This window comes from Ningiella ruwaisensis, from assembly GCF_004798935.1.
Taxonomy (GTDB): domain Bacteria; phylum Pseudomonadota; class Gammaproteobacteria; order Enterobacterales; family Alteromonadaceae; genus Glaciecola; species Glaciecola ruwaisensis.
Window position 1 is genome coordinate 288,357 of sequence record NZ_RAHT01000006.1, and the last position, 48,889, is coordinate 337,245.

The window sequence follows — 48,889 nt, forward strand, 5'->3', positions numbered from 1 at the left end:
CCATTCGTCCAAATTCGCAATGTACGAAAGTCCAACTTGCTCAAGCGCTTCAAACAAGCTTTTGTCGCTGGCTTGTGAATTGGCAATCTTCAAGTTTTCTCGGACTGTGTCTGAGAGCACAATAGGGTTTTGCTCAATGTAGAGTATCGAACACAGGTGACTTTTATCTTGCGGATTTACTACTGACGATGACTGAGCTTCAAGCTGCCCCTTCATTTTAAAAATCCGTTGTCCGTCAAAGTTTAATAAGCCAGCAATTGATTGAAGACAACGACTTTTGCCACTCCCTGAACTCCCAAGAAACAAGTGAAGCGTCTTTGTCTGAAAAAAAGCATTTATACGCAAACTCGAGAGTTTATCTGGTTGAAAGCCTTGCAGCGTAATAGACTCAATACCTTGTGTGTTTGAGCCAGCTTTTCTTATAGCATCTTTTCTTACTGAATATGTATCGTTGAGACTTTTCTTTATTGTATGTTTGGCATCGAGGTATTTGATCAATTCTGTTTGAGTCGCAAGTGTCGGAGTCAACCAATCGTTGACCGCCAACAGCGACATTGGCACTACAATAAATAGGGCGTTTCCAGCAGATATGGATGATGTGACAACAAGTAAATACATCAGTGCAAGCATTGCAGCGGTAAATGTTAAAAGACTAGCTGCACGAATAAGACTTTGCTGATGGGCAATCCCCTGCCTTAACTCTTGAAGACTTGGCTCCCTAAAGAGCGCATTATTTTGCAGGTGCCATAAAGAAGCACACTCAATGTGTTTGGTAAGCGCGTACTGATAGCGACGCTTTGCTTGTGCAATACGCAGACTTTTTTTAAGCATATAGACCAATAACCCCAGGTAGATAAAAATAAACACAAGGGTAAATGCAAACAGTGTGGTGGCAGTTTCAGGAATAAGAAAAAGGCATGAAATGTTCAGTAAAGTAAGCGCAAGCAGCAAGCCTGCATTTTGCGCCACAAACGCCATCCAAATGCTAGCCACCTCCTCGGTTTTATACTGCATGGCATCCAATGCATTTTCTCGCGAAGTTTCAACTTTGTTCTCTAGTGCATTAAATATAAATAGACGCAAAAGCGCCAGGCGCTGTAGTAAATAATGGTGCCCAGCTAACATGCTGAAATAACCCGAGCTTATTCGTAAGAGCGCAAGCGCGCGAATAGTAACTGCGGGTAGCATATAATTGAATCCAGGGGCAGCAATACTTGATGCTGCAATAAACCAGGAGGCAAAAAGCAAAATTAATAGTCCCGAAATCAAGTGTGTGAATGCGAGCAACAAGCTGAGTAACAAGCTGGTTTTACGTGCACCGTGATAAGCATTTACGGACATTGTGAAACCTCAATCTTTCCTGCCTGAATATGCCAGTGCTGTGTAAACCATGCGTGTGGCAGCGACTTATGAGAGGCCCATATCACCGTTTTATGATGAAGTTTTTCGCGAATTAGCTGCGTTAGGCGTTCATGTTGCTCTTGAGTTAGGTGCGCCGTAGGCTCGTCTAGTAAAACCACGTCTTTTTGCAACAAAAGAACGCGGGCAAGCGCAAAGCGCTGCGCTTCCCCCCCTGAAAGTGGCGGACAGTCGCCCATCGGAGTATCAAGTCCATCGCGTAATTTTGCATACCAAAAGTCGAGCTCTACTTCATCAAGCGCTTGTAGCAATTGAGATGAAGAAATATCTTTGCGCCCTAAACTCAGGTTTTGTTTAACGCTTGCATCTAAAAAAGCCGTATTCTGAGTGAATAAAGCAATATTGCCTTGTAACGCGTGTGACCCTTCTTTAAACCCTATCAAAGTTTCCAGAAGAGCCGTTTTCCCTGCGCCAGATTTTCCCTCCAACAATACCCAATCGCCTGAATGTAAGGTTAATTTGCTCGCATGGAGTCGCGGTTTATCACATTGAAAATTAAGCCATGCAAAACCTGTAAATGGGACACTGTCGGTATCATTGAATTGATTGGCATGTTGACCTAATGATCGGGCACGTTGCCCTGAAACTTTTGCACTGGTAGAGCGTGTATCAAGTACGGCTGTCAAGTGAGCAGAAGCCGCTTCTGCCTTGGCTTTTTGATGATAATATTTTCCCAGCAACCTGAGTTCAGAAAAGAGCAAGGGCGACACGAGGAGCATGAATAAACCAGTGTGCAGATTAATGTCGGGGCCAACATTTATTTCACCGAGCATAGAAAATCCGATGAAAACCGCCACCAATGCAATTGAAATCGTGCTAAAAAAATCAAGGACAGTGGAGGATAAAAACGCAATTGAAACCACTTTCATGGTGTTACGATTTACAATAATACTTGCTTTGTCCAGTCTCTGAGATTGTTGGGAGTGTTGCCCCGTCACGGTAATTAAAGGCAAGGCTTTCAAGCGATCGGAGAACATATCAGAAAGGCGCTCAAGGGCAATAAAATGCTTGCGATGCAAGGCTGCCGCGCCCTTTCCAACAAGTATCATAAATAAGGGTAAAATGGGCAGTGTTAACAAAAGCGTTAGCGCCACCACATAATTAATAGGAAAAATAACAAGCAGCGCCAAAGCAGGAGCAATCGCAGATAAGCGCTGTTGAATCGAATATTGCGCAAGATAATTTGCGATATCACTTATATTTTCAAGAAGCAGTTGACGCCAAAAGGCTGAGCTATATTGGCGGACGAGGGCAAGTTGGTGGCGATAAAGTTGGCTATGAATTGCGGCCTCAAGCTTTGCTTCTATCCTATTTTTAAGCCGCTGGGCAAAAAGATCTGCAGCAAAAACACTTAATCCCCAAATACATGCAGAAAGTGCCAGCAACAGTAAATATTTGGAAGACACAACTTGATGTCCCTCGACTATCATTTTTTGCGCTGTGTTGTCGTATGAAGTTACTTGGTGCATGGACAAAGCGAAAAACCAAAATGTACTTATTTGGGCAGCAAACTGCGCAACTCTCAACGCAAGCACGCCAAGTTGATAAGCTTTAATTTCGGCAGACTTTATGTCATTACAAAAGCGCTTAAACCGAATTTGTTCAGTCTCATTAACCTGGATTGCCTGCGTTGATGCATTTACCATTATTTGTCTTCCGTACGATCCATATCTTCTGTGGATTCAAGCCACATCGCATTGATGATGCCAAAGGCACAAGCAAGCAATACCCCTAATATCCAGGTGAAATACCACATAATCTATTCCTCCAATTAATAAATAGCGTGTGATTTATTGAGATCTGATGCCTTAATGCGACCACGCATGACGTAAAAGCCATACGCGGTATAGGCAAGTACAATAGGGACAAATATGCAGGCAACGATAAACATGGTTTTTAATGTTAACAACGATGAAGTCGCGTCCCATATCGTCAAGCTTGCGTTTGGCATGGTGCTGCTAGGCATTAAAAACGGAAACATCGAAAAACCGGCGGTCAGGATAATACCTGTTATGCTTAACGCGCTTGAAACAAAGGCATAACCACTGCGGCCTGCGTAGGAGAATATTGCACAGCCCAAAGCAGCTGAAATGCCTAAAGCAGGCGCGATAATCATCAACGGATAATTGCTGTAGTTATTCAGCCATGCGCCGCTCACTAACTCGACCGTTTTGTTTAAAGGATTGCTAGTTGCAGATGTAAAGTTCGGGTCAAGCGTTGAACTGATTACAAAACCGTCAACACCAAATGCCAAATAAAGCCCCGCCAGGCTAAATAGAGCGGCCGTGGCTAATGAAAGAAGAAAAGAAACCGCTCTTGCACGCTGGTACAAGTTGTCTTCTGTTTTAAGCTGCAAATAGCTAGCGCCATGATTAAGCAACATTGCAACAGATACCAAGCCCGCCAATATAGCAAAGGGACTAAGTAAACCGAAGAAGCTTCCTGTGTAAGTCGCCTTTAAGGTATCGTCCAGTTCAAAGGGCACACCTAGAAGCAAGTTACCAAACGCTACACCAAAGATGAGAGCTGGAATAATTCCTCCGGCGAAAAGCAACCAGTCCCACATCAAGCGCCACTGTTTATGCGGTAATTTTGCACGGTAGTCAAAGCCAAGCGGACGCATCCATAAAGCAATAAGCGTGATTGACAGCGCCAAATAAAACCCCGAAAACGCAGTAGCATAAATCATTGGCCATGCTGCAAAAATAGCGCCACCGGCGGTAATAAACCAAACCTGATTACCATCCCAATGCGGGCCAATGGTAATGATCATAATGCGTCTGTCTTCATCGCTTTTACCCACCAAGGTAAGAAGCGCTCCTACGCCTAAATCAAAACCATCCGTAACCGCAAATCCGATTAGCAAAACACCCACTAATCCCCACCAAATTATTCGTAGCATTTCATAATCAATCATGAGTGTGCTCCTTGTGCTTGTGTCGCTTGACTGTTTACACCGATTACCGCGCTTTCTTCTAATGCTTGTTCTGCCTCAGCAAAAGTGGCTGATGGGCCTTTGCACGCATATTTCTGCATCAGGTAAAAGGCGGCAATGAACATTAAGGTATAAAAGGCTGAATAAGCGATCATGGTTGTCACAACATCTGCAACAGATAAGTTAGAAACGGCTGTATGCACAGGTAGTATCTCTGCAATGGACCATGGCTGGCGACCATATTCAGCTACAAACCATCCCGCCTCAGACGCTATCCACGGTAAAGGTAAACTCCAAAGCGCTGCTTTTAATAACCATCGTGGTTTGGTAATTTGATGCTTTGTAGAATAGTAAAAGGCACATACGAAAAGCACTAACATTGCAAAGCCACTAGCGACCATTATTCTAAAACTCCAGAAAAGCGGAGCAACTTTAGGAACACTGTATTCCACTGCTTTTTTCAAGGCTTCTTCGCTTGGTTGTGTAATATCCTCAGCAAAAGGTTCAAGCAGCATGGCATAGCCTAGATTGTCTTTATGCGTCTCAAATTGCTGGATTTGCGCTTCAGTAGCCTCGCCACTGCGCACAGAAGCAAGTACTTCATAAGCCTTTATTCCTGAAAGAATACGCTCGCGGTGAGCTAATTTGTGCTCTTTTAAACCGGTCACTTCTTCATCCAGTGAGCGCGTTGCAATTATTCCCATGGCATACGGAATTTGAAGCGCATACTCCACCTCTTGCGTTTCGTCATTTGGGAAACCAAACACGGTAAAAGGGGCTGGTGCGGGGTGTGTTTCGTACTCTGCTTCAACCGCTGCTAATTTTACTTTTTGCACATCACCTAATTCATATCCACTTTCGTCCCCTAAAACAATGACCGAAAGCACCGAAGCAAGACCAAAGCTTGCCGCAATAGCAAATGAACGCCTGGCGAAAGCGATATCTTTTCCTTTTAATAGGTAGTAAGAAGAAATTGCCAAAACAAAAACCGCAGCGGTCACATAACCGGCAGATACGGTATGTACAAATTTAACTTGTGCAACCGGATTAAACATCACTTCTGTAAAGCTAGTCATCTCCATTCGCATAGACTCAAAATTAAATTCTGCGCCAACTGGATATTGCATCCAGCCATTTGCAATTAAAATCCAAAGCGCAGAGAAGTTTGATCCTAAAGCAACAAGCCATGTGGTCATCAAGTGTTTAACTTTAGACATTTTGTCCCACCCAAAGAAAAACAAACCAACAAAGGTAGACTCCAGGAAAAAGGCCATTAAGCCTTCGATGGCAAGCGGCGCGCCGAATATATCGCCCACATAATGCGAGTAGTAAGACCAATTCATACCGAATTGAAACTCCATCGTAAGGCCTGTGGCTACCCCGATGGCAAAGTTAATACCAAACAGCTTGCCCCAAAACTTGGTCATTTGTTTATAAATTTCTTTCCCGGTCATGACATACACCGATTCCATGATGGCTAAAAGAAAAGATAAACCCAAAGTCAGGGGGACGAAGATGAAATGGAACATGGCAGTCATAGCAAATTGCCAACGAGAGAGTTCCACTAAGGTCTCGTTCATGATGCTTCTCCTAATGAGCGTAAGTAAGAAAATTCCTATACCTAACTCACTTGAGCACAAGTTATGCCAATAAAATAAATTGATATAAGGTTCTGAAAAATATAAAGTATTTTACTAATATAAGTGGATCAAAGCATGCTGGATAGCAATCTCGCCATAAATGACAAAGCTGAATGCCAATAATGACACTCAGCTTTTATTGTTATTCCGGTTAAAAAGAAGAAAATTCAATAATTATTCGCTTATGGTTTTTTGCAAAGTAAATGCACCTCGCAATTCATCCAGCGTAAACCCCGTGGCAGAGTCTTTCGGATATTGCGTATTAATATGCTTTAATAAGCTTTCATTAACGTTAGAGCCATGACACGCCAGACAAACCTGCGACGTCTCAATCGCTTTCATGTAATAAAAGCTCGTATCATCTATCTTGCTTACATGTAAGTCAGCCGCAGACTTGCCTCCTTTATACGCTTTATCGAATGCTAACATGACACCGCGTTCCCATTCATTCGGCGCGTTATCAGGATTTCGCACACCTAAACTGGTGCGCGCTAATGTCCAGCCATCGGTAGACAAAGAACGAGCAATTTCGGGCGCTTTATCTTTACAAACCGTAACGGCATGGGCTAAACCCTGCTCTTGAATGGCGCTTGAAAGCTCACCTTTGAGCTGCGTTGCAAATACTTTAATTTTCTCGTTCGCCTCCCTTTCAAGCGTGGCTTCCTGCGAATGTTGGGCAAGCAAAGTGAAACTACTTGTTAAAATAAAAAGTCCGGCACATACGCTCACTAGTTTTAATGCTCTCGGGTTCATTTGCCGCCTAATACATGTTGATATTGTATTGTTTTTCATTATCGTCCTCTTTATTTACGATCAGATTCCAGCGCCTTTTCAATCGCTTCTTCTTCAAGACGATTTATTCCAAGCGCTTTTAACACGTATTTTTCATAAACAGGCTCGCTATTTCCTGTTTTCATTTTTCGCATAAAATATTTTTCAAAAGCGATTTTCGCCAAATGCACCCACTTACCTTTTTTAAACCACGTAATATTGCGAGGTGGAATTTGCGGCATGGCAACAAAGGCAGCTCCTGTATCCCCCATGTCAGCAAGACATATGGCATGCCATGTGCCTTTGGTATTCGGCTCCTTGCCATCAATAATCAGGGCTTTTAAATTGTGTGCAATAGCGGTCATCATTGTTTCAATCATGTAGCCAGTTTTTGGTGTACCGGTAGGCACGGGAGTGACCTCTACAGGGGGAATAGCTACGCAAACGCCGCCTGAAAAAATATTTGGGTATCTAGGGCTTCTTTGATGGGCATCTGTAATGACAAAACCTTTCGGATTGCACAAGCCTTCTACCTTTGCCACCGCATCAATACCGGCAAAAGGTGGGATCAGCATGGCGTGATTAAAGGGCAACTCGTATGTAAACTCCGTTTCTCCTTTGCGATTAAGTTCAGATACGTGCATTAAACCATCATTCACCTTATCGACTTGAGCATTACAAATCCACTTGATATCTCGCTGACGCAACTCAGATTCCAATAAGCTTTTGGAATCCCCCCCCCCTGCCAGGCCAAGGTGTCCGATGTAGGGCTCACTGGTTACAAAGTGAATCGGAACTTTGTGCCTGACTTTAGCATCACGTAATGCCTTATCAAGAATAAATGCGTATTCGTAGGCCGGCCCAAAACAGCTCGCCCCCTGAAACGCCCCCACCACGACCGGCCCTGGCTGTTGAAGCAGCTTTTCAAAATCTTCGTAGCTCTGTTTGGCATGGTCAAGCGTACAAACCGATTGGGTGTACCCCTGTGGTCCAGCACCTTCTATGCTCGAGAAAGCAAGCTTGGGGCCGGTTGCGATAATCAAATAATCATAATCTATCCGTGCACCGTCTGAAGCAACCAAACAATTTTGATGCGCATCAATTTCAACGATATGCGCACATATAAAACCGATGTCCTTTTTCTTTAGGTACTTTTCTATTGGCAATGTAATTGCGTCAGGTTCTCTCCACCCTACTGCGACCCAAGGATTGGAGGGAACAAATCGAAATTCTGGTCTTTCGTTAACAACGATGACCTCATGTGCTTTTCCAAGCATTTCTTTGGTTTCATAAGCAGCAGGCATCCCACCTGTACCTGCTCCTAACACAACGACCCTTGCCATAATTGAAGCCTTTTGATTATTAAGTAGACACATGTAAATATTCTGTTAACAAAAGACGTGCCATCTTTTATTTTTTGATAAACTACTGTTAAATAATGATTTTTTTATTAATGGAGCTAGATACAAAGTTTTTCCTTTGCAAGTTATGTCAAATTTGACAAAGTAGAAGACAATATTGACTGGATATATGAGCGCTGTATGAATATTTCTGTTGTGCAATCAATGATAAATGCGATTGATAAACCAGCTATTTTCATTGATACCGATTATCGTATTTTAGCGGTAAATGAGTCCTATCGGGATACTTACGAAACAGAAGTTGTTATTGGGACAAGCCGCTGTTTTGAAATATCACATGGTCACACAAGTCCTTGTGATAAACATGGCGAAGAATGCCCTATCCAACAATGCAAACAAAGCAATAAAGCCAGCAGCGTTATGCATATTCATAATACTGAAAGCGGCAAAACCTATTGCGATATTTTAATGAAGCCAATCACTGATGAAAACGGCATAACCACTGGCTTTTTAGAAATTCTCGACCGGATAAATTTCGCAGCTGCCGAATCCGAGGCGAATAAAATGATTGGCTCCTCCCAACCATTTAAAAACATGCTGACTAAAATCAACCGTGCCGCCAAGTCTGAAATAGCCGTGCTTTTACACGGCGAGACTGGCACAGGTAAAGAACTGGTGGCAAAAGCGTTACACGCCTCAAGCCGGCGTGCTGATAAACCGTTTGTGGTAATTGAGTGCACTGGTTTGAATGAAAACTTGTTTGAATCTGAACTTTTTGGCCATGAAAAAGGGGCATTTACAGGTGCTACTCATGCTAAAAAGGGCCTGATAGAAATCGCACATGGTGGTACGGTGTTTTTTGATGAAATTGCCGATGTGCCATTGAGTATGCAGGTAAAATTGTTACGCTTGCTGGAAACGCAATGCTACCGCACCGTGGGTGGCATAAAACAGCGCAAAGCTAACTTTAGGCTGATATGTGCTAGCCATAAAAATCTTCTGGACTTGGTGGACAAAGGAGAATTCAGGCAAGATTTGTACTACCGCATTGCAGGCTTTCCAATTGAACTTCCTTCGTTGTCTGAAAGAAAAGAGGATATTCCTTCCCTGGCAAAACACTTCTTGAGTCAAACGGAGCAACACTTTAAGAAATTTAGCCCACGAGCCTTAAAGCGACTCAGCCAATATCGCTTTCCTGGGAATATACGCGAACTAAAAAGCGTTATCGAAATTGCAGCGCTTATGGCAAATGAAGATATTATTGATGAAGAAGATTTACCCGATATCGTGCTTAACGAAAAACCTTCTGGTATGCCACTTCCAACGGATGTTATGAGCCTGGATAAGGCTGAAAAAGTCTACCTTGCAAAGATTTGTGAAACCGAAACCATGTCGATAGAGGCGCTTGCCGAAAAGCTGGATGTCAGCACGCGCACTCTTTATCGAAAATTACAGAAGTATGGTTTGAAATATGACACTTAACTTAGGATTAGCGCATCATTCAAATATTATTAGACGCTATGCTTTTCCATCGCTAGCTGTTTTTCAGTTTTAAAGCCAAACACCTTTTTGAGAATAATGGTCGCCGGGCAAAAGCCGGTGAAACTTTGCTGAAATAAATTCGCGCCAATAAATACCGTGAACCACACAAAATTAGGATGCACCCAAACCGTGAGCGCCACAGAAAGAAGCACCATAAAACCTGCAAATGCAGTTAAAGCTCGTTCAGCTGACATAAATTTCTCCGTTGTTATATCGTGTTATCTTAGTAAAAATATCTAAATCGAAGATACATATTGCTCGCATCTTCAAACTGGTTGAAAAAAGTCCAGGGCTCATCGCCGTAAAAAAAGTTAAGGCCTGCTGATAAACGCCACTCATCTACTGGACTATAGTCGGCATTCAATTTCAGGTAGCCATCGCCATCTGAGCTTGAATAGAAATTAAAAGCATTAAGCGTTAAGGTTTGTTGCATGGCGCGATAACTTAATCGCTGAGTAAGCCAAACACGACTTCTCGCCACTTCATACTCGGGCGCCAGCGAATTATCAATAAGCGAAGAATAGTCTTCAGTACGCTCAAGATACCACTGCAAACTGCCTGTCAGATTTTTTACCAGTTCCTGCTCATAGCCTATTAACCATCGACTTTGACTATTGGGAATCAGTGGGTCATTCCCGTTTTTGTCTTCTCTGGAGTCATAATAGGCATATTCAGCATTAACTAATCCTTTGCCTAGCGTAGTTCTCAGACTGGCTCCATAAACTCTGAGTTTTGAAAAGCTTGGCAAAAACGTCTCGCTCAGGCTATTGGGTGTTTTGTGATAGCCGTCGTAAGCATATAGCGCATATTCAGTACCTTGAACGCTTTTGAACAGGCGTAAAGCATACTCTGGAGAATCGGGAAGACGCTCACCGGCCACATCAAAGCCGGGAGCAACCTGCTGCCCGGCAACGGGTGAGAAAAATGAAAAATAGTCGCCATTTATATAGTTGTCAGGCGTAAATTCAGGTGTTATCACAACATCAATATTCACCAGGTCAAAAAAGCCAGAAAGCTTTGCTGATAATGAAGGTGCTTTCAAATATTCATCGTCGCGACCGGCAAAAAATGATTGAAAATCTTTCGGAAATAAATCATTCAGAAAAACATAGTCACCAGTACCCCAAGTAAGAACCTGTTGACCAATTTTGAGATCAAAATGCTCACCGAAAGGAATTATATTTGCTAAAGAGCCTTGCCACGCTGCTTCTCTTACCTGAATTTTAGTCTGATCCAACACGCCATCATAGTAAGCATCGGCATTCAAAGACAAGCGCGACGCACTAAGGTCATAGTCAAATTGGAATTGTGCTCGTAGCTCGCCTAAACTCATGTCTTTGCTGATCAGTGGATCATCGGAAATTCGCAACCCAGCGGCGACTTCAAAAAAGCCGCTGATGCGATAATCTTGCGTCGTTTCTTCCTCCCAATCGCCCATATCCCATTCATCATCTTGCGCAAATATGGGCATCGAAAGTATAAACAGCGTCAAGCTCAAAACTACACCAACCCTTGAGCGACAAGATATCTTCAGCTTAGATTGGTATGCCTGTGCATTTAATCGCTTTTTCATATCAGTAGTCTAATCAAGCCATTGACGAGGAGGATTTCGCAAGCTTCGTTCACTGAAAACATCACTATCTAACCCAATGTCATAACTGATATTGCGAAACTCCATCAAGGTATATGCACCGCTAGTCAAATCACTTACCTTTGAGCGAACCACCGTGGGGAAGCCTTGAATTTCCTCTATTTGAACAGCCTCTACCCGTCGGTAGTTGTCATTTTCACCTTTGAAAAAGTCAATCAACACAGGCAGTTTACTCGTTTTATCGATGGAGACTCGATAATAATCAAACTCCACGGAGTCGGGCTTTTTAGGCGTCGCTTTAAGAATATACTGAGTATCGGTTTCTTGCTCCAAGACAAAACTGTCTTCAGTAATTGCTCGGCCAGATACGTCCTCATAGAAAAAGTGTGAACCGACAAACGAGGTGCGCTTGTCTCCAGCCGAAATGCGCTTGACAAGATCCAGCGCAGGCAAGTACAACCACCGATCATCATCTTGGTCAAGACTAGCATGCTTTTCAACGCGAAATACTGTGTCTTTTACATCAGAAGGTCGGGAAAAAAAGACCATCATTTGTTGATCGCCATTATCTGTCACATCTTTTCGCAAGATAGTGAATTGACGCATTTGTTTACGTCCTTGGCTGTCTACTATCATCATTCGTGCATCTGAGCGTCCATCGTCGCCGCTGTAATAGGCTACTTTTTCCGATTCTTTCACCAAATCATTCACATCAATTTCAGCATGGGCTGCGCTTATCAGGCCCAAACAGCATAATCCAAGCGTTACACGGGGAAATAGTTTTAACATATATAAGCTCCTTAAGCCGATTTGCCAAAAACGAGTCGTTTTGCCAAGGTCATGACCGATGGCAAGATGAGTAGAGTTACCAGCGCTGAAATCGCCATGATACTCGCCAAAAACACACCTACGGTTATGTAGGGCACAAGCGGAGCGAACAACAACGGGGTAAAACCAAGTGCAATGACTAAAGCATTTCGAGTGATTGCCGTTGCAGGCTCATCAAACATAATGTCAAACGTTTGCTTAATATCCTTTGTCTTTTGATAGGTTTCTCTTGCACGCTCTAAAAAGTGGATCGCAAAATCAACAGACAAACCTAAGGTAAGAGCGGATAACACGGCAATAGGCATGTCGTAGTCTTTTCCGATAATGCCAATCAATCCATAAATAAAAGTGATAGTGAGCGTAAGCGGAAGCATTGCCAAAATGCCAAACACAAATGACCGAAACAAAACAATCATCATAATAAAGACGATGACAAAAGCACTTATCAGGCTGTCTAGCATGCCAGCGACCATATTATCCTGCCACACTACGTTCAGGTACGCTTTACCTGCCCAACCTAACTCAAGATTCTCAGGCAAGGGATTGCTTTGGGTAAAGGAATTGACGCTTTCGATTACCTTGGTCATATCTTGATTGTCGCCAGACGTGAGTTGAAGCCATATCAAAGTTTTTTGATAATCAGGGGTAACAAAGTGCCATAGGTCATCTGGACGATGTGACGATTGATACTGCATCAATGTTTGCGCCACACCTTGGGGTGAATCAGGAATTTGATAGTCTTCCTGCTGACCGGAACGCAGCTCCCGATTCACCACTTTCGTAACATCTGCCAGAGAGTTAGACTTTCCGACTAGTCCAGACGAATTGAGATGCGTTTGCAGCTTTGATATATAAGCTAATAACTCAGGAGATTGAAATACTTTAGATGCGCTAAGTTGCGATTCAACGGTTTCTAAAAGCTTATATAGATACGCTTCTTCAGATGCGTTGATGTCATCAAAAAGTTTGTCTTCAATCGCTATGATCAGATTTTGGTACTGTTCATTTAAAGAAAGCGACTGGTTTTCTTCAATAAAAGAAGCAGACCATGTATTCAAGCTTTCGGGCGCTTCTTCTAAAAGAAGCGATGTTTGCGGGAATTTGTTTTGATTAGACAAAACGATGTATGCGTCGTAAGTGCCCGCAAAATTGTTGTTTAGCACAGTGTCGGCGACACGAATTTCGTGGTCTTGTTTAAACCACCTTACCGGATTATCGTTTATTTGTATTTGATTAATTCCCCATACCGACACCGCAAAAATCGCTGAAAAGCTTGCAAGCAGAAGTATTCTGTTATTTAGCGCAAAGCGCCCCAAGCCTTTAGCAAAGACCGCTATTTTACTGCCGCCGTTTTCTGAATGCATCACTTGCTGCAGTTTTTCCAAATTTGCTTGATTCATGCGAGACAAGTAGGCAGGCATAAAGGTAATGGTGATTAAAAATGCGAGTATGATCCCGCTTCCCACAAAGGCGCCAAAAATTTGCACGGGTGGAATAGGCGTTAGCATCAGGGAGTAAAATCCTACCGATGAGGTGATTGATGTATAGAGCATTGGCGTGAACAAATGCCCCACCACTTCTTCTATAACGGATTGTAAGTTCTCTCCCGGTTTATAGCGATCACTGAATTCCGAAAGAATATGCACCGAATCGACAACCGCAATCGGCATTAAAAAGATTGCAATCATGGATGACATGATGTGTACGGTAAATCCGGCACCGATTAGCGCGCCCATCGTTATCATCACCGTAGCCATAGCCACAATCATTGGCGCTACGATCAAAGGAATATTTCTAAAAAACAGAAACAGTAGAATAAAGATGGTGAGGCCGGCAAGCGGGGCCGAGATCCCCATCTGAATAAACATCTCAACACCAAACTGATCTTCAGCAACAGGAAGTCCAGTGATATACCATTGAGCACTGCCGTCTAAGCCCGCTATTTCTGCACGAATTTGCTCAGCAATATTATAACTCTCATTTTTGTCGTAAATCGGAACATAAATTGCGGCGGCCTTCCCGTTTTGAGAAGCCAATGTTTCTTGCAGAAGCGGCAAGCGAGCAAGCTTATTCCGAATATCTTGGGCTTGCGCATCGGTAGTAGGAGGCGAGTTCATCATCCATTCAAAACTGATTGTCCCAGGTGCGCTTTGAGAAATATTATCGACTGTAGAAATTGACATTACATCAGCTGAGACCACACCTTCTATTGCCAAAATTGACTCTGTTATGTCATATATGTCAGTCAATGACTTAGCCGTGAAGACACCTTTTTGCAGCTCTTCATCCTCTTCATTCTGACCATCAACTACGCCAACCACAATAGCATCGTACATTGAAAACGCTTTTTTAACTTCATTATGGAAAAGTCTTGCAGGATGCTCTGCATCAAGCATATTTTCTGGATCGGTGTCAATTTGAATGCGTGGGATTTGCGCCGTAAAAATAAGGGCAAGAACCAGAACCAATCCATAAATTAACTTGGGTTTTTGCGTGCAAAAATGCACTAATTTTTGAGCAATTTTAGCCATCTAATTCATAATATTTTGTTAACACTATCATTAGACAAACAAGAAGAATGCCAATCTTTATTTAAATAAAGGGGGAGCATTCGGATGAACGTAATTAGGTGATTTTATATACACATGTTCGATAAGTGTGTGAGATAAGTGAGATGCATTGACGGGGCACAATGAGCATAGTTGAACATTGTAATTTGGAGAGTAAATATGCTTTATATTATTTCGTCAAACAAGCTAATAGTCATTCTCATACTAAGCGTGCTTTTTTCTGCTTGTTCGAGTTATCCTCACCTGTACACGATTGACAAAGCAAATGAGTATCAGATTGATAAAAGCAAATCTAACCTAAGGTCTGACCCGAGTAAATTAAAGTGGTCTGGATATCTGCATGTGTTTGACAGAATCAATCTGGAAAATTTTCAGATCCAAGTTCGTTTTGTTGACCAAAACAAACAGGCACTCAAAACCATTGTTGTTCCACTTCACAGAAACTTAAATCACCGAGGAGTACATACCAGACACGTATGCAGCCAGGCACGGTTCTATTTTATTTTAGAGCAGGCGGTTCATCACACATCAATCGAACTGACACTGATTGATTCTGTCACCTGACAACTTTTAAAAATGCCCTCCCCCTAATAGGGGAAGCAACCAAAAACGGATGCTTTTTCCGGCGATCTGTTCTTTTAGTCTCGATACTAAAATATCACTGTTTATTTTGCTATGAGCAAGCTCAAAGCGATAGAAGGTTTGATAGCCTGTAACTTGCTCTTGTAAGTTATAATACGCATGTTCATGACTAAATCCCTGTATCGGAAAAAGATGAAAACCGCCGACCATCTCTAAAGATAATAAAACATCTACTAAATCGTCTTTATAGACCTTTGGAACAATCATAACCAAGAATACGTCGTGTTTGTCAGTCTGCATTTTTTTGCTCCAGCCAAGAATAAAATATAGGGAGTAAAAATAGAGTGGTGAATGTAGAAGTAAACAGGCCCCCTATCACAACAATTGCTAATGGTTTTTGGACTTCCGCCCCTGGTCCAGTAGCAAAGGCCAGCGGCGCAAGGCCAAACATCGCAGTTAAGGCAGTCATCAGTACCGGCCGCAGTCTCTGCTTAGCGCCGTCTATTATTCTGTCTCGCAATTGCCTGGTGTGCATATGACTTTGCTCGAAATGGGCAATCATAACGACTCCGTTTAAAACCGCTATTCCCAATAAGGCTATGAATCCAACAGATGCCGGAACAGAGAGAAATTCTCCACTGAAAAATAAAGCAATAACCCCGCCCATTACGGCAAAAGGAATATTACATAAAACTAAGACAGCTTTTAATAAAGAGCCGAAAGTGGAAAATAAAATAATTGTTATGAGCAAGAGTGATATCGGAACAACCATCAACAGGTTCTCAGTTGCCCGCTGCTGACTTTCATACTCCCCGCCAAAACTGATCAAATAGCCAAGTGGAAGGTCAATTTCCTTGTCTATTGCTTCTTGTAAATCTTCGACAAAACTCACTACATCGCGTTCAGCAACGTTGCTTGTGACAACAGAAAATCGATTACTGTTCTCTCTCTCGATTTGAATAGGTCCTTGCTTGATGCTGATGTCTGCAATGGTATGTAAGGGAAGCAATTGTCCATCTGGTAATAAGATCGGCATTTGATTAACGTCGTTAATACTGGCAGGCTTCCAGGATATATTCTTGGCGCGAGATAAAACAATTGGCGTTTTGACTTTACCTTCTATGAAAGTAGAGACTTGCACGCTGTCAAGGTAAGCGCGCAAATATGCGGAAAGATCTGAGGTATTCATACCTATCTGACTCGCCATCTCTGGATGTAAACGAATTGTCAGAAATCGTCCTCCCTCAATAATAGAGGTATTGACATCCTGGCTACCTTTAACATCTTCGACAACCCTTTTAATTTTCGAGGCTAACTCTGCCAGCACTTGAATATCGTTACCAAATACCTTAATCGATACTGCACTGGTATTTCCCGTCAACATTTCTGACACACGCATTTGAATGGGCTGGGTAAATCCAAAATTCAATCCCGGATAAGATGCTACTATGGAGCGTATAGCAGCAATTAATGACGCTTTATTTTCGTACTCCCATTCAGATTCTTCTTTTAACTCCATAAATATATCAGTTTCGTTCAAACTCATCGGATCGAGCCCTATTTCGTCGGAGCCGACGCGTGCCACTATTTGCCTGATTTCAGGTATTTTTGCCAATAGCGCTTCTTGTATCTGAATGTCAAGCTTGGTTGAAGATTCGAGTGAAATACTGGGAGACTTTTCTAACTGAACAATAATATCGCCCTCATCAAGAGATGGCATAAACGTCTTGCCTAAAAACGCAAACAACAAAAGGCTTAATGTGAGAATGCATAAAGCCAGTGCCATGAGACTTTTTGAGTGCACGAAAACATGCATTAACATCTTTTCATACTTCGCTTTCAACCATCTCATACTGCTTGGTTCGTTTTTCATCTCCTGTTTGAGCAGCAATGAGCAAAGTGCTGGTATCAGAGTTAAGGAAAGTATCAAAGACGAAATCATGGCGAATACAATTGTGATTGCCACTGGAGCAAAGAGCTTTCCTTCCAGTCCTGATAATGTCAACAAGGGTGAAAAAACAATAATGACGATCACAGTACCTGAAACCACGGGTACTGCAACGTCCTTACACGCGCGATAAATCAGATGTAGTTTAGGTAAACTGGTATTTCTCTGGGTCATTGTTACTGCATTTTCTACCACAACAACAGATGCATCGACTAACATCCCGATTGCTATGACCAAGCCGCCTAAACTCATCAAATTTGCTGTAATATCAAATTGCTCCATAAGTAAAAAAGTAGAGGCGGCTGAAAATGGAAGGATCATCGATACAGTAATGGCTGCGCGCAAATCGCCAAGAAATACCGTCAGAATAATTATGACGAGAATGACCGCCAGGAAAAGCGCTTCTTTTATCGTACCCACTGTTTTGTCAATGAGAACTTTTCGATCATAAAAAACATTAATGTGTGCATGTTCTGGAAGCGTTTTTTCAATACTGGCTAACTTTTGTCGAACTTGTTCTATTACATTCGCAGTATTTGCGTTTTTAAGTGCAATGACAATCGCTTGAGCGGTCTCGTTCCCATTGCGAGTAACTGCTCCGTATCGGGTTAAATGCCCTTCACTTACTTTAGCAACATCTCTTAATCGAAGCGTACCTACCTCATTGCTCACCACCATTTCTTTTAAGTCATCAATGGAGTTAAATCTCCCTTCTGCTCTTACAATTAAAGTGTCATTCCCGATATCCGCACGACCAATCGTGCCATTTGCATTTGAGCTTTTCACCTTCACTATCAGATCACTAAAACTTAAACCGATTGCTGAGAGCGCTACAGGATTTGGACTTATCTGAAAAGTTTTAGCGAATCCACCCAAGATATTTACGTCTGCGACCCCATCTATACTCCTGAGCAAAGGTCGAATTTCCCACTCCAATATTTGACGACGCTCTGTAAGTGATAATTCGTCACTTTCTAAACTAAACATGAACATTTCACTTAAAGGCGTGCTCATCGGGGCAATACCGCCCTCAACGCTATCGGGGAGTGAAGGCAATACATTAGCCAGTCGCTCGGCTACTTGCTGTCTGGCCCAGTAAATATCTGTTCCTTCTGTAAAATCAAGTGTTATATCGGTGATCGCGTACTTGGTCATTGAACGCAGAATTTCCTGATTCGGAATGCCTAATAGTTCGGTCTCCACCGCCAGTGTTATTTGTGCTTCAATTTCTTCGGGCGTCATTCCCGGTGCTTTTAAAATAATTTTGACTTGCGTTGGCGAAATATCCGGAAACGCATCAATAGGTAGCGTCATCCATGAGTAAGCTCCAGCAATTAAAATAAAAACAGACATAATGAGTAAAAATGTTCGCTGAGTTAAAGAAAAATTAATGAGTCTCTCTAGCATATCAGTCACCAATACCCATCATGATCCCCTGAACGGCGCTTACCGAAGATGTCAGTATTTCAAAGTCACCGAGATTACGAGTAGTGGAAACCGTATAATGGGTAGACGAAGATGATAAAAGTTCAACTTCTACAGCTTCGTAAAATTCTTCTGATTTAACTAACACGTAATATTGCCCGTCCATGTCAAATACCGCATTTTTAGGAATACTAAATAGCGGTTGATTGTATATTGGCTGCACATTCAATTGCTGTCCATAATGTGCAACGCAGTGATCGGGAAGTGGCTCCGTCCAAAGTGTTGAAAAAAACCTGCTATCAGTATTAAAATTTGTAGCAATAGCTATCTCACATGTTTCAAAGCGTAAAGCAGTAGGCGTTACTCTATTATTGAGAGCAAAGCTAGCCGATATCCGTAGCGCATCATGTGGAATAATTTTCGTTAGCAAATCACCTGCCATTGTCCTTTCCTGATGCTGATAGAGCAGATATCCATCAATGGGTGCCAAGATAATTAATGAGTCAGCATTGATAGAGGATGGTTCGATGTTGTCAAAAAAATGCTGATATTCTTCATAATCCAGTTTGCTTTTTGAATACAGTTGCACGGTTTGAAGCCAGATATCCTGATTTAATAAGCCCTTTTTAAACAACGCCTGCTGGTTTTCGTAGAGTGATTTTGACTGCTCATAAATCAATTTTGCCTGTTGAAATTGTTCAATGTAATGATGAACTTCAGGCCCTTTTATAACCGCGAAAGGTGTACCTTTTTCTACCTGAATACCTGAATTAATTAAGTATTGCGCTTGATGGATTTCGATTGGAGAAACAACTGAATAGGACTGTCCTGGCATTTCAGACACTCGGCCTGATAAGGGTCTTCCTTCGTAGAAAGAAATCCCTTTAACTTTATGAGTCGTTTGCTCTAAATTTTTTAAGTCACTTATTTTTACCACAAGCTCTTGTGCCAAACCCGTTTTAGGTATGAACATGTGTATGAGTAAGTAGATGAAGATGTATTTATTCATAAAGGAATGCCTGCAATTTGATGAATGTTGGAAATTTGTTCGCGGATTGCAAGCCGGTTAAGTTGAATTTCTTGTTTAGCCTCAATTAGCGTAATCAGGTGACGAATATTGTTCTCGCGATTAGGCGCATTCGATTGCAACAGCTCCTCAATTACAAATTCGAAATCGGTGATGTTCTTTAAATTATCGTCTAATACTTCCTGTTTATTCTTGAGGAAGTTGAGTTGAGCTACAGCGGCGGCGAAATCAGATTCAATTTGTGTATACATTTGATAAAGCGTTGTTTCATAATCTAACTTTTCACTGCGCCACTCATTTGATTGAATAAGGCTTAAGTTATTGCCAACACCAATGGGAATTTCAATTCCAATACCTACTTGCGTCTCTGAAAAATCAGGATCATCGATATGTCGCGCACCAAGCTGAACTTGCCAGGGCTCAGCACTATTTTGTTGTGAGAAAACGGCTATTTCATATGCGCGCCAACTTGCACGCAGCATCTGGATTGAAGGGTGTTGATTTAAATTAATTGCTTCGAGTTTAAAGCTTTCCTGCAAATCATCAGGAAATTCATTTAAGCCGGTTAGCTTTTGATAGGCTCGTACTGTACTTAGAGAGTTGTGTTCCAACTCGAGTTGGGTGAGCCTACTTGAATGCAACTCTAGCTTTAGTAACATTAGCGTTTGTTTAGGAAGAGCATTTCTCTCAAACAAATCAGTAAAAGCGCTTACAATGTCATTAAGTTTTGTAATTTTTTGATTATTGACCCTCTCCTGAATAGCATTTCGTTTGAACCGCCATGTCAGGTTCCGAATATATTCAGACAAAAGTAATTTGCGTTGTTTTAATGTGATATTTTGCATGAGAGAGGTGTTTTTAAGCACGTCCGCTTCGAATTTTTTACGCAAAGAAGACTTAATGGGGAGATTAAGCATTAGCTCAGTTTCTGATGCGCCTCGTTCATCTTGCTTTTCCCAATGAAGAAGAGATACAGATGGGTTAGCATCAATCCAGGAAGGGGACTTCGACCTCGTAAATGCCTCGTCAATACTTTGAACATCGAGATTTTTATGTTTTTCTAGCGCCGACTCTAATGCATCGTGGAAACTTACTGAAGCGTTGGCAGCGCTTAAATATAGACAAGCAACACTCACAAAGAGTATTTTCATTTTTTTAACATATTGAAAAATCATTAAATTCTCTGTAAGTGAGTGATTATTTTAATGTAAGATAATGCGCTTATTTAATACCTTAGACTATAGACATATGTGATACATTGCGTGATACATGTGTTGTATATGAGCATTTAAGTTATTGATTTAATTAGCAGAGAGTGCATATGAAAGACAAAATAATCGCAGCTATATTAATAACGATTATGCTTTTGAATGGAGCAGACGTTCTGGTTGATTTGAGTTTAAATATGCCGCTTTGGCATATCGCTCAAGAGGCGTCCTTGGTTTTCCTCTCGGGTATTGGCGTCATTCTTCTTGTTCGCCACATGCATAAACGTACTATAGGTTACAAGAGGCTCAAATCAGATCTAGATGATGCGAAAAAACAAATAAATACGCTTAACGGAAAAATTGAGAGTGAAAGGAAGCGTTTCGCTGGAGTAATTAAGGCTCAGTTTGACGAGTGGCAATTAACAAGTGGGGAACAACAAGTTGCTTTATTACTCCTTAAAGGCTTAAGTTTGAAAGAAGTATCAATAGTGCGGAATACAAAAGAAGCCACCGTTAGGCAACAAGCATCAAGTATATATGCAAAAAGCAACTTGGAGGGACGTCACGAATTTGCTGCTTGGTTTTTAGAAGATTTTCTCAATTAAACACACTTCATCCGGTTTCCGAAAGGACTTATTATGAATCGCTGTCGTTTTTATACCCTGTCGAACAAGCATAGTATGAGCGTCACGCTGTGTAATTATGGCGCGCGTATTGTGTCTATTCGCGTGCCCAATGCAAACGGTCAGCTAATTGAGACGACATTTGCCGATCAAAGCAGCTCATCACTACTGAATGATCAAGCCTTTAAGGGCGCCACGTGCGGCCGTGTAGCTAATCGAATTGGCAAGGCATCATTTGTATTGGAGGGCCAGCAATATCACCTTGAGGCCAACGAAGGGAAAAATATACTTCACGGCGGTGCGGGCGGCTTCTCGCAGCAAACTTGGTTTGTTGACTGGCATCGCAAAACCTATAAGGCTGACTGGCTTCGCATGTCATATTTTTCAAAGGATGGCGATCAGGGCTTTCCTGGAAATATAAGGGCGAGTGTTGATTTCACGCTTTATGACGACAATCGATTAATACTGTCGTTTAGCGCTGAAAGTGACAAGGCAACACCGATAAATATGTGCAATCACAGCTATTTTCACTTGGGTGAAAAAGACATTAATGCACTGGAACTGCAAGTAAAAGCACATAAATATTTAGATGTTGATAAGCGTGGAATACCCACTGGACGCTTTATGCAAGTGGATGAATTGGTAAATCTTAATCAGCTGCGCCCTATCCACTCATTTTTGCCAAACCGACCGCTTGATCATTGCTATATATTGGATACAAAAAGTCAAGGCTTGCATGCTAGCAAAGCAACTGCGCTTTCATCAGCGCGCTTAGTATCTCGCAATAAGGGCATCGCCTTAGATATTTTTACTGACCAGGAAGCCATGCAGGTATATACGGGCAATTTTCTTGAGCATCCCCATCGCGCTATAGCGCTTGAAGCACAGGGACTTATCGATGCGGTTAATCACGCGCACTTTAAGGGCGATTTTGCAAAACCTGATGACCCCTATAAAAAGTGGCTTTGCTATCGTTTTTCGCATATGTGATGAGTTACTCTCTATTCTTCCTCATCGCAATGTTTTACAAATACCCGATATGCATAAGCAGGAAGTTCAAGCGACTGTCCCTTTTCAATATGCGTAATTGATTCCTTGTACTGATGCGTGCTTGCGCACAAAACAGCATCATAAGCATCCACATAATATTCTTCTTTAAAGCGAACGCTTACAGCCTTGTCAGAAAAGTTGAACACGCAAAACCACTTACTCTGAGCATCTTCTCTAACAAAACTAAACACTTCAGACATAGCATCATTTGGCACTTGATGCATGCGCGCGCCAAATGCGCCGTTATGCAATGCAGTATGCGCCTTACGCAGCTTTAGTAAAGACTGATAAAAGTCATACATAAAGTGAGGTTGCCAATCAATAGGGTCGCGCTCAAAGAATTTCAAACGTTTGCTTTCACCTGCTTCCTGTCCGTTATGAATAAGCGGCATACCTTCACCAATAACCGATAGCACAATCGCAGCATTTAGCATCGGGCCGAACTTTTCGTCCGGCGTGCCTTCCCAGGCATTTTCATCATGGTTACTTACAAAAGTCATACGATAAGCTTCTTTAGGCCAGGCTCGTTCATTCCAGGAATAATATTTGCGCAGTTTATCAAGCGGTAAAACCCCTTGTGCAATACCAAACAAAATCTCATTCCAACTCCATGCATAAGTCATATCAAAGCCATGCTCATGCATATCTCTGTCTTCCCACTCTGCTAGCATAAATACCGGTTTGATGGCATCTAGTGCCTTGCGCGCCTGACGCCAAAAATCATTTGGCACATAGCCGGCAACATCACATCTAAAGCCATCCAGATCGTACTCTTTTATCCAATGGCAAAGCGCGTCAATCATGTATTCGCGTAATGCTTCGTTATTGTAATCAAGTTCGATAATGTCGTCCCAGTCCCACCACGGTGAAGGTCTGAAGTCACCTTTGTAGTCCTTTGCATACCAATGTGGCTTTTCATGGACTAATGGATTGTCCCAAGCGGTATGGTTGGGCACCCAGTCAAGGATCACCTTTAAATCAAGGTCATGAGCCGCCTTTACCAGGCGTTTAAAATCCTCAGGCGTTCCAAACTCCTCATTTACCGAATAGTAGTCTTTAACGGCATAGGGACTGCCCAAACTTCCTTTGCGATGCTTTTTCCCAATCTCATGAACCGGCATCAGCCACACAATATCACTGCCGAGTGCTTTGATTCGACCAAGGCCTTCGATGACACCATCAAAGTTACCAGCTTTGCTAAATTGACGGGTATTTACCTGATAAATGGTGGCGTTTCTTGACCAGGAAGGACTGCTTATTTTGACATAGGGTGAAACCGGAAATCGCAAAGAAGACTCCTTATAAAATTGATGATTTGTGCGTTTAATAAAATTACAGCGTTAAATCTTTTATCAAAGCTGTGAACGAAACTCAAATGTCATAGAAGATTAAGATAAACTTAAGTGATCGCTTTGCTGGTATCTCAGAGCAAAAACGATATGTTGCTCGGTTTTTATTATGTCTTCTCACTATAGCGAGCGCGAACACTACTCCACTTCCGTTCCACCGTAATATCGCGCAAGATCATCCAGTTTCGAGAGCGTATAGTCATAAGTACCCGATTCAATTTTATATTCAATACGCACCTTATCTCTATCGAACAATTTTGCTTTAGCTAAATCTAGCTCTGGATTAACGTTTACGTCATTTAAAAATCGATTAGCGCGTTGCGCATCGTCAAATCCATAAACCACTGACAGATTCATTACGTATCCTATTTACTATTGATATCAGGCATATGTTTGGCTGAGCGATTATACAGAAGGTTCAAATGGATGGTAGTCACAAAAAAAGAACCAGATAAAACCGTGATTGTGTTGTCTCCGAACCGCTCGGCTACATGGCAGCAAACCAAGTGGGTAATAGGCGTGATGGTGGCAGTGGTTATGATTATAGCAATCGCCTGGAGTTTTGTTGGCGCATGGGTTGTTTTGCCTTTCGCCGGACTTGAAGTCGGCTTATTTGCACTTTTAATGTATAAAGTGTCTAAATTTACTTACACCAAGCAAGTCATCAATATTAGCAAAGATGATATCGTCGTAGAATGGGGAACAAAGCGAGCTGAACAGCGCCATCAATTCTCCAGAGACAACCTCTACGTTTATTACTGGGAATCCGACGAGGGCTGGCATTTACCGCGCATCTCTATCTCAAATTCCAATAAAAAACTCGAAATTGGCACTTTTCTGAATCTGGATGACAGAGAAACGTTGAAGGCAACGCTTGAAGACGCTGGCTTACTGGTTTGTCGCAATAAATGGTGGCAGACATAAGAGAGTAACGGTGCGCTGAGCAATCTGATCGCGTCGCTGTCAATCCTGGCGTTCAGACAGAAACAGCTAACAAACGCAGGTTTTGATCCTTTTATAAACAAGAGCGTTGAAATTGTTAATTCGGGCACGCGTCAAAACGCTCGTTTTAAAAACACCCAACCTTGCTTTAATTACGCTAGACGACATTATTGAGCAAACGACATAAGGATGACACGCATGAATTTATTCATCGAATCCATAGAAGGCGGTACTTACATAGCCGGCGTTGGAGAAGATAAAGCAGAAGAGTATATTAAAGATGAATTTAGGGGCGGAATGCAGTTTCATTCCATCGCAGAAATTCGTTCTCAGTTATCCGGTCGAGAATTCGATAAGGTTTGGTTGCGACAAAACACACCCTACGATGAAATGTGCGGCTCTGACACAAGCGATGATAAACTGATGATTGAGCTGGAATGGGGCGAGTCCAGTTAAAAAGCACTAAATAAAATAGGCGCCTGTTTATTAAATCATAGCTAGCAGATACGATGATGGTTTATTATTAGCGCAGGGTTTTAGTCAGTTGGAAGTGTATCAATGAGCAGTTTTGATGTAGTCATAGTGGGTGCAGGAAGTGCCGGTTGTGTGTTGGCTAGTCGCATAAGTGAAAATCCTGATATTTCTGTTTGCTTATTAGAAGCAGGTCCTGCTGACAACCATCCTGCTATCCACATCCCCTTTGGTCTTGCGCTCATGAGCGAGCTTAAATCGATTAACTGGCATCTTGAAACGGCAAAAGAGTCACAGCTTAATAATCGTAAACTGTATTGGCCCCGAGGTAAGACACTTGGTGGTAGCAGTTCAATCAATGCCATGTGTTACATTCGCGGAGATGCAGACAATTACAACGAATGGGAAGCCTTAGGCGCTAAAGGTTGGGGCTTTAAAGATGTTCTGCCCTATTTTAGAAAAAGCGAAAATAACACGCGTGGTATCTCAAAACTCCATGGTAGCGGCGGCCCTCAGGATGTGAGTGATTTAAAGCACATTAATCCGCTCACTCGCGAGTTTATCAGTGCGGCGACTCGTATCGGCACGCCAGAAAATCCGGATTTTAATGGAATTAGCCAAGAGGGAGTTGGGATCTATCAAGTGACCCATCAAAATGGTTCGCGCTGCAGCACTGCAAAAGGATTTCTGTCTAAATCGGTAAAAGCAAGAGAGAACTTGACAATCCTGACTCAGGCTAATGCCAAGGCCATCATCTTTGAGAATACAAATACTAAAAATAAACGCGCTGAGGGTGTTGTAGTTGACCATAAAGGCAAGCGCAAACACATTATGGCCTCAAAACATGTATATTTGTGTGCAGGCGCCATTCACTCCCCTAATTTGCTTTTGAACTCAGGCGTAGGCCCTAAAGATGTGCTTGACGAAGTTGGCATAGAACATACGCTCAATCTTGATGGTGTTGGTAAAAATTTACAAGACCATCTAGATGCCACCATACTTTATCGACAGAGTCGAAGCGATTCCTACGGCCTGTCTGCCAAAGCGATATTAAAAAATGCTCTTGCTCCCTATCAATACTGGCGTAATCGAAGTGGTATGTTGACTTCAAATATTGCTGAAGGCGGAGCATTTATAAAGTCATCCAGTGATAAGCGTTTACCCGATATCCAAGTCCATTTTTTGCCTGCATTGCTCGTTGACCACGGCAGAAGCAAACCTTGGGGGCACGGATTTACGATTCATTTTTGTAATTTATACCCAAAAAGCCGGGGCCAAATCAGACTAAAGCGTGATAACCAGGGTATTTTACAGCCCAGCATTCATGCAAATTATCTTCATCAAGAAGAAGACTTGCAGCCGCTTATAGCCGGCTTTAAATGGGCAAGACAGGTAGCGAGAACCCAGCCCCTTGCGCGACAAAGCTGGGAATTTATTCCTGGGGACATCGTCCAGACTGACGAAGAAATTGAAGAGTACTTAAGGGAAAATGCTGAAACCGTTTATCATCCGGCAGGCACCTGCAAAATGGGCGCGAAAGATGACCACACGGCGGTAGTCAATCCAGATTTAACATTAAAGGGAATTGAAAATATAAGCATTGCAGATGCATCAGTGATGCCCAAATTGATTGGCGGTAACACCAATGCACCTACGATTATGATTGCGGAAAAAGCAGCGGATATTTTTAATAAAAGACAAAAATAAACGGCTTAGCGCGTCAAGAGTGTTTCAAGCTCCTGACTGACTTTATCTACCGCTTTGGTACCGTCGATTTTAAAGTATTCACAATCACCTGCTGCCGCGGCACTGGCATAATAATCAACCAGTGGTTTAGTCTGCTCGTGATAAACGGCCAAACGACTTCGCACCGTTTCTTCTTTGTCATCATCACGGATAATGAGCGCCTCACCGGTAACATCGTCCTTGCCTTCTTCTTTAGGCGGATTATATTCAACATGATAAACCCGACCTGAAGCAGGATGCACACGGCGTCCACCCATGCGGTCCACAATTACATCATCTGGGACGTCAAATTCGATACAGTAATCAACATTGATATTTGCTTCTTTCATCGCATCCGCTTGTGGAATAGTGCGAGGAAATCCATCTAATAAAAATCCGTTAGCACAGTCTTCTTGTGCAATACGCTCTTTTACCAAGCCAATGATAATGTCATCTGAAACGAGTTGCCCCGCATCCATCACCTTTTTTGCAGCAAGTCCCATTTCGGTACCGGCTTTGATTGCGCTACGCAACATATCACCGGTTGAAATTTGCGGGATCCCAAATTTATTCATTAAAAATTGGGCTTGTGTTCCCTTCCCTGCTCCCGGAGCACCAAGAAGAATAATGCGCATTGAGCGTCCTCCACGTTCTAAAATCTAAGTCCGGTCAAACTGTACATCGTAGGTATTCGCATCACAAGTCAAAATGCGCAAGATTGGTCAGACTTTAGCCTAATGCCAATAAAAAAAGCCAAGATTGCATAAACAAACTTGGCTTTCCGCAAAACGGCTCAGTTTTTGTAACTTATTTAACTAAACTCGATAACAGGCTATTAAGATTATTGACGAAAGTAGCTGGCTCTTTCAGGCTACCTTGCTCACTCAATTTTGCTTGATCATAAAGGACGTTGGTCCATTGCTTGAACATTGCCTCATCCTGCACATCAGCGATTAACTTGATCAACTGGTGTTCAGGGTTAAGTTCAAAGTGATAGGTCGGCTCCGGAACTTCCTGACCGGCAGCCTGCATCAGTTTAGCCATTTGCGTTGTCATCCCATTTTCGGTAGCGACGATACAGGCCGGCGAATCCGTCAAGCGATGCGTAAATTTCACCTCTTCAACTTTATCGCCTAATGCAGATTTGACTCGCTCCAATACACCCTCAACGGCTTTCTCGGCATCTTCATGCGCTTTCTTGGTTTCTTCATCGTCCAGTTCGCTCAAATCCACTTTAGAGCTGGCAACAGACTGAAAAGACTTTTCCTCAAACTCAGTAAGATGAGACATCAGCCATTCATCTATGCGTTCGCCTAAAAGCAAGACTTCGATGCCTTTTTTGCGGAATATTTCCAAGTGAGGGCTGGTTCGTGCAGCCTGATAAGAGTCTGCTGTGACGTAATAAATTTTTTCCTGCCCTTCTTTCATGCGCGAAATATAATCAGCAAGCGACACATTTTGGTCGTTGTTCTCATTATGTGTAGACGCAAATCGCAGTAAACCGGCAATCTTGTCTTTATTACTGAAATCTTCTGCTGGACCTTCTTTTAATACGTTTCCAAACTCGCCGTAAAAACTTGCATACTTTTCAGGATCATTCTTTGCCATTCGCTCAAGCATGCCCAATACGCGTTTAGTGCAGCCCTGACGAATGGATTGTGTGATCTTATTGTCTTGTAGCAGTTCTCGCGATACGTTCAACGGTAAATCGTTTGAGTCAAGTAAGCCTTTCACAAATCGCAAGTACGTCGGCATAAACTGTTCGGCGTCGTCCATGATAAAGACGCGCTGAACATAAAGCTTCAAACCGTTTTGCTGGTCACGATTCCACAAGTCAAAAGGTGCTTTACTGGGGATATATAGCAATGATGTATATTCGGTTTTACCTTCAACCTTGTTGTGAGACCACGCAAGCGGGTCGGCAAAGTCGTGCGAAACGTGCTTGTAAAACTCTTTGTATTCATCGTCAGAAATGTCTGACTTATCACGTGTCCATAGAGCAGTTGCTTTGTTTATCGACTCCCACTTGCCAGGCTCTGCCGGAATTTTTTCACCATCAGGCCCTTCTCTTTCTGGCACTTCATCTTTAAAAAGCTGAACAGGAATACTTATGTGATCTGAATACTTTGTAATTATCGAGCGTAAACGCCAAGAGTCCAAAAATTCTTTTTCGTCTTCTTTCAAGTGCAGTGTAATTTTTGTCCCGCGGCTTTCTTTTTCGATATCACCAACAGCAAACTCGCCCTCGCCTTGCGATACCCATTGTACACCCTCAGATTTATCAACGCCTGCGGCGCGAGTGTCTACAGTAACCTTGTCTGCAACGATGAAAGCGGAATAAAAACCTACCCCAAATTGACCTATGAGTTGTGAGTCTTTCGCTTGATCACCTGATAATTGACTGAAAAAGTCCTTCGTACCAGATTTTGCGATGGTGCCAAGGTTAGCGATGACCTCTTCTTTGGTCATACCAATGCCGTTATCTTCAATGGTAAGTGTGCCAGCGTCTTTATCTACGCTTACTTTAACGTGAAGGTCGCCATCTCCCTCGTATAGCTCATTATTGGAAAGCGCTTTAAAGCGGAGTTTATCTGCTGCATCGGCAGCATTCGATACAAGTTCGCGAAGAAATATTTCTTTATTGGAATAAAGTGAGTGGATCATTAACTGAAGAAGTTGCTTTACTTCAGTTTGAAAACCATGCGTCTCGTGTTGGACAGTCTCAGCCATTGCCAAGGTTCTCCTCTAGAATTGGTTGTATGATTAACTAGACGAGTTAGATGTAGGGGCGTATGGCAGTGTTTTCAACTCATAAAATGTATTTAAAGTGAAATGAGTGAATAAACTGCCAGAAATCAGAATTGTCTACGGCCCGAGAACGCATGCGTTAGTGTATTTCCGTCGATGTACTCTAGCTCACCGCCAACCGGAACGCCGTGAGCAATTCGAGTCGCCTGAATATCTTGGGCTTTACACATCTGACCAATGTAGTGCGCAGTCGCTTCCCCTTCAACGGTAGGATTGGTAGCTAAAATAACCTCTTCAATAGATTCTTCGGCGAGCCGTTTTTTGAGGATGTCCAAACCTATTTCGTTTGGTCCAATGCCGTCTATTGGCGATAAATGGCCCATCAATACAAAGTATTTTCCTTTGTATTGTGAGGTCTGTTCTATTGCCAGGATATCCTGAGGCGACTCAACGATACATATTTGTGCCGTCTCAGCACGACTCGGATTGCTGCAGATGCCGCATACACTGCTTTCCGTAAAGGTTCGGCACTGCTCACAATTTTTCACGTGCTCCATAGCATCATGCAAGGCTTCACTGAGCTTTAGTGCGCCGTCTCTGTTGCGCTCCAGTAAGGTAAAGGCCATACGCTGAGCGCTTTTTGCGCCGACGCCTGGAAGACACTTTAAAGCTGAGATGAGCTCGCTGATGAGCGGACTGAATGACATATAGCAAACCAATTAAATTGAAAACATCCCTAGAATATCATTCATCCACAAGATAGACGACACGCAAAGGGAAATTTCATTTAAATGTGATATTGAGCGCTCAAAGTCTGAGTGATGATGGACGCTTGCACAGGCTTGCTGTACAGATATCCTTGAAAATACGAACAATTCATTTCTAGTAAGCGCTCAGCGTGAGCCTGGGTCTCAACTCCCTCTGCAACAACAGATAAGTTTAGTTTTTTAGCAAGACTGATAATTGTCTCGCAAATACCTAAATCGGTATCATCATCTAGCATTTTGAATACAAAGCTTTGATCAATTTTGAGCACATCCAGGGGAAAAGCCCTGATATAAGACAAGCTAGAGAAGCCTTTACCAAAATCATCCAAACAAAGTTTAATACCCAAAGCTTTTAACTGAGAAACCGTGTCAATCGCGGCTTCATCATTGATAAGGACCGATTCAGTAATTTCCAATTCCAAATATTGAGCTTCTATGTCGTAACGACTAAGACAACTTTCAACTGATTTTGCCAGTGAGGGAGTAAATTGAATGGCAGAAATATTGACTGAAACAGACATTTTCGGCGCAATCTTCTGCCATTTAGCCAGTTGTGCGCAGGCTGCGTCTAAGACCTTATCTCCCATTGGAATAATGAGCTTGGTTTTTTCTGCCAGCGGAATAAAGTGATCTGGAAAAACGAGTGTACTACTGCCGTCTTCATTGGGGCGATTCCATCTGACAAGCGCCTCTGCGCCAACATATTTCCCAGTATTGCCACACACTTTAGGTTGGTAGTAAACCTCTATCTCATCATTTTCAATGGCATCTCTAAGCGCAACCTCATTCTGAAATTCTTTTTGAAGTTCCTCTTCCAAAAACTTGGAATAAAACCGATAGCTATTTCTTCCTTTGCGTTTGCATTCTCGCATCGCGGTATCAGCACGTCGATAAAGACTCGGCGCATCTTCACCATCCAAAGGATAAATTGCCACGCCAATACTTGCTGTCAAATTGAAGGTTTTCTCGTCTAAAACCCAGTTCTCAGTAAAAAAGCTTAAAAGTGACTTGCAGTATTCCTTTACGTAAGCCCCATCAAAAATATCTGTAAGTAAAATAACAAATTCATCTCCGCCTGGGCGGCATACGGTATCGCCCTCGCTAACAAAGCGTTGAAGTTTATTGCCAATCTCTATCAGCAAATTATCACCTGCCAGGTAGCCATGCTTGTTGTTGATGCTTTCAAATCCATCTAAATCAATCATGAGTAAACAGCATTTGCTTTTATCACGCTGGCACTTATTTATTTCCTGTTGCGTCCTGTCGAGTAGCAACAGTCTATTGGGTAAAGCAGTTAAGTTATCCAAGGTTGCAAGACGAACCATTTTGGCTGACGCTACTTTTGCTTCTGTCACATCGTGAAAGACTATAATGGCGCCAATGACATCCCCTTCGTTATTAGTAATAGGCGCAGCTGAATCCTCAATATCCAAAATATCACCATCAGCCTTGATAAGTTGAGTATCTAAAGGCATTTGTACAACGGTTCGTTCGCGCAAAGCAAGACGGATTGGATTAGTAAGGGTATCGCCGGTGTAGGCGTCTTTAATATTCATGACATTTTCAATAGGCAAGCCCACAGAATCTTTTGCTACGCAGCCTAGCAGATTCTCTGCAATCGGATTGATAAAGGTCACTTTACCAGTAAGGTCGGTGGCAATTACACCGTCGCCAATTGATTGCAAAGTAACATCAAAACGATCTTTGTCTTCTTTTAATCGAATTTCTTCTGACTTTCTGTCGGTGATATCGGTAATGACGATAATGAACCCGTCTACGCCGGAGAAAGGTTTTTCTGCTATAAAAGAAAGCTGCGCATACTGCCTGCGCCCTTTGTTCGGCTCAAAGGCAAGTTCCGCAATACTGTTTCGACCTTTTAAAACGGATTGTATGTTGGGCAAGATTTGTGCGTATTCATCATGACTAAACAGGGTTGATAAAAATAGGTCTTTTAATTCATTAGCATTCAGTCCAAACCATAAGCCTTCAGAATCATTACTATAAATATTGACAAGCTCATTGCTCCAGTAAGAAACAAATACCGGCAAGGTAGACATCAAGCGCGCCAGTTCGCTAGTGGCATGAACAAGCTGTCTCGTGCGCTTAATGGCGGTAAGTTGGGTCTGTACACGAGTGCGTAAAATACCCGGATGAATAGGTTTGGTTATAAAATCTATACCGCCCATATCAAGCGCCGCAATTTCAGTTTCAGGGTGGCTATCTGCAGTAACGAAGATAATGCAAATATGTGCGTAATCCGGATGCTTTTTGATTTCTTTGCATACCTCAATACCGTTCATATTTGGCATTTGTATGTCCAGTAGTATTAAGTCAGGAATTTCTCTTTGAACGATAGATAAGGCAAGTTCACCGTCTTTTGCAACAAAGACTTGGCCCAGACTGTGAATCGTTTCAGACACAAGTTTGATGGTGCTAGGCACATCTTCTACGATTAGTATCTTTAGCTCCATATCAGGAGCTGGCTTTTGGTGCATTGCTATTCCTTTTTCGTCAACCTCAACATGTTGCTATGGTCGATACTTACTAAAGATTTATAACTATACTTTAGTATAATTACGCAGTTTATCTTAAGGCGCAGCAAAATTACAAAGAATTATTTTAGAATGCTCTATGGTTTTTGTGATGTGTTTAAGTATTTACTTGCCTTTATTTCCTGTTTTTTCGATTTAACTTTTGCTGCGCTATTTCCGATATATCAGCATTGGGGCATCTCAAACTAAACATCATTGCGAATACTATGAAAAGAAATGCAAGTGTGACAAATACCGAATATAAATTTTCCAAGGCTCAACGTTTGATATCATCAACCGATGCGAGAGGCGTTATTACTCATTGCAATGATGATTTTGTTGAAGTGAGCGGGTTTACGCGCGACGAGTTAATTGGCAAAAACCATAATATTGTAAGACATCCAGATATGCCAAAGGCCATATTCAAAGAAATGTGGGACACCTTAAAACAAGGTCAAGTCTGGATGGGTTTAGTTAAAAATAGACGAAAAAATGGCGATTACTACTGGGTATCAGCCTTTGTCACCCCAATTTTCGAAAACAACAAAATTGTGGGTTTCGAATCAGTTCGAATCAACGCAAGCGAAGAAGAGAAAAACCTTGCTGAAAATGCCTATTCGCGGGTTAAAGCGAATAAGCCTGCGCGGTCTGCAAGCGAACTAACTACACACTTTGCTGGCCAGCTCATTCCTTACTTTCTTATTGGACTGGCGGCCCTTGCGGCAATCAAATTCGCGACTAATGATACACTTGCCTCATTCCTGAGTTTTGCATTCATCATTTTTGCTGGTGTAATGTCTCTATGGTTTCGGAACAAGGACATGCAGGACATTCTCGACAACTGTCCTCATTCATATTCCAATCAAACAGTAGCACATACTTACTTTAGGGATACAGGCTTAAAAGCGCGAGTAAAACTGGCACTAAATTGTGAGCAAGCCAGAAGCCGTACGGCACTTACACGAATTGGCGATTCTCTTTCAACGCTATCAGTCATTGCAAAAGAAGGGCAATCCTCTGTTGCCAGTACGAATCAAGCAGTTACGCAACAAGAAAAAGCCACCCAACAAATTGCTGAAGCAATCAGTCAAATGTCGCAAGCTATTTCGCAAGTGGCGATGAGCATTGAAACAAGCGCTAACAAAACCAATGAATCCAGTGAAACGGTAAGCAACAGTTTACACAACGCCGATTTGGCTACCGCTGCGATTCAGTCCTTAAAAGAGTCGGTTGAGCTAATCGCCAAAACGGTTGAGGCGCTTGCCAATTCAACAAGCCAAATTGGCAACGTTACCAGCACCATTTCTGACATCGCTGAACAAACCAACCTCTTAGCCTTAAATGCGGCTATTGAAGCCGCGCGAGCAGGTGAACAAGGCCGAGGATTCGCAGTTGTAGCCGATGAAGTCCGCTCACTGGCAAATAGAACGCGTGAATTAACAGAAGAGATCCATCAAATCATCAGCGAATTGACTGAGCGCTCAACAAAAGCAGTTAGCGCGTCTCAGGGTGGCGTTAAAACGGCAAATGAAGGAATTTCCATTGTTCAAAGAACTCAAAATGACCTAATGATCATTTCACAAGCCATGGACGCCATTCATAGCATGACCGTTGATATGGCTGGCGCGGTAGAAGAGCAAAGCACTGTGTCAGAACATATCGATCAACAAATCGCGAATATTGCAAACTCTGCCACCGACACTCGCAACAACGCCAATCAGTCGCTTGAGACCACAAATAAGCTAAGCGCCACCGTAGGTGAGCTAAACTCACTTGTGCGGCGTTTTCAAATATAAACGTAAAGAATGGAAAAAGGGCATCGATGATGTCCTTTTAAAACGTGTAATAGTCGACCTCTTACCCGCATAATAAAAAGTAGACGTAGAGTTAGTCTAATTAAAACGATCTTTACCATTGAACGTTTCTTGATTCAGACTCTTTTTTGCAGTTTGACAATCCTAATTACTATTTTAAAGATAAATAACATATAACTGTATATTTATACAGTTAAAGTATGCTATTGTTTGTCTAAAATTCAATTATCGATATATATGAGCCTTTTCAATCGACATTAGTGATCGGACTGTCTTTTTATAATTGATAAGGAAAAGTAATAGACTGCGATGCAAGACAAACTGATACAAAAACTTGAAATTCTTTCAGATGCAGCTAAGTATGATGCTTCATGTGCAAGCGGTTCGGCAGGTAAGCGAAAGGCCGGTAAAACCGATAAAACTGGTATAGGCTCGCTTACAGGTGGTTCGGGTATATGCCACAGTTTTACCCCTGACGGACGATGTGTGTCGTTATTGAAGATTTTGATGACAAACTACTGTATCTACGATTGTCATTATTGCATCAATAGAGTGTCAAGTAGCGTTCGTCGTGCCCGTTTCACTGTAAAAGAAACGGTAGATTTGACATTGAATTTCTACAAGCGCAATTATATTGAAGGCTTGTTTCTTAGTTCTGGAATTGTTGGCTCTCCGGATCTTACTATGGAAAGCATGGTGCGTATTGCAAAATCCTTGCGTATTGACCATGGATTTAAGGGATATATTCATCTTAAGACGATTCCCAATGCCTCACCTGAACTGCAAACGGAAGCTGGCTTGTACGCCGATCGGCTTAGCATCAATGTAGAGATGCCGACGCAACCTTCATTAAACAAATATGCGCCAGAGAAGGACCTAGGTGCGATCCATGGCTCAATGAATACGTTAAAAGACAAAATAGCCGAACATAAAGCAGATAAATCGTATTCTGGTAAACGTCCTCCTAGTTTTGCTCCTGGCGGACAGTCAACTCAAATGATTGTAGGAGCTGACGATTCAAGTGATAAAATCATTTTAAAAACGAGCGTTAATCTTTATAAGCAACAAAAACTGCGTCGAGTTTATTACTCTGCATTCTCGCCGATACCAGATGCTTCTGAGGTCTTGCCACTTAAGCCAGCGCCATTGATGCGCGAGCATCGTCTTTATCAGGCTGACTGGTTATTACGCTTTTATGGATTTAATCTCGATGAAATATTGCAGAATGACATGCTTGATATGGAGCATGATCCTAAACTTGCATGGGCCTTACGCAATCGTCATGTATTTCCAATTGATTTAAACAAAGCCGACAAACAGCTTTTGTTACGAGTGCCGGGGCTTGGTGCTCGCACCGTACAAAAAATTCTGGCAATTCGTCGATATACAAAACTCAGTTGGGTCGACCTCACCAAAATGCGTTTACCATTACAAAAATTGAAACCTTTCATTAGTGTAAGTGACTATCTACCCGCTATTCATTTGCTCGATAGCGCACATTTTGAGCTGCAGTTCAAACAGCCGAAGCAGTTTGAGCTTTTCGCTACGTAAGTTAATAATCATTAGATGAAAACCATTTCAATTACTTCGGTACCTGGATACGACGAGTGGCGTATAGCATCAAGAGCGTGTTTAGCGCAATCCATCCCGCCGGAGGAGATTATTTGGCAAAGCTCGCAATCAATACAGGACGATCTGTTTGGCGATAACGGACAAACAACAAAGGTGTATGAACCAAAAGCAACTCATAGTATTCCCAAATCAGTCTTGGCGCTTTTTAAATATGCGTTGTGCCATAAGGATGCTAGCCGCTTTGCATTGTGCTATCGGGTTTTGTGGCGAGTGATATTCGAGAATAGAAACCTCATTCAGTTAAAAACTGATAACGACATTCTGCGGCTCAATGCTTTAGTCAAAGCGGTAAAACGGGATGCATATAAAATGAGCGCTTTTTTGCGATTTAGGAAGCTTGTAATCGAAGAACAAGAGCACTTTGTGGCTTGGTATGAGCCGGAACATTTTAGCTTGGAAATTAAACTTAATTTCTTTCAAACTCGCTTTAAAAATATGCGGTGGTCAATACTTACGCCTTATCGTGCAGCTCATTGGGACACAGAAAATCTCACATTGGGAGATAACCCTGATTCAAGCGCATACCCTGATGACGACCAGATTGAAAAATATTGGCTCACATATTACGCCAATATATTTAATCCCGCCCGTATTAAAAAAAGCGCGATGTTAAGCTCAATGCCCAAAAAGTACTGGAAAAATATGCCTGAAACAGCACTGATTGAAGATATGATAAATAAATCAAATGCGAGAGCCCGAAAAATGATACTTGATGGAAAAAAAAGCTAGTTTTTTCACATACTCACTGTCCAGACTCTACATTGATCAAGAGTGTGCGTTTATAGCCTTATCTCGATTAATCGGGAGCGTTTGTTTTAAAACGGCATTTTGAAGCCTGGTGGTAAGTTCATTCCACCCGTGACTGAGGACATTTTCTCTTGACTGGCTTCTTGTACACGTCTTACCGCATCATTTATTGCCGCCGCCACTAAATCTTCCAGCATATCTTTATCGTCAGCCATCAGTGAGTCATCCACATCTACTCGACGCACATTGTGATTGCAGGTCATGATAACTTTTACCATTCCCGCTCCAGACTCACCTGTTACTTCTAACTCAGCCAGCTCTTCTTGCGCTTTTTTCATGCGCTCTTGCATTTGCTGAGCCTGCTTCATCATGTTACCCATGCCACCTTTGAACATGTTGACCTCTCTGTTAATAATTGAAATTCACAATAAAATCTTATCTTTACCTTGATGTGATGGACTCAGGTATCACACGTGCATCAAACGCTTTTTTAAGCTCCTGAATGGAAGCGTCTGTTTCGACAATATTCTTTGCATACTCAAGTCGCATTGCATCTATCTGTTGCTGAAGCTCATAAGGCGAATTTGATACGTTTGCATACTGCACAGTAACTTCAATCTCTTGCCCATACTGGTCTTTGAGCGCCTGACGAATAGATTCTACACTCGACTTCTCATTAAGGTGGTGATGTGATTCGTTTATTTCAACGATCATTTGCTTATTCTTTATGCCCGACGAGCGCCCATGAATGAGTAATTGTCTTGCCAAGCCCCGAACATCCAGAGCGTCCACAAACTGACTCCACTTATCGATTTGAGCGGCACGTTCTAGCTTTTCACCGTTTTTAAGATAGGCGCTTAATTCAAAGTCCTTGTTACTGCTGATGGTATCAGCGTCAAGTGCTTGAGATGGCTCAACTGCGTTTTGAGCGCTTTCTTGCGCCTCGTCGTTTGAAATGTGTTCATCCTCATCGCTTGTATCAGCAAGAGCGATGGCGGCTTCATCCTTTACTAATTCATCTTTAGACGATATTTGTTCAGTCTCAGGAGACTTCGACGCGTGCGATTCTGTTTTTGAAACGGGTTCAGAGGCTAAAATTTCCTGCTCATAATCATTAAGCTCATCCGCTAAATTAACTAAATCTTGTATATCGGACCCTGCAACGTCATCGTTTGATTCGTTATTTTCAGACAAGCTTTGCGCGCTTGTGTAACTGTCGGAATGGACTTGTCCTGATGAATCAATCGTCTCATCCTGCTCTGGAGGAAGGTTCAGTTCTTCATCGCTGGCAACAGGAGCCTGTTCACTGACCCATTCGGGCACGTCATTATTTGTGCTTGACTGCGGCTGTTCTAAAGCGACTTCCGGCTGTTTTTGTGCTGATTGTTGTGCTAATTTGTGCCGATTCAGCTCTTCTGAAGCTTCGTGATCTTCAGATTTTTCCGCGCTTTGACTATTTTGAATATCTTTGTGGTTTTCAGCAGTCTCTGCTTTATCTATTTCAGCGTTTTTTTTTAACTGCGATGCAGGCCTAATTTCGTTGGTAATACCGTCGCTGGTAATATCGTCTTCTTCAGCATGGCTTAAATCACTGAGATCCAAGTTCACATTTTGCGCCGGACTAAAAGCAAGCATGCGCATAACAGTCATATGCAAGCCGGTAAGAGCATCAGGTGCATAAGGTAAGTCTCGCTTGCCATTCAATCCAATTTGATAAAGAAGCTGAATATGTTCAGGTGAAACAGACTTGGCAAGGGTATAAACAGGTTTGGCGTGGCTAGTCTCAAGCTTACAAACGTCAGGCACAATTTGAGTTAGTGCAATCTGGTGCAATAATGCAAGAAGCTGAGATAATACTTGTGAATAATCTGGCGATTCGGCCGTAATTTGCGCAAGTTGTTCCATTGCGTTATTGGCATCACGTTCACATATGTATTTCACTAAGCGTAATACTTGATTCTTATCCAGTAAACCCAGCATATTGACAACCGTTGCCAAGCTTACTTTATTGTTGCCCTGTGCAATGGCTTGGTCGGTCAGGCTCAATGCATCCCGCATACTTCCCGCAGCTGCGCGCGCGATTTGAGAAAGCCCCTGCTCTTCAAACGCGATATTTTCCTCATGTAGAATATGCGAAAGTTGCTTTTGAATCTGTTCGCGACTCAGCGCTTTTAAACTGAATTGCAAACATCTCGATAAAATGGTGACGGGAAGCTTTTGTGGGTCAGTTGTAGCAAGCAAAAATTTAACGTGCTCTGGTGGTTCTTCGAGCGTTTTTAATAGCGCATTGAAACTATGCTTTGATAGCATATGCACTTCGTCAATTAAATAGACCTTATACTTTCCTCGAGTGGGACGGTACTGAACGTTGTCCAGTAACTCTCGAGTATCTTCTACTTTGGTACGAGAAGCCGCATCAATTTCCAGTAAATCGACATAACGGCCGTCACTTATATCCCTGCAGGTGTCACACTTTCCGCAGGGATTAGCGCTTTGTCCCTCTTCGCAATTTAGCGATTTTGAAAAAATTCGCGCAATAGTCGTTTTTCCGACACCGCGCGTACCCGTGAATAAATACGCATGATGCAGCTTATTGTTTTCAAGTGCGTTGGTGATCGCATCTACGACATGCTGCTGCCCCACCAATTCCGAAAAATTCTGAGGACGCCATTTTCGAGCAAGGACCTGATAGCTCATGAATATTTAATCACCGTCGAATTCACACAAAGCAAAGGGTTTTATATTAGCGTCTTTTAAGCGTTGCTCGCCACCAATATCTGGCAGTGAAATAATAAAACCTGCATGGTCTGCTATCCCGCCAAGTCGGCGAATTAAATTAGCGGTGGCTACCATGGTGCCGCCTGTGGCAAGCAAATCATCGATCATTAATACATTGTCGCCCGCTTCAATTGCGTCTTTATGAATTTCGAGTTCATCTGTTCCATATTCAAGTTCGTATGATTCAGATATCGTTTCTCTTGGTAATTTGCGAGGTTTTCTTACCGGTACAAAACCCACACCAAGTTCCAATGCGAGTGGCGCACCAAATAAAAATCCACGGGCTTCAGTCCCTACTATTTTATCAAATTTAATATGGGCGTAATTTGCTTTTAATAAATCAATACAAGCCTGAAAGGCATCATGACGTGATAACACACTGGTTACGTCACGAAACATTATCCCGGGTTTTGGATAGTCTGGAATAGTGGTTACTGCTTGCTTTATGAGCTCAACTGTCACGAGTAGTCCTTGTGTGTAGAATTATTATGCTAATGACTAAAAAAGAAAACATACCATCCGGCTAGTATGTGAAGCAGCGGGAATGCGACCAAGGCCCCCACAATACCGAAAAAATACCACCAATTGAATGCTTCTTTATGTTCTTCGTTATTCGCCATCGAATGCTTCCTAACACCAATAAAAAAAGAGTCGGAATACTACTGTATTTGGGCCAAAAAAAACAGGTGTATATGTGCAAAGGCTGTAAATTTAGCTGAGCAAACACATCCATTTATAAGCTCTAGGATCACCAATGCATTCAATAGGAATAATCTATTACAAAAGGCAAATGCGTATAGCCACAGTGTTTTCGCTTTTCGTCAACATAAAACCGGGTGTTAATGTCTGTTCCCAGTACAACATTGGCATCAAATAACGAAAAACGAATAGGCTCTTTAAAATAACAATTCGCCTGAATGATATTTCGCCAGATACCCTCTTCTTTTGCTTTTAATGTTTTGCTTCCTTTATCAATCATAGAATACGTCTGATGCTGTTTTTCGTGCGTTAATAGCGTAAACGTACTGGGCGTATTGCGATTATCGTCTACACTTAATGTGAGCTGAGCTGCCATACCTGAAAACAAGTAATGAGCAAAACCAGCCATTTGTCGATGCTCTTTTCTAACATCGTTTTGGATTAATAGCGCCTGATTCCCCCCATCGACAATAAAAACGCCGTTTTCTCCAATTACTTCCAAGTTAACGGAATCGTCCTCTCTGGAATAAAGCAGTGCAGTTGTCTCATCCACGCCGACACTCAGTCTTGTTTTTGTAAATAAACTCAAGGCAATAAGCCTCGCCTCTCTATCCCTCTCTGAAAAATGCGTATCGACTGTGCCTAAGTCGAAAAGACCCGAACCACCTGTGGGCAGATAAGTGACATCGTCAGGCTGTAAAGCATTTTCGCAAGACTCCATCGCACAGCGCTGGCTTGGTGCAAAAGCAGGAAAAACACCTCGTTTAATCGCTTGCTCGCTTGTTCCACTAGAAATCATCGGAATAGGTCGTTGCTCATAAACGCGACCTGCATGCACTGCCGCTCCTGCGCTTGTGCCGCCTACTATCATTTTATTTAATCTGACTCTATCGCTTACTGCCTTCCAAAAGTCTGAAAAGTCAGTCCCATCCAAAATCAAACTAGCCAGTGTTTTGCTTTGATCACCACCGTTAAAAAACAATCCGTGACTAGAACGCACGAGTTCTAATAGCTTTTCAGGTTGCTCACAATAATGCTTTTGTGTTTTGATTAGCGTCGGATAAACTCTCGCTCTGTCATAAAGGTCAAAACGGGCTCTGACTTCATCCAAGCGCTCACATATATTTGGCACTTCTGTTTTTTTGGCAAGCGCGTAAGCCATGCTTTGATCCACAGGAAACCAAACAGCTTCAATATCTAGCGATTCGAATACTGATTGGTAAAAATCCACCACCTCGAAAGGATCGCGTGAAGATGCTGTTGAAAATAATATGACAGGCTTTTGTTCTTGTTGCATCGCCTTGCGATATGCTTGGGCGACAAAGCGATGGTAAATCTCCTTAGATGAGGTGTTTTTTGTTAGCGGAACGCTTGCCAACTCCTTTAATCGTTTGCCATTACTGTCTAGCTGAACAAGTTCCATATGATCAAGAAAAGCAAAATAAGCAGCGTCAGGTAAGGCATTTAGCTTTTCATAGAGATCTAGTTCGTCTAATGCATCGAATAAAGCGTTTTTTGACAGGACGTCCTTAGGTAGCTCGTCATTTCCTAACTTTTTCTCCAGCAACAAAACAATGTTCAGTAAAGCATCGCCACCCTCTTTTACCCAAGATTTTTTAATCGTTTCTTTAAGACTGTTTAGCTGAGCTTGAGTAAATTGGTATAGGATTTCACTACGCAAATTCTTCGCTTCAAGTGTCGAACTACAATTTTGAAGAGATAAACTGGAACATGTATGCAGCGCGCCGCCGGCAAGCATGATCTGAAACTCATTCTCATTTTTTATGTCTGTTCCAGCTAAACATGATGCCGCAGTAGTAAGTGATAAAATCAAAAAGTTCCTGACAAGCGCTGTATAATTTCTACCCATAAAATATCTAATCCTAAACGAGTAAGCTATGACATAAAGTGGAAACAATGTCACAAATTTTGATGATTGACATTTATTTACACTAGTGATAATTCTGTTAATAAGTCAACCGCTAGCAAACTTTATTTTCACCTTAGATTTTGTTGCTAGCGTAGTGCTATAACGCCCGATTGATTTTTCATTGTTTTAATCACCAGGCTCTCGGATTGGACACGGAGTAAAACCAAATATTTGGTTTACACACAATACTATGATTAAAAAAGCGCCTAATTTAAGCGCCTATCGATATCAAAACTACTATTTGTCGGAGTGGTTCGACGAATAGCCTTCCTTTGGTTTTTTCAACGCTCAGTTGTTTACAGCCAAGTTACCATTATTGCGACTACATGCATTACTTTAACTCAGTCTTACAAGGTTAATTCGTAATATAGGTTCAAATACATTTTAGCTGTTTTGGCAGGTTTTCACTGAGTCTCGCTCGCTTTTAAACCAACTAATTATGCATATTTTGTTCTTTTTAGAGGAAAATTTATGAAATTTCATGCCAAAACCACCGCATTAGCAATTGCACTTGCTCTTAGTCATTCCGCTTACTCACAAAGTAACGATATTCAAAACAATAACGATGCTGATGAAAGTGCAAACGACACAAAAGTTGAAACAATAAATATAACCGGATCAAATATACGCGGCGTTGACCTTGAGGGAGCGCAGCCACTTACTGTAATCAGCGCTCAAGACATACAACGTTCAGGTGTAAATACCTTGACCGAATTGATGCGCACTGTCAGTCAAACCCGTGGTGGAACCAGTTCATTCACCACAGCACAAAGCGGTGCAACATCTACCAGTACACCTCCCGGACAAGCTACAGCGGCGCTTCGCGGGATGGGGCCCTCATCAACTTTGACTTTGATTAACGGCAGAAGAGTGGCTGCCAGTTCATTCGCGTCAGGTACCGAAAACTTTGTTGATATCAACAGCATCCCCCTTTCTGCCATCGAGCGGATCGAAATACTCGCAAGCGGCGCATCGGCAATTTACGGTGCCGACGCTGTTGCGGGCGTTATCAACTACATTTTAAAAGATGACTTTCAAGGTTTCGAATTAAGTGGGCAATACAGCCAGTCTGAAGTGTCGGCAAATGAGTCTGAAATCAGTTTACAAGCGTTTTACGGGATGGAACTAGGCGAGGGCAACTTGTCAATATTTGCCGATTATTTTGACCGTCGCGCTATTCGCGCGACCAGCCGAGAAACCACGGCAACGCCTATCCTGGAAAGTAGTTATTCCTACCTGCCTAAAAACACACCAAATATTTATTTTAATTCAGTGCGTTCTGGCAACGAAATCGGTAATCCGAACTGTGCAGATGATTTGGTCATTACCGAATTGGGTGAAGAAATTTGTGCCTATTACGGCAATGAAGATGATTATTTGGAGACACCCCTAGAAAGTGCGTCTTTAGGTTTTATCTACAACACCCGATTTGGGGACATAGATTTTAATACCGACTTTATGTTCTCCAGTAGTTCATCGACGTCAATTTCTACACCAGCTCCAATAAATCAAATAAGCGATAGAGAGGGGCCGTTTGTTGATGAGTCTGTTTTAGCGTTTTTGTCTGAGGATTTTGTAACTGAAGCTGAGCTTTATATCGACCCCTTTACCACGCCTGCGGGAAGAGAGCTATTTGGCTTTGCATTTGACGCACGCTTCTCAACGCCGAGAACCGTTGAAATCGACACCAAATCAGCAAGGCTTGTTTCCCAGCTTAGTGGCGTGATAAATGATTGGGATTGGCGTAGCGGTATTCTCTTGTCACGCTCTGAGTCTGAACAAGTGGCGAGCGCCGGCATTTATAATCGCTATCAGTATCACGCTGGCATCGCTGGGGAGTTATGCGCAGATGGGAGCATCGCCAATTATGATGAAGCTAGCGATACTCTCTCTTGTGCAGGTTCCACGCTTTTGGGTATGTATAACCCATTTGATCCACGCTCGCCCGAGAACTTGGCCATTTTGCAACGCTCTCAAGCCTTTCCAACGCGCGATGGTACAAGTGAGCTTTATGGCCTTGATGGCAGCATAAGTGGAGAGTTACTAGAGCTTAATGGACGTATGGTCTCTGCGGCTTTTGGCGCGGAAATCAGGAGAGAAGAGATTTCTGATGTGCCTTCACTTGATGCTCGCGCCAGACTGGAAAATGGCTACCTGGTAGATGTGTTTGGTTTTGGCTCCAGCTTTTCTGAGGCGTCACGCACTCAGTGGGGTGCCTATGCTGAATTTCAAATTCCACTTAGCGACATTTTAGAAGTTAATCTTGCTGGTCGATTTGACGACTATAACGATTTTGGCAGCAGTTTTAATCCTAAAGCGAGTTTTAGTTTACGTCCGAGCGACAACATCGTCATTAGGGGCTCATGGTCAACCGCATTTAGAGCACCATCGTTAACCCAAGCGGGTGTTCAACTTCGCACAACACGTGCCGATTTTGACTGCGGCGCAAATCAAACTATAGCTGAATTGTATTGCGAAGGGGACAATCTTATCCGTGGCAACAATGTGCTTGAGCTAGGTAATCCCAATCTGCAACCTGAAGAATCAGAATCTTACAGTCTCGGTTTTGCCTACAGCCCTACAAAGAATACCGATATCACAATTGATTATTGGGCGTTTGAGCATGAGGATTTGGTCGACACAAATATGACTGGGGTGCTAGCAGCAGCGCTTACTGATGAAAGCCTGCGCCACTGCGGACTGGTTCCAGAGGGCGAAACAGGAATAAGCTACGACCCATTCCTTTGTGATTATACTGACTCACAAGGACGCACTATCGAAGATGCAGGCGCGAATTTAAACGAGATTTTGGAAGAGTGGGTTTTCTTTGAACAACCTCGCTTTGAAGAGCTTCCGCTATTTAGAGATCACGTTTTATTACTCGATAATACTGGCACTCAAGAACTCAGCGGAATAGATATCTCTTTATTTCATGCCTTTGAATTAGAATTGGGCGACTTGGAACTTTCCTTTGACGGCACACGTTACATCAGCTTTGAGCGCAACATTCCAGGCTCAGATCAAATCGAGCAACTAGCGGGCAGTTGGCGATATCCTAAAACAGTGGCAAATGCAGAAGTGTTTTACGTTACAGACGATTGGTTTGCCGGCTTTACCCTATTTATTACGGGCAGCTATCAAGATGATATAGACGCATTACGCAGCCGAGAAATAGACGAACTAATCGCTTTAGGTGAGATTACCGAAGATAATCAATCCCGTGAAGTGGATACTTGGACCACATTGGATTTTAGCGCGGGTTATTATTTTAAAAATGTGGATTTGCGTCTGCGTATAGAGAACCTGCTTGATGAAGATGCGCCGGTGTCCTACGGCTCTGCGCGAGGATATGATAGCTTTAATCATGATCCCTTCGGCCGTCGCTTTACGGTATCGGCCACCTATCGTTTTTAAACAAGCAGCAAGTTCATGATATTTGACATACATTAGGAAAATTGATGTCTGAAAATGAGAAGTTAACTGGCGATAACAAGGCAAGCAGCGAGGCTAGACGATTGAGTAAAATGCCTGATGCATTTGTCATTTTATTTATTGTGATTCTATGTGCTGGACTGCTTACTTATGTGCTCCCCGCTGGAAGTTTTGTCACCCATACGGTCGAAAAAACTGTAAATGGTCAGCTTACGCAACGCACTTTAATCAAGCCAGATAGCTTTTCCTTTTCAGACAAAAGGAATAGCAATGGTGCAGCTTTATTTGATACAGGCGATCAAATTGGCTTAATGAATTACGCATTTGAGGGCTTAGTATCAGGTAATAAATACGGCTCTGCCGTTGGAGTGGTAGCGTTTATTCTAATTGTTGGTGGAGCATTTGGTGTTGTTATGCAAACTGGCGCTATAAATAACGGCATATTAGCGCTTATTGATAAAACCAAAAGCTCCCAGGTTTTAATCATCCCGCTTCTGTTTACCCTTTTCTCCTTGGGAGGAGCCGTATTTGGAATGGGAGAAGAGGCAATTGCCTTCTGTATTGTCCTCGTGCCGTTGATGATAGCCCTCGGATATGATGCGATAACGGGCGTGTTAATCACCTACGTTGCGACTCAAATTGGTTTTGCAACGAGCTGGATGAATCCTTTTTCTGTTGCCATTGCTCAAGGTATAGCAGACGTGCCGCTTATGTCTGGGCAAGGATTCAGAATGATTTTATGGCTGGTATTTACCCTTATAGGTTTAGGATTCACGCTCTGGTATGCGTATCGAATCAAATTACGGCCAGAAACATCCTATAGTTTATCAAGTAATGAATATTTTAAAGATAAACAAAAAACGCTAAAAACAAACTACACTTATATAGACTCACTGATATTGCTGGTGTTTTTTGCCGGGCTTGCCTGGGTAATTTGGGGCGTTGTTGCGCACGCGTATTATATCCCTGAAATTGCCACGCAATTTTTCTGTATCGGCCTGGCCTGTGGTTTTATCGCGATGATAGGCAAGCGTATGAGTGCTAACGGTTTATCAGAAGCTTTTCAGCAAGGCGCTAAAGACTTACTACCAGCAGCACTCATTGTTGGTATGGCAAAAGGAATTGTATTGGTGCTCGGGGGCGACGATGTTACCGAGCCATCAGTGTTAAATACGCTTTTATTCTATGCCAGTAATGCGATCGGCGAAACCAGTTCTTACGTGAATGCTAGCGCCATGCTTATCTTCCAGGCGACATTTAATTTTTTTGTGGCGTCAGGCTCCGGACAAGCGGCAATCACTATGCCGCTAATGGCCCCACTTTCTGATTTGGTCGGATTAAACAGACAGATTGCAGTGCTGGCCTTTCAGCTTGGCGATGGACTAAGCAATATTATCATTCCAACCTCGGCATCCTTAATTGGTTGCTTGGGCGTCGCAAGAATTGATTGGAGTATCTGGTTCAAATTTATCTGGCGACTCTTTACACTACTAATAATTGCTGCACTTGTTACCATGTGGATCGCAGTTGCAATAGGATTAAGTTAATTAATGTTTATTACTTTAATAAAACAGGCGCAGGTATTTTCTCCTGCTCCGCTTGGTATATGCGATGTATTGATTGCCAACAATAAGATACAGGCGATTGAAGCAAGTGAAAAAAACGCATTTACGAGTATTGAAGATGGAAAGCTTGCTCACGTTATTGATGCCCAACATCACTATCTGGTGCCTGGGTTCATTGATTCACTCGTGCATATTAGTGGTGGCGGCGGCGAAGGTGGGTTTCATACTCGCACTCCTGAAATGCCCTTACAGGATGCAATAAATGCGGGAGTAACCACCATTATTGCAGGTTTAGGTACTGACTCTACGACTCGAACACTGAGTGATATGCTGGCAAAAGCACGAGCGCTCAAACACTATGGTTTGAGCGTTTATGCTTATACGGGTTCATATCATTATCCGGCAAAAACAATCACCAATAGCATTACTGACGATATTATGCTGATTGAGGAGTTTATTGGTTTAGGCGAATTGGCTATTGCTGATCATCGAAGCAGTCAGTTGCACTGGCGTGAACTGGCAAAAGCGGCGGCTCAGGCCAGAGTGGGAGGAATGCTAAGCGGCAAAGCAGGTGTGATAAGCATTCACGTTGGCGATTCTAACGATAAACTGTCTTTACTCGAAAAGGTGATCGAGCGCTCAGATATCCCCGCCTCACAATTTTTACCTACACACATCAATAGAAATAAAGAACTGCTTGACGCTGGCATGAAATGGACAGAAAAAGGCGGCTTTATTGATGTGACCACGAGTACCAATGCCCATTTTATTGCACAAGGTGAAATTCCCGCTGCGAAAGCTATTGCCATCTGCGCAGAGAAAGGCGTGTCCTTTAGTCAAATGACGATGAGTTCTGATGGAAATGCGAGTCTGCCCGTGTTTGACAAGCATAATCACTTAGTGGGTTTAGAAGTTGGCAAAGTGCAAAGTCTTCATTCTAGTTTTTGCGAATTGGTCAAAGAACATAAAATAGCTTTACAAGAAGCACTTAAAACAGTTACATCGACACCCGCAGAAATTCTGCGTCTGACAAATAAGGGAAATTTGATAGTAGGAGCAGATGCAGATGCGCTGCTACTCAATCAAAATGATTTGTCAGTCGAAACACTTATTTCAACAGGCAAGCTAATGCTGCATAACAAACAAGCTCTAGTATTAGAAGACTTTTAATACGATGGTCCTTCGTCTTTAGAATAATCAAGCAAGCTCTTAAGTTTTTGATGAAACGAAAAGCAAAAA

The 48,889-nt window shown here is 42.4% G+C and carries 39 protein-coding genes (1 of these 39 running past the window's edge); 13 read left to right on the forward strand and 26 right to left on the reverse strand.

Annotated features, from left to right (window positions below; translation table 11 throughout):
* The 7 genes from D6V41_RS13890 to D6V41_RS13920 form a co-directional block, all read right to left on the reverse strand.
* Window positions 1-1,341, reverse strand: partial view of an ATP-binding cassette domain-containing protein gene (locus tag D6V41_RS13890; RefSeq protein ID WP_136252128.1) — the 5' portion only. Its footprint begins 288 nt before the window's first position; only the first 1,341 of its 1,629 coding nucleotides appear in the window; the start codon lies at window positions 1,339-1,341; its stop codon lies beyond the left edge, outside the window.
* Window positions 1,332-3,065 (reverse strand): ABC transporter ATP-binding protein/permease, encoded by a 1,734-nt coding sequence (locus D6V41_RS13895; RefSeq protein WP_136252129.1) that lies wholly within the window; start codon window positions 3,063-3,065, stop codon window positions 1,332-1,334. The genes D6V41_RS13890 and D6V41_RS13895 overlap by 10 nt, the downstream gene beginning before the upstream one ends.
* Window positions 3,065-3,175 (reverse strand): cytochrome bd-I oxidase subunit CydX, encoded by a 111-nt coding sequence (gene cydX / locus D6V41_RS13900; RefSeq protein WP_136252130.1) that lies wholly within the window; start codon window positions 3,173-3,175, stop codon window positions 3,065-3,067. The genes D6V41_RS13895 and cydX overlap by 1 nt, the downstream gene beginning before the upstream one ends.
* 15 nt (window positions 3,176-3,190) lie before the next feature.
* Window positions 3,191-4,336, reverse strand: coding sequence for a cytochrome d ubiquinol oxidase subunit II (cydB, locus tag D6V41_RS13905; RefSeq protein WP_136252131.1), 1,146 nt, complete (start codon window positions 4,334-4,336; stop codon window positions 3,191-3,193).
* Window positions 4,333-5,934: a cytochrome ubiquinol oxidase subunit I gene (locus tag D6V41_RS13910; RefSeq protein ID WP_136252132.1), complete on the reverse strand. Its 1,602-nt coding sequence runs from the start codon at window positions 5,932-5,934 to the stop codon at window positions 4,333-4,335. The genes cydB and D6V41_RS13910 overlap by 4 nt, the downstream gene beginning before the upstream one ends.
* 234 nt (window positions 5,935-6,168) lie before the next feature.
* Window positions 6,169-6,747, reverse strand: coding sequence for a Tll0287-like domain-containing protein (locus D6V41_RS13915; RefSeq protein WP_168711046.1), 579 nt, complete (start codon window positions 6,745-6,747; stop codon window positions 6,169-6,171).
* 50 nt (window positions 6,748-6,797) lie between these two features.
* Complete coding sequence (locus tag D6V41_RS13920; RefSeq protein WP_136252134.1) at window positions 6,798-8,108, reverse strand: NAD(P)/FAD-dependent oxidoreductase; 1,311 nt, start codon at window positions 8,106-8,108, stop codon at window positions 6,798-6,800.
* Between the two features lie 198 nt (window positions 8,109-8,306).
* Between D6V41_RS13920 and D6V41_RS13925 the strand changes: the two genes are divergently transcribed.
* Complete coding sequence (locus D6V41_RS13925; RefSeq protein WP_241664548.1) at window positions 8,307-9,608, forward strand: sigma-54 interaction domain-containing protein; 1,302 nt, start codon at window positions 8,307-8,309, stop codon at window positions 9,606-9,608.
* A 29-nt stretch (window positions 9,609-9,637) separates the two neighbouring features.
* Here D6V41_RS13925 and D6V41_RS13930 read toward each other — a convergent pair whose 3' ends face one another.
* The 4 genes from D6V41_RS13930 to D6V41_RS13945 form a co-directional block, all read right to left on the reverse strand.
* On the reverse strand, window positions 9,638-9,862 hold the full coding sequence (locus tag D6V41_RS13930) for a YgaP family membrane protein (protein ID WP_136252135.1): 225 nt from the start codon (window positions 9,860-9,862) through the stop codon (window positions 9,638-9,640).
* A 29-nt stretch (window positions 9,863-9,891) separates the two neighbouring features.
* Window positions 9,892-11,166 (reverse strand): DUF1302 family protein, encoded by a 1,275-nt coding sequence (locus tag D6V41_RS13935; RefSeq protein WP_241664549.1) that lies wholly within the window; start codon window positions 11,164-11,166, stop codon window positions 9,892-9,894.
* Window positions 11,167-11,250: 84 nt separating this feature from the next.
* Complete coding sequence (locus tag D6V41_RS13940; protein ID WP_136252136.1) at window positions 11,251-12,048, reverse strand: outer membrane lipoprotein-sorting protein; 798 nt, start codon at window positions 12,046-12,048, stop codon at window positions 11,251-11,253.
* A gap of 11 nt (window positions 12,049-12,059) precedes the next feature.
* Window positions 12,060-14,618 carry an efflux RND transporter permease subunit gene (locus D6V41_RS13945; protein ID WP_136252137.1) on the reverse strand — a complete coding sequence of 853 codons (2,559 nt, stop codon included), beginning with the start codon at window positions 14,616-14,618 and terminating at the stop codon, window positions 12,060-12,062.
* Window positions 14,619-14,816: 198 nt separating this feature from the next.
* Here D6V41_RS13945 and D6V41_RS13950 point away from each other — a divergent pair, with 198 nt between their 5' ends.
* On the forward strand, window positions 14,817-15,221 hold the full coding sequence (locus D6V41_RS13950) for a hypothetical protein (protein WP_136252138.1): 405 nt from the start codon (window positions 14,817-14,819) through the stop codon (window positions 15,219-15,221).
* Between the two features lie 6 nt (window positions 15,222-15,227).
* Here the strand turns inward: D6V41_RS13950 and D6V41_RS13955 are convergent, their stop codons facing one another.
* Genes D6V41_RS13955 through D6V41_RS13970 form a run of 4 tightly spaced genes read right to left on the reverse strand, consistent with a single transcriptional unit; the run spans window position 15,228 to window position 20,790 of the window.
* Entirely contained in the window at window positions 15,228-15,539 is a 312-nt protein-coding gene (locus D6V41_RS13955; RefSeq protein WP_136252139.1) for a DUF3240 family protein, read from the reverse strand.
* A complete protein-coding gene (locus D6V41_RS13960; protein WP_136252140.1) occupies window positions 15,529-18,594 on the reverse strand; it encodes an efflux RND transporter permease subunit in 3,066 nt (1,021 codons plus the stop codon). The genes D6V41_RS13955 and D6V41_RS13960 overlap by 11 nt, the downstream gene beginning before the upstream one ends.
* A 1-nt stretch (window position 18,595) precedes the next feature.
* Complete coding sequence (locus D6V41_RS13965; protein WP_136252141.1) at window positions 18,596-19,621, reverse strand: efflux RND transporter periplasmic adaptor subunit; 1,026 nt, start codon at window positions 19,619-19,621, stop codon at window positions 18,596-18,598.
* Window positions 19,618-20,790: a TolC family protein gene (locus D6V41_RS13970; protein ID WP_168711047.1), complete on the reverse strand. Its 1,173-nt coding sequence runs from the start codon at window positions 20,788-20,790 to the stop codon at window positions 19,618-19,620. The genes D6V41_RS13965 and D6V41_RS13970 overlap by 4 nt, the downstream gene beginning before the upstream one ends.
* A 170-nt stretch (window positions 20,791-20,960) precedes the next feature.
* Here D6V41_RS13970 and D6V41_RS13975 point away from each other — a divergent pair, with 170 nt between their 5' ends.
* Both D6V41_RS13975 and D6V41_RS13980 read left to right on the forward strand, forming a co-directional pair.
* The gene (locus D6V41_RS13975) at window positions 20,961-21,452 is read left to right on the forward strand and encodes a helix-turn-helix transcriptional regulator (protein WP_136252143.1); all 492 of its coding nucleotides are present in this window, start codon (window positions 20,961-20,963) and stop codon (window positions 21,450-21,452) included.
* 33 nt (window positions 21,453-21,485) lie between these two features.
* A complete protein-coding gene (locus D6V41_RS13980) occupies window positions 21,486-22,460 on the forward strand; it encodes an aldose epimerase family protein (protein WP_136252144.1) in 975 nt (324 codons plus the stop codon).
* Between the two features lie 11 nt (window positions 22,461-22,471).
* Here D6V41_RS13980 and D6V41_RS13985 read toward each other — a convergent pair whose 3' ends face one another.
* On the reverse strand, window positions 22,472-23,809 hold the full coding sequence (locus D6V41_RS13985; RefSeq protein ID WP_136252145.1) for an alpha-amylase family glycosyl hydrolase: 1,338 nt from the start codon (window positions 23,807-23,809) through the stop codon (window positions 22,472-22,474).
* A 198-nt stretch (window positions 23,810-24,007) separates the two neighbouring features.
* Window positions 24,008-24,226 carry a hypothetical protein gene (locus tag D6V41_RS13990; protein ID WP_136252146.1) on the reverse strand — a complete coding sequence of 73 codons (219 nt, stop codon included), beginning with the start codon at window positions 24,224-24,226 and terminating at the stop codon, window positions 24,008-24,010.
* Window positions 24,227-24,295: 69 nt separating this feature from the next.
* Here D6V41_RS13990 and D6V41_RS13995 point away from each other — a divergent pair, with 69 nt between their 5' ends.
* From D6V41_RS13995 to D6V41_RS14005, 3 genes are all read left to right on the forward strand, one after another.
* A complete protein-coding gene (locus D6V41_RS13995) occupies window positions 24,296-24,793 on the forward strand; it encodes a DUF2244 domain-containing protein (RefSeq protein WP_136252147.1) in 498 nt (165 codons plus the stop codon).
* A 216-nt stretch (window positions 24,794-25,009) separates the two neighbouring features.
* Entirely contained in the window at window positions 25,010-25,267 is a 258-nt protein-coding gene (locus tag D6V41_RS14000) for a DUF6482 family protein (RefSeq protein WP_136252148.1), read from the forward strand.
* Between the two features lie 102 nt (window positions 25,268-25,369).
* Complete coding sequence (locus D6V41_RS14005) at window positions 25,370-26,989, forward strand: GMC family oxidoreductase (RefSeq protein WP_136252149.1); 1,620 nt, start codon at window positions 25,370-25,372, stop codon at window positions 26,987-26,989.
* Between the two features lie 5 nt (window positions 26,990-26,994).
* Here the strand turns inward: D6V41_RS14005 and adk are convergent, their stop codons facing one another.
* The 4 genes from adk to D6V41_RS14025 form a co-directional block, all read right to left on the reverse strand.
* Window positions 26,995-27,642, reverse strand: coding sequence for an adenylate kinase (adk, locus tag D6V41_RS14010; protein WP_136252150.1), 648 nt, complete (start codon window positions 27,640-27,642; stop codon window positions 26,995-26,997).
* Window positions 27,643-27,814: 172 nt separating this feature from the next.
* Window positions 27,815-29,737 carry a molecular chaperone HtpG gene (gene htpG, locus D6V41_RS14015; RefSeq protein ID WP_136252151.1) on the reverse strand — a complete coding sequence of 641 codons (1,923 nt, stop codon included), beginning with the start codon at window positions 29,735-29,737 and terminating at the stop codon, window positions 27,815-27,817.
* Window positions 29,738-29,862: 125 nt separating this feature from the next.
* Window positions 29,863-30,462: a recombination mediator RecR gene (recR, locus tag D6V41_RS14020; RefSeq protein ID WP_136252152.1), complete on the reverse strand. Its 600-nt coding sequence runs from the start codon at window positions 30,460-30,462 to the stop codon at window positions 29,863-29,865.
* A gap of 80 nt (window positions 30,463-30,542) precedes the next feature.
* Window positions 30,543-33,017 (reverse strand): EAL domain-containing protein, encoded by a 2,475-nt coding sequence (locus D6V41_RS14025; RefSeq protein WP_136252153.1) that lies wholly within the window; start codon window positions 33,015-33,017, stop codon window positions 30,543-30,545.
* Window positions 33,018-33,280: 263 nt separating this feature from the next.
* Between D6V41_RS14025 and D6V41_RS14030 the strand changes: the two genes are divergently transcribed.
* From D6V41_RS14030 to D6V41_RS14040, 3 genes are all read left to right on the forward strand, one after another.
* Window positions 33,281-34,849 (forward strand): methyl-accepting chemotaxis protein, encoded by a 1,569-nt coding sequence (locus tag D6V41_RS14030; RefSeq protein ID WP_136252154.1) that lies wholly within the window; start codon window positions 33,281-33,283, stop codon window positions 34,847-34,849.
* Between the two features lie 327 nt (window positions 34,850-35,176).
* Complete coding sequence (locus D6V41_RS14035) at window positions 35,177-36,418, forward strand: putative DNA modification/repair radical SAM protein (protein WP_136252155.1); 1,242 nt, start codon at window positions 35,177-35,179, stop codon at window positions 36,416-36,418.
* 15 nt (window positions 36,419-36,433) lie between these two features.
* Window positions 36,434-37,228: a TIGR03915 family putative DNA repair protein gene (locus D6V41_RS14040; RefSeq protein WP_136252156.1), complete on the forward strand. Its 795-nt coding sequence runs from the start codon at window positions 36,434-36,436 to the stop codon at window positions 37,226-37,228.
* 86 nt (window positions 37,229-37,314) lie between these two features.
* Here the strand turns inward: D6V41_RS14040 and D6V41_RS14045 are convergent, their stop codons facing one another.
* The 5 genes from D6V41_RS14045 to D6V41_RS14060 all read right to left on the reverse strand — a co-directional run bounded on the left by D6V41_RS14045 (window position 37,315) and on the right by D6V41_RS14060 (window position 42,593).
* A complete protein-coding gene (locus D6V41_RS14045) occupies window positions 37,315-37,641 on the reverse strand; it encodes a YbaB/EbfC family nucleoid-associated protein (protein WP_136252157.1) in 327 nt (108 codons plus the stop codon).
* 46 nt (window positions 37,642-37,687) lie between these two features.
* The gene (gene dnaX / locus D6V41_RS14050) at window positions 37,688-39,943 is read right to left on the reverse strand and encodes a DNA polymerase III subunit gamma/tau (protein ID WP_136252158.1); all 2,256 of its coding nucleotides are present in this window, start codon (window positions 39,941-39,943) and stop codon (window positions 37,688-37,690) included.
* Window positions 39,944-39,949: 6 nt separating this feature from the next.
* Window positions 39,950-40,486, reverse strand: a complete 537-nt coding sequence (gene apt / locus D6V41_RS14055) for an adenine phosphoribosyltransferase (protein WP_136252159.1) — start codon at window positions 40,484-40,486, stop codon at window positions 39,950-39,952.
* Window positions 40,487-40,515: 29 nt separating this feature from the next.
* Window positions 40,516-40,644, reverse strand: a complete 129-nt coding sequence (locus D6V41_RS18480; protein WP_277750979.1) for a hypothetical protein — start codon at window positions 40,642-40,644, stop codon at window positions 40,516-40,518.
* A gap of 140 nt (window positions 40,645-40,784) precedes the next feature.
* Window positions 40,785-42,593 (reverse strand): cyanophycinase, encoded by a 1,809-nt coding sequence (locus D6V41_RS14060; protein WP_136252160.1) that lies wholly within the window; start codon window positions 42,591-42,593, stop codon window positions 40,785-40,787.
* A 531-nt stretch (window positions 42,594-43,124) separates the two neighbouring features.
* Here D6V41_RS14060 and D6V41_RS14065 point away from each other — a divergent pair.
* From D6V41_RS14065 to iadA, 3 genes are read left to right on the forward strand one after another with little or no spacing between them, the layout of a single operon-like run.
* Window positions 43,125-46,067: a TonB-dependent receptor domain-containing protein gene (locus tag D6V41_RS14065; protein WP_136252161.1), complete on the forward strand. Its 2,943-nt coding sequence runs from the start codon at window positions 43,125-43,127 to the stop codon at window positions 46,065-46,067.
* A 44-nt stretch (window positions 46,068-46,111) separates the two neighbouring features.
* The gene (yfcC, locus tag D6V41_RS14070) at window positions 46,112-47,632 is read left to right on the forward strand and encodes a putative basic amino acid antiporter YfcC (protein WP_136252162.1); all 1,521 of its coding nucleotides are present in this window, start codon (window positions 46,112-46,114) and stop codon (window positions 47,630-47,632) included.
* Between the two features lie 3 nt (window positions 47,633-47,635).
* Entirely contained in the window at window positions 47,636-48,820 is a 1,185-nt protein-coding gene (gene iadA / locus D6V41_RS14075) for a beta-aspartyl-peptidase (protein ID WP_136252163.1), read from the forward strand.
* Window positions 48,821-48,889: the final 69 nt, after the last annotated feature.

Bases quoted from the DNA above. Each gene is read 5' to 3' on its own strand.
- D6V41_RS13895 (WP_136252129.1), bottom strand. From the start codon at position 3,065: ATGGTAAATGCATCAACGCAGGCAATCCAGGTTAATGAGACTGAACAA.
- cydX (WP_136252130.1), bottom strand. From the start codon at position 3,175: ATGTGGTATTTCACCTGGATATTAGGGGTATTGCTTGCTTGTGCCTTT.
- cydB (WP_136252131.1), bottom strand. From the start codon at position 4,336: ATGATTGATTATGAAATGCTACGAATAATTTGGTGGGGATTAGTGGGT.
- D6V41_RS13910 (WP_136252132.1), bottom strand. From the start codon at position 5,934: ATGAACGAGACCTTAGTGGAACTCTCTCGTTGGCAATTTGCTATGACT.
- D6V41_RS13915 (WP_168711046.1), bottom strand. From the start codon at position 6,747: ATGAACCCGAGAGCATTAAAACTAGTGAGCGTATGTGCCGGACTTTTT.
- D6V41_RS13920 (WP_136252134.1), bottom strand. From the start codon at position 8,108: ATGGCAAGGGTCGTTGTGTTAGGAGCAGGTACAGGTGGGATGCCTGCT.
- D6V41_RS13925 (WP_241664548.1), top strand. From the start codon at position 8,307: ATGAATATTTCTGTTGTGCAATCAATGATAAATGCGATTGATAAACCA.
- D6V41_RS13930 (WP_136252135.1), bottom strand. From the start codon at position 9,862: ATGTCAGCTGAACGAGCTTTAACTGCATTTGCAGGTTTTATGGTGCTT.
- D6V41_RS13940 (WP_136252136.1), bottom strand. From the start codon at position 12,048: ATGTTAAAACTATTTCCCCGTGTAACGCTTGGATTATGCTGTTTGGGC.
- D6V41_RS13945 (WP_136252137.1), bottom strand. From the start codon at position 14,618: ATGGCTAAAATTGCTCAAAAATTAGTGCATTTTTGCACGCAAAAACCC.
- D6V41_RS13950 (WP_136252138.1), top strand. From the start codon at position 14,817: ATGCTTTATATTATTTCGTCAAACAAGCTAATAGTCATTCTCATACTA.
- D6V41_RS13955 (WP_136252139.1), bottom strand. From the start codon at position 15,539: ATGCAGACTGACAAACACGACGTATTCTTGGTTATGATTGTTCCAAAG.
- D6V41_RS13960 (WP_136252140.1), bottom strand. From the start codon at position 18,594: ATGCTAGAGAGACTCATTAATTTTTCTTTAACTCAGCGAACATTTTTA.
- D6V41_RS13965 (WP_136252141.1), bottom strand. From the start codon at position 19,621: ATGAATAAATACATCTTCATCTACTTACTCATACACATGTTCATACCT.
- D6V41_RS13970 (WP_168711047.1), bottom strand. From the start codon at position 20,790: ATGAAAATACTCTTTGTGAGTGTTGCTTGTCTATATTTAAGCGCTGCC.
- D6V41_RS13975 (WP_136252143.1), top strand. From the start codon at position 20,961: ATGAAAGACAAAATAATCGCAGCTATATTAATAACGATTATGCTTTTG.
- D6V41_RS13980 (WP_136252144.1), top strand. From the start codon at position 21,486: ATGAATCGCTGTCGTTTTTATACCCTGTCGAACAAGCATAGTATGAGC.
- D6V41_RS13990 (WP_136252146.1), bottom strand. From the start codon at position 24,226: ATGAATCTGTCAGTGGTTTATGGATTTGACGATGCGCAACGCGCTAAT.
- D6V41_RS13995 (WP_136252147.1), top strand. From the start codon at position 24,296: ATGGTAGTCACAAAAAAAGAACCAGATAAAACCGTGATTGTGTTGTCT.
- D6V41_RS14000 (WP_136252148.1), top strand. From the start codon at position 25,010: ATGAATTTATTCATCGAATCCATAGAAGGCGGTACTTACATAGCCGGC.
- D6V41_RS14005 (WP_136252149.1), top strand. From the start codon at position 25,370: ATGAGCAGTTTTGATGTAGTCATAGTGGGTGCAGGAAGTGCCGGTTGT.
- adk (WP_136252150.1), bottom strand. From the start codon at position 27,642: ATGCGCATTATTCTTCTTGGTGCTCCGGGAGCAGGGAAGGGAACACAA.
- htpG (WP_136252151.1), bottom strand. From the start codon at position 29,737: ATGGCTGAGACTGTCCAACACGAGACGCATGGTTTTCAAACTGAAGTA.
- recR (WP_136252152.1), bottom strand. From the start codon at position 30,462: ATGTCATTCAGTCCGCTCATCAGCGAGCTCATCTCAGCTTTAAAGTGT.
- D6V41_RS14025 (WP_136252153.1), bottom strand. From the start codon at position 33,017: ATGCACCAAAAGCCAGCTCCTGATATGGAGCTAAAGATACTAATCGTA.
- D6V41_RS14030 (WP_136252154.1), top strand. From the start codon at position 33,281: ATGAAAAGAAATGCAAGTGTGACAAATACCGAATATAAATTTTCCAAG.
- D6V41_RS14035 (WP_136252155.1), top strand. From the start codon at position 35,177: ATGCAAGACAAACTGATACAAAAACTTGAAATTCTTTCAGATGCAGCT.
- D6V41_RS14040 (WP_136252156.1), top strand. From the start codon at position 36,434: ATGAAAACCATTTCAATTACTTCGGTACCTGGATACGACGAGTGGCGT.
- D6V41_RS14045 (WP_136252157.1), bottom strand. From the start codon at position 37,641: ATGTTCAAAGGTGGCATGGGTAACATGATGAAGCAGGCTCAGCAAATG.
- dnaX (WP_136252158.1), bottom strand. From the start codon at position 39,943: ATGAGCTATCAGGTCCTTGCTCGAAAATGGCGTCCTCAGAATTTTTCG.
- D6V41_RS18480 (WP_277750979.1), bottom strand. From the start codon at position 40,644: ATGGCGAATAACGAAGAACATAAAGAAGCATTCAATTGGTGGTATTTT.
- D6V41_RS14060 (WP_136252160.1), bottom strand. From the start codon at position 42,593: ATGGGTAGAAATTATACAGCGCTTGTCAGGAACTTTTTGATTTTATCA.
- D6V41_RS14065 (WP_136252161.1), top strand. From the start codon at position 43,125: ATGAAATTTCATGCCAAAACCACCGCATTAGCAATTGCACTTGCTCTT.
- yfcC (WP_136252162.1), top strand. From the start codon at position 46,112: ATGTCTGAAAATGAGAAGTTAACTGGCGATAACAAGGCAAGCAGCGAG.
- iadA (WP_136252163.1), top strand. From the start codon at position 47,636: ATGTTTATTACTTTAATAAAACAGGCGCAGGTATTTTCTCCTGCTCCG.